The sequence below is a fragment of the Sphingomonas sp. PvP056 genome (assembly GCF_040549155.1).
Lineage (GTDB): Bacteria > Pseudomonadota > Alphaproteobacteria > Sphingomonadales > Sphingomonadaceae > Sphingomonas.
The window spans coordinates 457,739-511,053 of the sequence record NZ_JBEPST010000004.1 but is presented as its reverse complement, the minus strand read 5'-3'; the positions used below and the strand labels follow the sequence as shown (position 1 = coordinate 511,053).

The window sequence follows — 53,315 nt, the reverse complement described above, 5'->3', positions numbered from 1 at the left end:
AATGTCGAACGACGGCAGGATCGGCCGTTTCCGCGTCGAGGGAATGAGATCAGGCAACCGTTCGAGCCGCGCCTGCGCGATGTGCAGTCGTGTGATGTCGAGCCGGTTGTGCACCCACCGCAGCGGTGCCCAGTCGAGCTCGGCGCGGGGTGCTGCGAACACCAGCCCGCGCCGGTCACGAATGCGCACGTCGATCAGCCTGGCCTTGCCGTAGATCGACCCGTCGATCCGCCCGATCTGGTAGCGCAAGCCGTTCGCCGGGCGCAGCCCGGCGATCCGGTCGGTCAGGAAGCGGTGGCCGATCCCGGTATCGAGCAACGCCACCAGCGCGCCCGCGAGCAGGATCAGGCCGACGATCGCCCCCAGCAGCTTGCGTCCCCAGCGCCGCGGCGTCGGGGCGACGGCGGGGGTGTCGATCGTCTCGGGCGCTGCCGGATCGGTCAAAACGCCTGCCCCAGCGAGACATAGACCGCAACGCGCGGATCGCCCTTGACCGGGTTGACCGGCGTGCCGACGTCGATCCGGATCGGGCCGAAATTGGTGTAATAGCGCACGCCGATCCCGGCGCCGTAGCGCATCCCCGTAAAGCTTGGTAGCGCGCTGGTGTAGATGTTGCCGCCGTCGAAGAACGGCACCACACCGAAATTGCCGAACGCCTTCACCCGCGCCTCGATCGAGAATTCGGAGAGACTGCGCCCGCCAATCGGATCGTTATTGGGGTCGCGCGGGCCGATATCCTGATAGCCATAGCCGCGCACCGACGCCCCGCCGCCCGCATAGAAACGCCGCGACGGCGCGATCGCATCGCGCGGCGCGCCGACGATCGTCCCCAGCCGCACACGCCCGGCCAGCACGGTGCCCTTCGCGACGCTGCGATAGGTGCTCGCGTCGAGTTGGACGCGGGAATAGCCGAAGACGTTGCCCTGCAGTGACAGTTCGGGCGAGAAGCGCCCGCTCAGGCGGAAACCCCGCGACGGGTTCAACAGATCGTCCGACCCGTCGTAGCTGAGCGTCGAGGGCAACGCGCCGATGAAATAGGTCCGCCGCCGCGGCGCACCTGTGGTTACGATCACATCGCGCTCGTCCGATGCCAGCAGTTCCCCCCCGAGCGACCACGTCCATTTCTTCTGGAAGAAGATGTTGGTCTGCCGCTCGAGGCTTGCCGCCAGCCCGAACGTGCGCGCCTGATAGGCGTTACGCTTCAGGTTGGAGGCAGTGATCGACGCCGTCAGGATCCGGTCACGGCCCTTGAAGTTGTTGCGCCGGAAAATGACGCTCGCCAATTGCTCCTGCGTGCCGAGCACGCCGCGCAGCGTCAGCCCGCCCTCGGGCGGGAACAGGTTACGATGCGTCCAGCTGATTTCCGACCGCGCGCCCTCGCCAGTGCCATAGCCGATCTCCCCCGCGATCGTGTGCGGCGGCGCGCGTTCGACGCCGACCGCGATGTCGACCGTGCCGGGGGTCTGGCCCTCGACCGGCTCGACCTTGACCGTCGAGACGAGTGCGGTCTGGATCAACGCGCGTCGCAAATCCACCAGCGCGGACGCATCATACGGGTTACCGGGCGTGAAGCGCGCGATATCCTGCACGTGTTTCGCATCGAACACCTGCTCGCCGGACGTCATCACGACATGCCCGAACCGCCGCTCCGCCCCCGGCACGACCGCCACGTCGAGCGTCGCGGTGCGCGCCGCGCGGTCGACGACGATCGCGGGATCGCCGACCACCGCGAAGGGAAAGCCCTTGTCTGTGATCGTCGTGGCCAATGCGGTCTGTCCCGCAACGATCGTATCGGAATTGACCGGGTCGCCGGCACGCACGCCGAACGCATTGCGCAGCAACGCCTCCTTGTCGCCTGCACCTGCAACTCCTGACAGAGTCACTCCGCTGAACTTGTAGAGGACCCCCGGATCGGCATCGAGCACCACGAGCGGTCGAAGCGTATTGGGCTCGACCCGCGTCGCGACGCGCGCATCATAATAGCCGTCCGCCTTGAGCAGCGAGGTGAGTAACGTCGCATCTTCGCGAGCGCGGCGATCGAGTTGTGCGGCGTTGGCGGGCTGGCCGTCATTCGCCTTCAGCGTCGACAATTGATCGAACCGTTCGCGCAGCAGCGCGCTGGCAACGCTGTCGATCCCGTCGACACGGTAGCTGTAGCGGACCTCGCCGGTCACCGTGGCGGCGCTGGTCGCGGCGACGGGCTCAGTCGGGGCCTTCGACAGGTCGGGCCAGTCGACCCCCAGACCGGGAAGATCTGCCATCGGCGATTGCGGGTCGAGGCGTTGCGGCTCGGCGGGAATGGCGGGAATCGGTGGACCGGCGGACTCCTCGGCCGGACGCACTTGTGCAACCGCGCCCGGACACCCCACGACAAAGACCCCGACGGCGGCAAGCAACTGGCCCCGCCGCCCAACCGGAAACGACATGGTCGCCCTCCTAGCCCGCCAATCTGCGAAGCAACAGAGGATTGCTGTAGCGCTTTAGTGGACCGTGCCGATCGCGCGGTCGGACGAAAGCCAGCCAATCAACCGTTCGATCTGACGCCAGCGGCAAAAATGCAGGTAATTGCCAAGATCGCGGCTGCGGTCCGCACGTGCCGCCGCTTCGGATCGCGCATCGCTGCCGAACATGGTGATCAGGTCGCTCGCATCGGTCAATTCGGCGCGGTCGGCAAGGTATGGGAGATGCGGCATTCTGGCTCCAAAAGGTCCGGAGGCAACGCAAGATCCGCCCGGAACAGGGGGCGCCTACCAACTCTTGTCGGCCGCGTCACGCGTCCGCAACTCGGCATTTGCGCGTTTGTGTTCCGGGTGATCCACGCTTCCCGGATCGGGACGCTGGCGTCCGTGCACGCGACATGGCAGAGCGCCGATCATGCCCGTTCCCCAACCACCCCGCTCCCCGCTCGCCGGTGGTTTCCTGATCGCGCTGGGCGCCATGCTCGGCGCTGCGATCGGCCTGCTGACCGCGCTGGGGCCGACGCGGGGGTTCCTCGCGGGGTTGTCGGCGGGTGTCGCCATGTCGCTCGTGATCTGGCTGCTGGACCGCAAGCGCGACCGCTGAACCGCCAATCGCGCGTCATCGCAGCGCGCGTGACAGCCACACGACCCGCCCGATGATGTCGGCATGCGACGTCTGGATCACGGGATAGGCCGGATTGTCGCTGGCGATGACGATACCGTCGTCGCGCCGTGACACCCGCTTGACCAGCAGCACGCCCTCGTGCCGCAAGACGAAGATCGCGGGACGAGGCCCCATTTTCCGGTCGCGTTCGTCCACCACCAGCGTATCCCCGTCCGCGATCGTCGGCAGCATCGAATCACCGCGCGCGGTCAGCATGCTTGCGTCCTCCGATGCCAGCCGCAGATCGGCAAGCAGCCGCGGATCAAGCAGCATCGTGCGAGCGCCATCCCGCTCGTCGGACGGGTCGACCGACGCGCCGGCCCCTGCGGATGCCTCCACCGCCAGACGGCGGATCGCGGCCATCGACGGCTTCGGCGGGCCACCCAGTTCGCTCTGGTCGATACGGAAAAACGCCGCGAGCAACGTACGGTCACGTTCTGCGAGGATCCGCGGGGTCCCGCGTCGGACATATTGCTGAAGGTACGCTTCGTTCCGTCGCAGCATCCGCGACAGCGCGGCATAACCAACGCCGTGCTCGACAATCAGCGCCTCAAGGCGGGCACGAGGATCGGCTGCGACCATGGTCATGACGATACCATAGGAAAATTCCTAGACAAGTTGGAAATGGCGGAACACATCGTGAACATACAGCGACTCAACCGGGAAGGGCAAACATGTCGGTGCTGCACAAGATCGATCGTTATCTGCGTGAAACGGCCATGCCACGAACCAGGTTCGGGCGTCTGGCGGTGGGCGATCCGCGGCTGGTCGACGACCTGCGACGCGGGCGCGAGCCAGGCGAGCAGATGGTGCGCCGGATCGAAACCTTCCTTGCCCAACATGACGAGGCAGCGCGATGAGCCGGGGCCCGGATGCAGCGACATTGCTGCGGCGCGTGCTGGAACGCCATGCCGAGCGGTGCGGCCTTTCGCTGTCATGGCACGCGACCGAAAGCCGCCGCTGGGCGAGCGCGACATTCGTTGGCGCGTGTCACAGGATGGCGCTTGCGATTGAAGGTGCCGGAACCGACGCGTGGATCGCTGGGCTGGACGAAGTCGACTTGCCGCTACGCGGGCATCTGGTCGCGGACCTGATCGTCGCGACGACGGTGCGAACCGACATCGGCGCGGACGTCGGCATCGAGGTGCTGACCGTTGAAACCTAGCGCGAACGCTGTGCCAGCGCGCGCAGCGTCGCGAGCGTATCCTCGAATGCGCCCGCCGGTGGCCGGGCCAGCGGCGCCGTCGACATCGCACTTGCGGTCGCATCCTGCCCCGCCGCCCCAAGTTGCAAGACGCGCTCGAGCCGGTCGAGCAAGGCGTAGATGGTCTCTGCCGGGTCATCCTCGACCGAAGGGTTCGGGGCCGTGTGCGTGCGGTCTGATGCCGCATCGCGCTGCAACGCGTCCGTGTCATAGGCAGCCGCTGGTTCGTCCCGCTCGTCGGACAGCGCGCGCTTGCTAAGAAGCCTCGACAGGTCACGATCCCCTTCCGCCACCGCGGGTTGCATCGCCACGGCGGGGCGAGACGAAACGTCCGGAAACCCCGTGCCAAGATCGCGATGTGCACGCAGTGGAGCCCGGGGCGGCGCATCGGACTGTGGGTCCGCCCTGCGCAGCAGCGGCGCGTCATCCTCGTCTTGCCCGGACCGATGCAGAACGAAGCCCTCTCCTGCAATCGGGGCATCGGCCGGACCGAACAGCAGGCCCGAGGCCAACCACGCGATAAGGCCGAGCCCCCCGCCGCCGACCACCACGAGCAGCACCCGCGCAGTGAAGCCAAGCGAAGGCGCCGCCGCCGAAACGAGCGACGCGATTCCGCTGGCGATGAGGATCCGCTCTACCAACGCCGTAGGCACGATCGCAAAGGCAACCGCCGCGCAGGCACCGACGATCGCCCCGACGATCGGTGCGACCGGGATCACGCGTTCAGGGTTGGAGCGGATGGCCACGGCGCGGACGTTGCCATGCCATCGGTGTGAATCTGGTAAACACGCGCGCGGCGGGCACAAATGCAGGAACCTCGCGCCCGTCCCCGGCAGTTCGTTCGGACGGTATACGGGGGGCAAACGCGCGGTGCAGGGTCCGGTGGACCGGCTCGCCAAGCATAGGCGAGCCGGTCCGGGCACTCATGCCTCCTCGGTGTCCTCCTCGTCCGCTTCCTGATCATCCAGGTCTTCCTGCAGCGCCGCCAGGATCGCCTTGTTGAACGCCGGAATGTCATCGGGCTTGCGGCTGGTGATGAACGGCCCATCGCGGACGACTTCCTCGTCGACCACTTCGGCGCCGGCATTCGCCAGATCGACGCGCAGCGATGGCCAGCTCGTCATCCGGCGGCCATCGACCACATCGGCTTCGATCAGCAACCACGGTGCATGACAGATCGCCGCGATCAGCTTGCCATCGTCGGCGAACTCCTCGACGATCTCGACCGCGCGATCGTTCATCCGCAACTTGTCCGGATTGCCGACGCCGCCCGGCAGCAACAACGCGGTGAAGTCCTCGGTATCGATTTCGTCAAGCGTAGTGTCCGGGGTGATCGTGTCGCCCTTGTCGTCGAACACCATGCCCTGGATGGGATCGGTCTTGATCGACGCCAGCGTGACCTTGACGCCCGCATCGAGCAACGCCTTGCGCGGCTCGAACAGTTCGGCCTGTTCGAAACCGTCGGTCGCGATGATGAGCACGTGCGCTTGCGATAGCTCGGCCATGATAGTCTCCGGTACGTAAAAGATCGGGGGGTGGAGCCTTTAGGGGCTCGCGCTGCTCAACCCGTGAGGCGGGGCGGCTGTTCCGGAACGATGCGCCCAGCCGTGCATTCATCCCGGACAATGTCGCACCAGACTTCGGCCATCTCCTACCATGACGACAGCGACCCCGGCATCACGCGGCGCAAGATGCGACATGGCTGGGGCTATTATGACGCCGAGGGCGTGCGCATTACCGATCGCGCGGAAATCGAACGGCTGAACGCGATCGGCCTGCCGCCCGCTTATCGCGACGCGTGGTTCTGCCCCTCCCCCAACGGGCACATCCAGGCGGTCGGGTGGGACGAAAAGGGTCGCAAGCAATATCGCTATCATGTCGGTTTCCGCGAAACGCAGGAAGCCGCCAAGTACGAGCTTTGCGCACCGTTCGGTTACGCTTTGCCGAAGCTGCGGGCGCGGGTCGAGGCTGACCTGAAACGACGCGGGCGCGACAAGGACATGGCGGTGGCAGCGGTCGTGCGGCTACTCGATCTCGGCAAGGTCCGCATCGGCAACGAAGGCTATGTAAAGTCGAACAAGAGCTTTGGAGCGACAACGCTGCGCAAGCGCCATGCAGCACTGAAGGGGCAATCGCTCAAGCTTCAGTTCAAGGCCAAGTCGGGCAAGATGCGGATGCTGACGATCACCGACGGGTCGCTCAGCCGGTTCGTCAAGCGGTGCCAGGATCTTCCGGGTCAGCATCTGTTCCGCTGGGTCGACGCCGAGGGCTGCTGCCACCCGGTCAGTTCGTCCGACGTCAACGCCTACATTCGCGATGCGATGGGCAGCGATTTCACGGCGAAACATTTTCGCACATGGAGTGCGAGCGTCCTTGCGTTCGAAGCGTTGGCGCAGGCGAAACAGGACATCAGCCTGAAGACGATGCTCGAGCCGGTATGCGAGGCGCTTGGCAATACGCCCGCGATTGCGCGCAAATCGTACGTGCATCCTGCCGTTCTGGCGCTGGTTAAAGACGGCCAGAGCGCGTTTCGTGTCGGTTTGCGCCTGCCGCGGTCGACCCAATATCTCAGCCGCACCGAACGCGGCCTGATTGCATTTCTGGAGAACGGCGCGGTCACCGCCGAAGCCCACGTTCTCGTCGGAGCAGCCTGAAGGTAAATCCATGAGCAACAAGCAAGCGGCGATCCTGCCGCCGATCCGCGTGCGCGACGTCAACAGCCAGGTCCAGGGCCTCGTCAAGACGACGCTCGACTGGATCGGGGATTATTGGCTGCAACTGCTCGTCTCGTTCGCGGCCGGTGCCGCGATCGTGATCGCTCTCCACTTCGCGCGCCGGATGGGCCGACGCCTGTGCCAGCGCGAGGGGCAGTTGGGCGGCTGGGGCATCGTCATCGGCAAGGCAGTGACGCGGACCGGCAACCTCTTCATCCTGATTCTCGCCGCCAAACTGGTGATTGGGTTCGCCAACCCGCCCGCCGAGGTGACGCGCGTCGTGAACTTCCTGTTCACGATCTCGGCCGTGTTCCAGGCGGCGATCTGGGCACGCGAATTGATCCTCGGCGCGATCGAGCACCGTACTCACGGCGAACATTATACCGGCGAAGCGATCGGCAGCGCGATGGGGATCATCCGCTTGCTCGTCAGCTTTGCGGTGTTCGCGATCGCCCTGATCGTGGTGCTCGACAACCTCGGGGTGAACGTCACCGGGCTCGTCGCGGGTCTGGGCGTCAGCGGCATCGCGATCGGTCTCGCCGCGCAAGGCATTTTTGCCGATCTGTTCGCGGCGCTCGCGATCATCTTCGATCGCCCGTTCCGGCGCGGCGATGCGATCAGTTATGATTCGTCCGCAGGAACCGTCGAAGCGATCGGGCTCAAGTCGACGCGCATTCGCGGCGTCACGGGCGAGGAACGGGTCGTCGCGAACAAGCAATTGCTCGAGAAGGAAATCATCAACAACAGTTCGCGTGATTACCGTCGCGTAGTGTTCACGCTCGGGGTCGTCCAATGGACCCCGATCGATACGATGGAAGCTTTGCCATCGATGCTCAAGGACCTGATCGAAGCGAATGGAATGAAGTTCGTCCGCTGCGGCTTCACCGGCTTTGGTGCGAACAGTTACGACTTCGACGTCCAGTTCGACTCCCCGAGCGCGGCGTTCCAGGATTTCTACGACGCGCGGCACACGCTCGGTCTCGCCATCGTGCGACGGTTGAACGACGAAGGGATCGCGCTCGCCTATCCGACCCAGACCACTTTCCTCAATCCCCCTGCCGAACCCGACCCCCGCCCGGATGCCGTCGCACCCGCCGGTGACACAGCGCGGAACGCACGACCATCCGATCAACGCCAGGGAACGGGCGCAACACCAAACACTTCCGCCGTCGATGAGGATGGCACGGAGCGTTAACCATGCCAGTGCCGGCTCAGTGCCGACATCGGGGAAATGGTCAACAGGTCTACACCATTCGGATTAGATAGTACGTCGTTACTGCACCGCCGTCTGAAACGGACTCTTCGAGACTGGTGTTTAGACCGTTCTTGACCTATATTTTGCCTGTATACTTAGAGCGCTTGGGATCATCCCGGACCGATGTCTGGCGGGATTTTAGCACGACGCCAATGTATTAGGGGCGATGATATTGGCTTTGCAGTGGGTCCATGACGATCCGGACAACATCGAGGTGCGGCTCAATCAGGCCGCGCTCTCGTATCTCCGGAAAAGCTGGCCCAATCCGGTCAACCTGTCCCCGACGCAATTGGGCAACGAGTTTTCCCCCGAAAGCAGGGCGTTCGTCCGGATCGTCCAGGCGCTGATCGACGAGGGAATGTTGTCAGTCGAATTCTTCCTGATCGGGACCGGGGATGAGCCGACCGCACGCGATGCCATCCTGACACGCAAGGGGGTCACGGCGACCAACGATCTTTGACCGATCGCGTCAGACCAGGCGTTCGACGATCCCTGCCATCTTGCGGAGCGTCGTGAGATCCTCCTCGCAGACGGTGCGGGTCTGTTCGCTCAGGACCGCTAAGGTGCCGAACCGCATACCGAACGCGTCGCGGAGCGGCGTCGCGACGTAGAATGCGAAACCGTGCGCTTCCGCGAAGATAGGGTTGGCCAGTGCGGCCAGATCGGATGCCTCGATGCTTGCGGCAACGCCGCTGGCGGTATCGACTGCGGTGCCAACCTTGCGGGTCGTCCAGCCGTTCACGCCACCATCGACCACGATCAGCGCGACGGGGACCTGCAACGCGCGCATCGTCAAGTGCGCCAGATCGTCCAGTAGTGCCGCCGTCGACGCCCCCCGGTCGTCTGCGCGCATGTCGCGCACCACGTACATGTCACCCCTGTCGTCCGGCCGCTGTTTCATAGCTACTCGCATCTCGAATTGCCCCACCATGATCTGCAAACGTTTGTTGGAAGAATGTAGGAGGGGCTATGCAGCGATCCGTCACGGACGCCATCCGTCTAAAGAAGGGTTTCATTCCTATTGACTATTTTCTGTGACATTCCTTCGTCGAAATAGGGTCAGTTTTAGGTATTTCTTCACCACCCTACGTATTTTCCGAATCATCGCAATACGCGGTTTTCGAACATCGGGTCCGCGCCCTTTGGTCGACTCGCCGCTCGATTTCCGCCGATTAACGCTACGGCGTGCGTATCCTTCCGGTTGCGGGTTTCCACGATGCTTGCATGACGTGTCGGCTGGTGCCATCTCCCGCTCGATACCGCACCAAGGTGCCGCTTTCAGGGGAATGCCGTGACGACGATAACCATCCAGGAACTGGCGACCCGTATCGGCAGCGAACAGGTGTCCGACTGGGTCGAGGTGAGCCAGGAGATGATCGACAAGTTCGCCGACGCCACGGGCGACCATCAGTTCATCCACGTCAATCCGCAGATGGCGGCGATGACGCCGTTCGGCGGAACGATCGCGCATGGCTTCCTCACGCTGTCGCTGATGCCGCTGCTGTCCTCTAAGATCATCGACGCGGTGCAGATCGAGGGCGTCAAGATGGGGATCAATTACGGCGGCAACAAAGTCCGCTTCCTCCAGCCGGTCCGCTCCGGCAAGCGCGTGCGCGGGCGGTTCAAGCTGCTCGAGCTGATCGAGAAGCGCCCCGGACAGTGGCAGCAGACCAACGAATTCACGGTCGAGATCGAAGGCGAGCAAAAGCCCGCGATGATCGCGGAGTGGATGTCGCAGATCTTCGTTTGAATCTAGAAAGCCCCTCCCCCTCGGGGGAGGGGTTGGGGTGGGGCCGTGCCGCGAACAGACCGGCTGCCTCCAGCCCACGTCCCCACCCCCAACCCCTCCCCTGAAGGGGAGGGGCTTATCGAAGGAGAAGCCCGATGCGTTCAGCCGTCATCGTTTCCACCGCCCGCACCCCGATCGGCCGCGCCTATCGCGGCGCATTCAACAACACCCCTGCCCCAACCCTCGCCAGCCACGCGATCAAGGCCGCGGTCGAGCGCGCCGGGATCGACGGCGGGATGGTCGATGACGTCGTCTTCGGCTGCGCGCTTCAGCAGGGCCACCAGGCCGGCAACATCGCGCGGACGTCGTTGCTGCGCGCAGGCCTCCCCGTCACCGTGCCGGGCATGTCGGTCGACCGCCAGTGCGCGAGCGGCCTGATGGCGATCGCCACCGCCGCCAAGCAGATCATCACCGACAATATGGACGTCACCATCGGGGGCGGCGTGGAGAGCATCAGCCTCGTCCAGACCCCGCAGATGCGGCTCGCCCCCGACCCCGAGCTGATCGCGATGCACAAGGACGTGTACATGGCGATGCTCGGCACGGCGGAGGTCGTCGCCAAGCGCTACAACATCAGCCGCGAGGCTTGCGATGAGTATGCGCTCAAGTCGCAGCAGCGTACTGCCGCCGCGCAGGCTGCTGGTTATTACGATCAGGAGATCGTCCCCGTCACCGCGACGATGGCGGTGACGAACAAGGAAACTAAGGAAGTCACGCACAAGGAGGTCACGCTCTCCAAGGACGAAGGCAACCGCCCCGAGACGACGCTCGAAGGTCTTCAGTCGCTCCAGCCCGTCATGGGCCCGGGGATGAACGTGACCGCGGGCAACGCCAGCCAGCTGTCGGACGGCTCGTCCGCTTCGGTGCTGATGGAAGAGTCGCTCGCCTCGAAGCGCGGCCTCACCCCGCTTGGCCGTTATGTCGGCATGGCGGTGGCTGGCACCGAGCCCGACGAGATGGGCATCGGCCCGGTCTTCGCGATCCCCAAGCTGCTCGAGCGGTTCAACCTCAAGATGGACGACATTGGCCTGTGGGAGCTCAACGAGGCGTTCGCAGTGCAAGTGCTGTATTGCCGCGACAAGCTCGGCATTCCGGATGAGCTGCTCAACGTCTCGGGCGGCGCGATCTCGATCGGTCATCCGTACGGCATGACCGGCGCGCGTGCGACCGGCCATGCGCTGATCGAAGGCAAGCGCCGTGGCGCAAAGTACGTCGTCGTGACTATGTGCATCGGTGGCGGCCAGGGTGCCGCCGGTCTGTTCGAAGTCCTCTGAATCCACTGCCGCCGCGTCCATCCGATGGGCGCGGCGGACGGGTTGTTGTTTCGCTCGGCAACCAACTTCGCGGTTCGCGGTTCTCCCTTTACCAAATCAGGAGAACCCCAATGGCCGACACCCACGAAATCAAAGAGACGCTGTGGAAGAAGATGGCCGACAGCCCCTACCTCATGGTGGGCAAGACCGACGGAACGTCGCACAGCGAGCCACTGATGGCGCAGCTCGACAAGGATCTGGTCGACACTTTGTTCTTCTTCACCGGCAAGGACAATCGCCTCGCTGACGGCGGCAAGGTGATGGCGCAGTTCGTGTCCAAGGGGCATGACTATTTCGCCTGCATGGCGGGTACGATCCGTCAGGACAACGACAAGGCCATGATCGACAAGCTGTGGAGCAAGCAGGTCGAGGCCTGGTTCCCCGAAGGCAAGGAAGACCCCAATCTCGCGCTGCTGCGGATGGACATCGACAGCGCCGAATTGTGGGAAACCGACATTTCGCTGACCGGTCGCGTCAAGATGCTGTTCGGCGGCACGATCACCGCGGACGAGAGCAGCAGCCACGCCAAGGTCAGCACGACCGCCGCTTAACCGGTATTTTATTTGACCTCGTTGGATCCCGGCAGCAGACCGGGATCCAGCGAAAACCGATCTCGACGGGTGCACCATGCCTAATATTGCACTTCCCCGGCGAAGGCCGGGGCCCAGGCGAGGAAGTCTAGGTAGCGGAGATGAGCGCGTCGACTTCAAACGTTTCGCTACTGGGCCCCGGCCTTCGCCGGGGAAGGGAGAGAGGACCGACGCCGCTACCCCAGCATCATCTTCTCAAGCTTTGCGTGCACTGCCCAAAAGCGCAGGTCGGACTCGCACCGCGACGACCGTTGAAACACGTTCAAGGGCACGAACCGCGTAACGGTAGCGTGCCAAATCGCCTCAGCCGTGCGCCTTCATCCATTCCTCAACAACTGGCGCAACCTTGTTGCGCCACTTCGAGCCGTTGAAGATGCCGTAATGGCCCGCGCCCTCGGCCATGTAATAGCGCTTCTTCTCGTCCGGCAGATTGGTTGCAATGGTCAGTGCCGCCCGCGTCTGCCCAAGCCCCGAAATATCGTCCTTCTCGCCCTCGATCGCGAGGATCGCGATGTCGGTGATCCCGCCCGGATCAACCGGGCGACCGCGGTGGAGCATCGTGCCCTTGGGGAGCGAATGGTCCTGAAACACCACATCGATCGTCTGAAGGTAGAATTCCGCGGTCATGTCGCAGACCGAGCGATATTCCTCGTAGAAGCGCTTGGTCGCATCGGCTTCCAGATCCGCGCCCTCCACCAGATGTTTGAACATCTCGTAATGCGACATCATGTGGCTGCCGAGGTTCATCGACATGAAGCCGGCCAGTTGCAGGAACCCCGGATACACCTTGCGGCCCGCACCCGGATGCATCGCGGGAATCGTCGCAATGACGTTCTGGCTGAACCAGCTGTGCGGGCGTTCGGTGGCGAGCGTGTTGACCGACGTCGGCGCTTCGCGCGTGTCGACCGGTCCACCCATCATCGTCAGCGTCTTGGGACGGCACGGGTTCTTGTCCGCGCTCATCACGCAGGCTGCGGCGTAGCAGGGTACCGACGGTTGGCACACGGCGAGCATGTGCGCACCCGGCCCGATCGCCTCAAGAAACTCAATCAGATAATCGATGTAATCGTCCAGATCGAACTTGCCGTCGGACAGCGGCACCAGCTTCGCATCGCGCCAGTCGGTGATGTACACGTCCGCCACCGGGAGCATCCGCTCGACCGTGCCGCGCAGCAGCGTGGCGTAATGCCCCGACATCGGCGCGACGATCAACAGCTTCGGGCCTGTCTCGACGCCTTCACGGACGAACCGCTTGAGCTGGCCGAACGGCTTGCGCGCGATGATCTCTTCGCGGACTGCAACGGTCGCGCCGTCGATTTGCGTCGTATCGAGCCCGAACTCGGGCTTGCCACGCGGTGCGGCCGCGTGCGCGAACACCTCGAGCGCTGATCCCATCACCGCACCGCCGCCAAAATAGGCGAACGGGTTGGACGGGTTGCTCAGCCAGCCAGCACTGAAGTCGGCCATTGCGCTCGCCCCGGCGAGCATGGATTTCTGGATTTCATAGGCATTGTACAGCATGGGCGGCCTTCTAGCATACCGGGCTTACGATTCTATCATCATATGCGCCCGTCGCGCGGACGGACGCCTGGTGCATATGGCTTATACGCGCGACCACGGAATACGATGCGCGCCCGATTGAGGCGCCTGCCCGTCCCTGCTAGGCGTTCGGCATGGCAGACCCCGTCCAAGCCGCTACCCCGCCCAGCCTCACGGCAAGCGACACCAGCCCACCCAGCCGGCGGAAGCTCAGCAATCTGCTGATGATCTGGCACTATGGCTCGCGGTATCCGGCTCAGCTGTCGATCGCGCTGCTCGCGTTGCTGACGACGTCGGCGACCACGCTCTACATTCCGTGGACGTTCAAGTCGGTGATCGATCGCGGCTTCAGTGCCGGCGGCAGCGCAGAGCATATCGATCGCGTCTTCTACGGACTGTTCGGGCTCGTCGCCGTACTGGCGATCGCCACCGCGGTCCGTTTCTACTTCGTGTCGTGGCTGGGCGAGCGCACCGTCGCGGACATCCGCACAGCGGTGCAGGCGAACCTGCTGCGGCTAGCGCCGCGCTGGTTCGAGGAGAACCGCCCCTCCGAAGTCGCGTCGCGTCTGACCTCCGATACCGCCCAGATCGAGAATGCGGTCGGCACCACCGTTTCGGTCGCTTTGCGCAACGTCATCACCGGCATCGGCGGGATCATCTCGCTGTTCGCGCTGGCCCCCAAGCTCGCCGGGCTGCTGCTGCTCGGTATTCCGGTGATGGTGCTGCCGATCGTGTTGCTCGGGCGCCGCGTCCAGGCCTATTCTCGCTCCAGCCAGGATCGTATTGCCGATATCGGCGCGATGGCGGTTGAGACGTTCGGCGCGATGAAGATCGTCCAGGCGTTCGGCCAGGAACAGCGCGAGACCGAACGATTCGCCGGCGCGGTCGAGCGCAGCTTCGCCGCCGCCAAACGGCGGATCCGCATCCGCGCGATCATGACCGCGCTGGTGATCGGGCTGATCTTCGGCGCGGTGACGCTGCTGATGTGGACGACGCTTGCGGACGTCTCAGCCGGGCGGCTCACGGGTGGCGCGCTGACCGCCTTCATCTTCACGGCGGGGCTGGTGACGGGCGCGTTCGGCGCGCTGACCGAAGTCTATGGCGACCTGCTGCGCGCCTCGGGCGCCGCCGAGCGGCTTGCCGAGCTGCTCAACGAGGAACCCGAGATCGCAGCGCCGACGGCACCCGCGGTGCTGCAGATCCCGGCGCGCGGGACGCTGACGTTCGATCATGTCGAGTTCCGCTATCCCACCCGACAGGACGTCGCTGCGCTCCACGACTTCTCGCTCGATATCACGAGCGGCGAGACGGTCGCGATCGTCGGTCCGTCCGGGGCTGGCAAGACCACGCTGTTCCAGCTGATCCAGCGCTTCTACGATCCCGACGCGGGTGCGGTACGGATCGACGGTGTCGACCTGCGCGACGCCGACCCTGCCGAAGTCCGCGCGCGAATCGCGATGGTGCCGCAGGAAACCGTGATCTTCGGCGCGACCGCGCGCGACAATCTGCGCTACGGCCGCTGGAGCGCGCACGACGACGAACTGTGGGCCGCCGCCGAGGCCGCCAACGCCGCCGAATTCCTGCGCAAGCTCCCCGAAGGGCTGGACACCTTCCTCGGCGAGAGTGGCGCGCGCCTGTCCGGCGGGCAGCGCCAGCGCGTCGCGATCGCGCGTGCGTTGCTGCGCGATGCGCCGATCCTGCTGCTCGACGAGGCGACCAGCGCGCTCGATGCGGAGAGCGAACGGTTGGTGCAGGAAGCGCTCGAACGGCTGATGGATCACCGCACCACGCTCGTCATCGCGCACCGTCTCGCAACCGTGCGTGCGGCGAAGCGGATCATCGTGATGCGCGATGGGCAGATTGTCGAACAGGGGTCGCATGGCGCGCTCATCGGCCAGAACGGCCTTTACGCGCGGCTTGCCAGCTTGCAGTTTAACGAAGCGGCGTAAATCCTGCCCGTCGGGTTCCCGCGAAAGCAGGAACCCAGGGTCCAGCAGAACATCGGCAGACAGCACGCGCAACCCTGGACTCCTGCTTTCGCAGGAGAACGGAAGGCTTTTACCGCGCCTTACGCGCCGATCGCCCGCATTTGGTTCAGACGATGAACGCCCCGTCCACGACCACGCGCTCTGCGTTCCACTCGGGAACCGCCTCGGCGTTCATCGGGATCATGAAGCGCTTCTTGTCGGGGCGCTCGATCTCGAGCACGTCGCCCGCGCCGAAATCGTCGATCGCGACGACATGGCCGAGCGCCTCACCCTCCAGCGATACCGCCGGCAGGCCGAGCAGATCGGCATGATAATATTCGCCCTCTTCCAAAGGCGGGAGCGCCGAGCGCGGCACGGTCAGTTCGGTCCCGCGCATCGCCTCGGCGGCGTTGCGGTCGGTGACTTCGGCGATCCGTGCGATCGCGCCGTTGCTGCCGGGGCGCACCGACTTGAGGGTCAGCGCGCCGCCGTTGAACAGTTTGTACTGCCCAAGGTCTTCGGTGAAGACCTTGAGACGCACCTCCCCCGTGACCCCATGCGCGCCGATCACGACGGCAAGCGTAACGGGGGAGTCGGCCGACATCAGCCTTCGACCGGTGCCGAGGCGCTTTCGCCCTCGTTGGTCGCGTCTTCGGTTGCTTCGGCAGGCGCGGGTGCAGCCGCGGCCTCAGCGGCGGCTGCCGCTGCTGCTGCCTTTGCCTCTTCGGCGTCGGCGAGCTTCTTCTCACGCTCTTCCGCACGCTCGGTGGCCTTCTCGCCGGGCTTGCCCTTGTTCGGGTTGGTGCGCGCCGCACGCTCACGAATGCCGGCCACGTCGAGGAAACGTGCGACACGATCGGTCGGCTGCGCGCCGACGCTCAGCCAATGCTTCGCGCGGTCGGCGTCGAGCACGATGCGCTTTTCGTCGTCCTTGGCGAGGAGCGGGTTGTAGGTGCCGAGCTTCTCGATGAACTTGCCGTCGCGCGGGCTGCGCGCATCGGCGACAACGATGCGGTAATACGGACGCTTCTTGGAGCCGCCACGCGACAGACGAATGCTAATTGCCATAGTAAACTACTTCCTTCTTGGTCGTTCTTGGGTTTTGCCACCGGCTGGGTGCCGGATGGCGATCACTTCTTCTTGAGCAAATTCTCGAAGCCCGGGGGGAGCTTCGTCTGGCCGCCGCCGAGGCCGGGAAGACCCCCGCCACCGCCGCTGAACATCTTGGACGGATCGATCCCGCCGAGACCGCCGAGGCCACCGGCGCCGCCGTCACCGCCGCCGCCCATGCCGCCCATGCCACCGCCGCCACCACCAAACAGCTTGGCCATGCCTTTCAGCCCGCCCATCTTTTTGATCTTCTTCATGGCGTTGGCCATTTCCTGATGCATCTTCAGGAGCTTGTTGACCTCCTGCACGGTCGTGCCGGAGCCCTTGGCGACGCGGATCTTGCGCTTCGCATTGAGCAGTTCGGGCTTGCGGCGCTCCTTGGGCGTCATCGACGTGATCATCGCGTCGAAGCGGACGAGGATCTTCTCGTCCATCGCACCCGATGCCATCGCCTGCTTGGCCTTGGCCATGCCGGGGATCATCCCCGCGAGCGCCCCGAGGCCACCCATCCGGCGCATCTGCCCGAGCTGTGCGCGCAGATCATCGAGGTCGAACTCGCCCTTGGCGAGCTTGGCCGCCATCTTCTCGGCGTCCTCGACCTGGATCGCCTCGGCCGCGCGCTCGACGAGGCCGACGACGTCGCCCATGCCGAGGATCCGGCCAGCGACACGCTTGGGATCGAACGCTTCGAGCGCGTCGAGCTTCTCGCCCATGCCCGCGAACTTGATCGGCTTGCCGGTGACCGCGCGCATCGACAGCGCCGCACCACCGCGCGCATCGCCGTCCATCCGGGTCAGCACGACACCGGTCAGCGGCACCTGATCCGAGAAGTTCTGCGCGACGTTGACCGCATCCTGGCCGGTCAGCGAGTCGACGACGAGCAGGATCTCGGTCGGCTTGGTCACCTCGGCGACCGCGCGCATCTCGTCCATCAACGCCTGATCGACGTGGAGACGACCCGCGGTATCGAGCATCAGCACGTCGAAGCCCTGCAGCTTCGCCGCCTGCACCGCGCGCCGCGCGATATCGACCGGCTGCTGCCCCGCGACGATCGGCAGGGTCGAAACCTCCGCCTGCGTGCCGAGCACGGCAAGCTGCTCCTGCGCGTTCGGGCGGTTGACGTCCAAGGACGCCATCAGCACCTTCTTGCCCTGCCGCTTGGCAAGGCGCAGCGCGATCTTGGCGGTCGTCGTCGTCTTGCCCGACCCCTGCAGGCCGACCATCATGATGATCGCGGGCGGCGAGACGTCGAGTTCCAGATCGGACGCTTCCGCGCCCAGCATCTCGACCAGCGCGTCATTGACGATCTTGACGACCTGCTGCCCCGGCGTGACCGAGCGCAACACGTTTTGGCCGACCGCCTGCTCGGTCGCGCGATCGACGAAATCGCGCGCCACTGGCAAGGCGACATCGGCCTCGAGCAACGCGACTCGGACTTCGCGCATCGCCGCACGCACGTCGGCCTCGGTCAGCGCACCGCGCCCCCGCAACCGATCGAACACACCGCCAAGACGGTCGCTCAGGCTCTCGAACATCCGAAAAAACCCTTCCAAATCAACGCATCCGCCGCGTAACGCAAAGAGCGCCGGCGGACGAAACCTCGTCGGCCGGCGTAGTCCCGCAGGACAGCCTTCACGCTTCACGGTGGAGCGATCGGTTCGTCCTTTAACCCAAGGCGTTCGTCGCTGCAACTATCCCAGTTTAACGACCTGTACATGTATCGCGTGAGATGTGCGGATCACGGAAGGTTGATCCTAAATGATGAGACGCGACAGACGGTCCCGCAAGGAAGAAGCCGACGGCGTCCGGGCGTCGTTGGCGCCCGGATCGCTGAACGGCGCGATCACGATCGTGGCGATCCTGCTGTTCGTCGCGCTTGCCAGCGCGGCCATGTCCGATGCGGTCCAGCATTATTTCGGGAGCGGCGCGCATACCGACCAAGCGCTGGCGGTGGCACTGCTTCTCAACATCGCGTTGATTTTGGTCGGCTGGGGACACAACCGCCACCTGCTACGCGAGGTCGGGGTACGCACCGCCGCGGAGGAACGCGCGCACCAGCTTGCCGCAAAGGACCCGCTGACGGGATTCCTCAACCGCCGCAGCCTGGCCGAAGCGGGCGCGATGATGTTCACCAATGTCGCCGGACGCCCCAAGGCGATGGCGCTGTTGCTGCTCGACCTCGATCATTTCAAGATGGTCAACGACCTGCACGGTCATGCCACCGGCGATGCGCTGTTGAAGGAAGTCGCGCGCGAGATCGCGGAGGCGATGCCCCCCGCGGCGATTGCGGCTCGGCTCGGCGGGGATGAATTTGCCTGCGCTTTCCCATTCGACCGCACGCATCCCGCGCTGGTCGAGGGCGTGGCGGACACGATCGTGACGCGGCTGGCGCGTCCGTTCCATGCCGATGGCCTGCACCTCCACATCTCCGCCTCGGTCGGCATCGCCCGGTCGGACACCGGTTGCGCAGGCTTTGATGCGCTGATGCGTTCGGCCGATACCGCCATGTATGCCGCGAAGAATGCCGGGCGAAACCGCTTCGCCTGGTTCGATCAATCGATGGAACGCGACCTCAAGGCCCGAAACGCGCTCGAGACCGAGTTGCGCAACGCCATTCCCCGCGGCGAGATCGTCCCCTATTTCGAACAGCAGATCGACCTCATGACCGGGCGGATCACCGGGTTCGAGGTTCTGGCACGCTGGGAACACCCGGCTCGCGGCCTGATCGAACCTGCCGTCTTCATCCCAATCGCCGAACAGACCGGGCTGATCAGCGAATTGTCGCTGTCGCTGATGAACCAGGCGTTCCATGCCGCGCGCGACTGGGATGCGGGGCTGTCGCTTTCGGTCAATTTCTCGCCGCTCCAGTTCCGCGATGCATGGCTCGCGCAGAAGGTCATCAAGGTGCTGACCGAAACGCGCTTCCCCGCCAACCGGCTGGAAATCGAGATTACCGAGGCCGCGCTGCTCGACAATCTCGCGCTGACCCAGTCGATCGTCGGCAGCCTCAAGAACCAGGGTGTCCGGCTCTCGCTCGATGATTTCGGGACGGGCTTTTCGGCACTAGCACATCTGCGGGCGCTCGCGTTCGACCACCTCAAGATCGACCGCAGCCTGATCATGTCGATCGAAAGCAGCGCGGAGAGCACCGCGATCGTCACCGCGATCACGCGCCTTGGGGACAGCCTCAACCTTCCGATCACCGCCGAGGGAATCGAGGACGCACGGATCGAGGAACGCTTGCGCACGCTCGGCTGCGCGCGGGGGCAAGGCTATTTGTACGGCCAACCCACCAGCGTGGCGAACACCCGCCGCCTGCTCGCCGAACGCCGGCTGCTACAGACTCCTGCGGCGGGAATCGCTGCGGTGCCGGGCAAGGACCATCGCCGTATCGCGTGAGCGCACCAGCACGACGCATGGACTTCGCCCCCCACCGCCCCTAGATCGCCGCCATGCCCGAACCGCGGATCATCAGCCTCGGCTGCCGTCTCAACATCGCCGAAAGCGAAGCGATTCGTACGCTTGCGGGCGGTGCGGATACCGTGGTCGTGAACAGCTGCGCGGTGACCAATAGTGCGGTTGCCGAGACGCGCAAGGCGATCCGCCGCGCCCGCGCCGAACGCCCCGACGCGCAGATCGTCGTCACCGGGTGCGCCGCACAGATCGATCCGGCGAGCTTCGCTGCCATGCCGGAGGTCGACCGCGTGCTTGGCAATGTCGAGAAGCGGTCCGCCGCAGCGTGGGCATCCGAAGATGCGGTGGTGGTCGGCAATATACTTTCCGCGCGCGATACCGCACCGCAGCTGGCGGCAGTGTTCGCTAGCCACGCCCGTGCCTTCGTCGAGGTGCAGAACGGCTGCGACCATCGCTGCACCTTCTGTGTCATTCCGTACGGACGCGGCAACAGCCGGTCGGTCCCCGCGGGCGCGGTGATCGATCAGGTTGCGGCCTTGGTCGATGCGGGCCACCGGGAGGTCGTGCTGACCGGGGTCGACCTGACGAGCTACGGCCCCGACCTTCCCGGCGCGCCCAGCCTTGGGTTGCTGGTCGAACGCATCCTGCGGCATGTCCCTGCGCTGGAACGGCTGCGGCTGTCGTCGCTCGACGGGGTCGAGATCGACGACCGCCTGTTCGCCCTGCTGACGCAGGAAGCGCGGGTGATGCCGCATGTCCATCTCTCGCTTCAGGCGGGTAACGATATGATCCTCAAGCGGATGAAGCGCCGCCATGCGCGCGCCGACAGCGTTGCGCTGGTCGACCGGCTCAAGACCGCGCGGCCGGAGATCGCGATCGGCGCGGACCTGATCGCGGGCTTCCCGACCGAGGACGACGCGATGTTCGCGGACACACGCGCGCTGATCGACGATTGCGACATCGTCCACGCGCATATCTTCCCTTATTCCGAACGTGACGGCACGCCTGCCGCAAAGATGCCTGCGGTCCCGGTGCCCGAGCGGAAGCGTCGGGCTGCGTTGCTGCGGGACGCGGCGGCGGTGCGCAAGGCGGCGTGGCTGCGCGGGTTGATCGGGACCACGCAGGACGTGCTGGTCGAACGGCCGGGCGACCGCGGGCATATCGGCAGTTTTGCGGAGGCGCGGTTCGAGACGCTTGTCGTGGGGTCCGTAGAGCGCGTGCGGATTACAGCGAGCGACGGGAACATGCTCACCGCCACCGCGCTTCTCTCCCCTACCGCTTCCCCCCTTCTCGCTTCTTACCTTCTGGCTTCTCCCCTTCTCGCTTCCCCGGCGAAGGCCGGGGCCCAGTCGCGAGACGCTGGTAACGAAGCGCCGTCCTCACCAACCTCTGACATCGCTCCTGGGCCCCGGCCTTCGCCGGGGAAGCAAAACCAGCAGGCACAGCAGCAAGCATTTTTACAAGAGACCCCCGCATGACCCCAAGCTGGCACGACAAACTCCTCGGCGGGTTCAAGCGCACATCCGACCGGTTGATCGGCAATCTCGCCGGGCTCGGCACCGGGCCGCTCGACACCAAGACGCTCGACGAGATCGAGGAAGCGCTGATCGCGTCCGATCTCGGCCCCGAGACCGCCGCGCGAATCCGCCGCCGCCTGTCGACCGGCGTGTTCGAGCGCGACATGGAGGAGCTCGGCATCCGGCTCGTCGTCGCCGAGGAAATCGAGAAGTCGCTCGACACCGTCGCGGTCCCGCTCGAAATCACCGGCTTCCCGCGCCCGCACGTCATCCTCGTGATCGGCGTCAACGGCTCGGGCAAGACGACCACGATCGCCAAGCTCGCGCATTTGCTCAAGGAACAGGATTACGGCGTGATGCTCGCGGCGGGCGACACGTTCCGCGCCGCCGCCATCGGGCAGCTTGCAACCTGGGCGGAACGCGCGGGCGTCCCGCTCATCTCGGGCAAGGAAGGCGGCGACGCAGCCGGGATCGTCTACGAAGCGGTCAAGCAGGCGACCGCAACCGGCATCGACGTGCTGATCGTCGACACCGCGGGGCGTCTCCAGAACAAGCGCGAACTGATGGACGAACTGTCCAAGATCCGCCGCGTGCTGGGTCGCCTCAACGTCGAGTCGCCGCATGACGTGTTACTCGTGCTCGATGCGACCACCGGGCAGAACGCGCTCAACCAGATCGAAGTGTTCAAAGAGTCCGCTGGTGTTACCGGCCTCGTCATGACCAAGCTCGACGGCACCGCGCGCGGCGGCGTGCTCGTCGCGGCGGCGGAGAAATACGGCCTGCCGATCCATGCGATCGGGATCGGCGAAGGCATGGGCGATCTGCGCCCGTTCGACTCGAACGAGGTTGCGCGGATCATCGCGGGCGTGGAAGGGGTCCGCAAATGACCACCTCCCCGTCTCCTTCGTCCAAACCCCCGCTCAGTTCGGGCCAGCGCCTTGCGGTCGACATCGGCCCGATCGCGATTTTCTTCCTTGTCAATTTCCTCACCCCCGGGCTCGACACGGTAAAGCTGCTCGCCGGCACTGGCGCGTTCATGCTCGCGAGCGTTGCGGCGATGGTCTATTCGCTGATCAAGTCGGGACGCATCTCGCCGATGTTGTGGATGACGGGCACGCTTGTGCTCGTGTTCGGCGGGCTGACGCTGTATTTCCACAGCAAGGAATTCATCCAGATCAAGCCGACCGTCATCTACGCGATGCTGTCGGCGATCCTGGTGTTCGGGCTGGTGACGGGACGGCCGCTGTTGAGCCTGTTCCTCGATTCGGCCTATCCGGGACTGAACGAAACCGGATGGCGCAAGCTGACGATCAACTGGGCAGTGTTCTTCGCGTGCCTCGCGGTGCTCAATGAAGTGGTGCGGCACGAATTCAGTTATAGCTTCTGGCTCGGGTTCAAGCTGTGGGGGGTGATTCCCCTGACGCTTATCTTCGCCTTTGCGAACGTACCGATGCTGATGAAGCACGGCTTCCAGATGGGGGAAGAGCCGCCGGTCCCGCCGGTCGAGTGATTCGGGGGCCTGTTTCTTCTGCCGTCGCTTCCCCGGCGAAGGCCGGGGCCCAGTAGCGAAGGGCGAGGCAACCGGGCGCAAGCGCCAGCAAACTCCTGTCTCGCTGCTGGGCCCCGGCCTTCGCCGGGGAAGGAAATAATAATCTAAGAAGAAATCGCGGGGGAGAGCAAACTCTGCTCGATCCCCCGGCAATCGTGTCGCCGTTGCCGGTCTTTCCGGCGGCGTCCCTCGTCCTGCGTTTCTGTTTTATGTCCGGCGCTACGACAGCACGCACACCATAACAGGCGTTCCGACAAAAAAAAGGCCGGTCTTTCGACCGGCCGTGAAAGTTTTAGGAGAGGATGCCTGAAAGGCACACTCTTTGTGCAGTGCAGCACGGCTTTGAGCAACTGCAAAAATACGCTTTCACGATTGCACTGCGCGCAACTGCACGAGAATCACGTCAGGCGGTTGCGCCATCGAAGCGCTTGCCGGCCTCGTCCCAGTTCACGACATCCCACCAGGACTTCAGATAGCCCGGACGGTCGTTCATGTACGTCAGGTAATAAGCGTGCTCCCACACGTCGTTACCGAGGATCGGGGTGCCCTTGTCCTTGGCATCGTCCATCAGCGGGTTGTCCTGGTTGGGCGTCGAGACGACCTTGAGCGCGCCGCTTGAATCCTTGATCACCCACGCCCAACCCGAACCGAACTGGCCCGCACCCTTGGTGTTGAAATCTTCCTTGAGCTTGTCGAGGCCGCCATAGGTCTCGATCGCTTCGGCGAGTGCGCCCGACGGCTTGGTCGTGCCGGCCGGTGCCATGATCTTCCAAAAGAAGTCGTGGTTCCAGAAACCGCCGCCATTGTTGCGAACGAGCGGCGGAAGCGTCGAGATCATCCCGAGGATATCCTCGATCGACTTGCCCTCGAGCTTGGGGTCGGCAGCGACGCCTTCGTTGAGCTTGTTGGTGTAGGCGGCGTGATGCTTGTCGTGGTGGAACGTCATCGTCTCCTTCGAGATCGTCGGCTCCAGCGCGTCATAGGCATAAGGCAGCGGGGGAAGTTCGAAAGCCAAGGCTCGTCTCCTTTGATAATGACGGGGTCGCTCACCCAAACGTCGCTTGGGCGAAATGGGTCCGGCGCGCTCGTTACGCAACCGATTCGGAAGAAGCGCCTGAAATCAGGCCGTGACGCTTCAACGCGTGGCGCAACTGATCGTAGCTCAGCCCCAGCGCCTCGGCGGTCGCGCGCTGGTTGAAGCGGTTGTCCGCCAGCGCGGTCTGCAGCATTTCGCATTCGAACCGCGCGAGCCGCGCCTTGTAATCCATCGGCTGAACCGGGTCTGCGCAAGGCGGTGGCGGGGCGTCGACGTGTTCCGGCGCCGCGGCGGGCGGTGCGACCGACGGGGTGGATGCCAGCGACGTGGCGGGGCGATGCGGCGACTGGAACGGATCGAACACGATCGTGTCGATCGGCGTATCGTCATCCCAGCGGTACACTGCGCGTTCGACGACGTTGCGCAGTTCACGAACATTGCCCGGCCAGTCATAGCCCTTCAACTGCGTTTCGGCCGCTAGCGTGAACCCCGGCCAGCCGTCACGGTTGAGCTCCGCCGCCATCCGCCGTCCGAAATGCTCGGCGAGCACCATCACGTCATCGACCCGCGCGCGCAGCGGCGGCAACGTCACCACCTCGAAGCTCAACCGGTCGAGCAGATCCGCGCGAAACTGATGCCGTGCGACCTTGTCGGGCAGATGCTCGTTGGTCGCCGCGACGATCCGCACGTCGACTCGCATCGGGCGCGACGACCCTATCCGCGTGACCTCACCATATTCGACCGCGCGCAGCAGCCGATCCTGCGCCGCCATCGACAGCGTGCCGAGCTCGTCGAGGAACAGCGTGCCGCGGTGCGCTTCCTCGAACCGCCCTGCCCGCGCCTTGGTCGCGCCAGTGAACGCGCCCGATTCATGCCCGAACAATTCGGCTTCGATCAGGGTCTCGGGCAAGGCCGCGCAATTCATGATGACGAGCGGCTGATCCCACCGCGGCGACAGGCGGTGGAGGCGTTCGGCGACCAGTTCCTTGCCCGTCCCGCGCTCGCCGATCACGAGCACCGGACGGTCGAGCGCCGCCGCGCGACTAGCGAGTTCGAGCGCATCGAGGAACGCCCCTGACTGCCCGATGACCTGCGTGGTGCGCTCCATTGCCAAGGCTTGGCGTAAAGTCCCAAGCCTTGGCAAGGGCCATTCCGTTCACCTTCTGGCAAGGTACGGATTTCCGGCGTTTTTCGATTTGGCACGGTCCCTGCAATGCTTCTGGCATCGCCCCACGGGGCACCGGATACGAACAGGGAGACCCACAATGGACAGCCAGTACAAGAACCGCACCTCGCTTCCCCAACTGCTCGTCGCGCTCGTCGCCACCGTCCTCGTCGGATCGGTCGCACTGGCCGGCACGGTCGGACCCGCGATGGCGACCTCTTCTACGGTAACGGCCCCGTATCAGGCCTGACGCCGCCATTCCCGAAATTTCCCAAGGAGTATCATAATGGGCATCTTCAGCCGCACCCGAGACATCATCGCCGCAAACTTCACCGACTTGCTCGACAAGGCCGAAGACCCCTCGAAGATGATCCGCATGATCATCCTCGAGATGGAGGAAACGCTGGTTGAGGTCCGCGCCTCCGCCGCCCGCACGATCGCGGACCAGAAGGAAATGCGCCGCCACATCAGCAAACTCGGCGCGTTGCAGGAAAGCTGGACCGAGAAGGCCGAGCTGGCGCTGTCGAAAGGCCGCGAGGATCTCGCCAAGGCAGCCCTCGTCGAGAAGCAGAAGGCCGCCGACATGGCAGCGCAGCTCGACGGCGAGATCGCAGTGCTCGATGAATCGCTCCACGGATCGGAGGAAGACATCGCCAAGCTGACCGGCAAGCTCCGCGAAGCCCGCACGCGCCAAAACTCGATCGCAACCCGCTTCGAGACTGCCCAGAACCGCTTCAAGCTGCGCGAGATGTACAACGGCCCACGGATGCAGGATGCGTTCAGCCGGTTCGAGATCATGGAGCGCCGCGTCGATATGGCCGAGGGCCGCGCCGACGTCGCCGGAATGGGCGCACCGCCCAAGACGCTCGAAGAAGAAATCGCCGAGCTCAAGTCGAGCGAGAAGGTTGAGGCCGAACTCGCCGCGATGAAGGCCCGCGTTAGCAAGGACGTCTGAGATGGAAGACATCCTCGTTCCGATCTTCGTCTGCGGCACGCTCTTCGTCGGCATGCCCTGGGTCATCCTCCACTATGTCACCAAGTGGAAGCAGGCGCCGAAGATCACCAACGAAGACGAGAAGCTGCTCGACGAGCTCTACTCGCTCGCCCGCCGATTGGAAGACCGGCTGGGCACGGTGGAGCGGATCATCGCCGCCGATCACCCCGAATGGCGCATCAGCATGCCGCTCGCCGAGCCGACCGCCCAATCGTTTCCAACCCCGTCTTATGACCCCACCCGGAGGAACTGAAATGTCCGCCAGCCGCACCAAATTTTACCTCGACAAGCAGAACGCCAAATGGATGGGCGTCTGCTCGGGGATCGCCGAATACACCGGCATCGACGTGACCCTCGTCCGGGTCGGGGTAGCGCTGCTGACCCTCGCGACCAGCGGATGGATCTTCATCGCTTATGTCGTGATGGGATGGGTCGCCGAGAAGAAGCCGAGTGGCCTGTACGACAGCGCCGACGACGCACGCTTCTGGCAGGGCGTCCGGTCCAACCCGACCCGCTCGACCGCCGAAGTCCGCAGCAAGTTCCGCGACATCGACCGCCGGCTCGCCGACATCGAAGTCATGTACACCAGCCGCAACAGCCGCCTCGCCGACGAGATCGACAGCCTGCGCTGAGCGCGGCGGGGGCCAGTTTCTAGCTTTAATCAGGGGAGAATACCGATGTCTTGGGGTGGTCCAGGCTTCATCGTTGCCATCATCGCCATGTCGACCTTGGGATGGGTGTTCACCACCTGGATCCGCGCCCGGCACGGCTATCCCATCGAGAACGAATGGAGCGGCGTCGCCAGCCGCACCGATCCCGACGCAGACCGCAAGCTCGCGCTGCTGATCGGGGAAAACGAAAAGCTCCACGGCAAGATCAGCCGCCTCGAGGAGCGCCTCGCGGTCCTCGAACGGATCGCGACCGACCCCGCCGAACGCACCGCGCGCGACATCGACGCGCTGCGCTAACCCAGGAAAGGATCTGAGCATGGCATTCGATAGCGTCTTCCTCATCCCGATCCTTGCGATCAGCGTTGGTCTGGTCGCAGTCACCGGCGGGGTCATCGTCCGCCCCTGGCTTGCCTTCAAGGAACGCCAACTTGCGAGCGAAGCCACGATGGTCGCCGAAAAGGCCGCGCAATATGCGGCCCAGACCGAGCACCTCGAACAGCGCGTCCGAGTATTGGAGCGCATCCTCACAGATCGCGGCGTCGATCTCTCCGACGAAATCGAACAATTGCGCGACACTCCGCTTAACTAACCCCCTACCCTTTCTTCCCCGAGGACATAATGATCATCTTTTTTGGAATACTCGCCGTCGTGACGGCGGGATGTTGCTGGGCGACCGAAAGCATCGACCGCCCCCGCCGCCGCGCAGTCCGCGCGGCACGCCAGGCCACCCAGGGCTGACCAGCCCGAAAACCTAAAGGGAGAATGTCATGAACGGTGGAGAAATGATGGTCGTCCTGATCGTGCTGGTCGCGGTCGTCGGCGGGATCATCAAGGCACGCTACAAGGCGGCCGGCCGGATCGAACTACAGCCGCAGCAGGACAGCGCCGACGCCCAGCGCCAGCGCGACGAGATCCGCGCGCTCAAGGAGCGGATCGCCGTCCTCGAACGGCTCGCAACCGAAAACAACGACAGCGGCGCCCGCCTCGATCGCGAGATCGAGAAGCTGCGCGACCGTCCATGACCACCTTGGCAGGAGCAGGGATCATGACCGACCCCAATTTCTACATGACGATCGCGGTCGCCGGGCTGGCCGGCCTCGCGATGCTGACCTTCGCCACGCTCACCGGCTGGCGCGGCTGGCTGTCCTACAAGCTGGAACAGCTGCATGCCGTCGGCGATGCCAATGCCGGCCCCGCGCTTCCCAACGCCAGCGCGCGGATCGAGATTGCGGACCTCAAGGAACGCATCCGCAAGTTGGAAGCCATCGCCGCGGGCGTGGATCTGTAAAGCCGCACCGCGTTTCGCTACCCCGTTACGCTTAAGCGCGACGGGGTAGCCTGTATCCCTGGCACAAGGGTCCACCAGAATCCGGGCCAACAACATCCGTTCGGGCCGAGCAAAGTCGAAGCCCCCCTACCGCCGCCCGACAATCTCCAAAGTCCGGGCATCGCGCTCGCCACCAAACCAGCGGTCCAGCGCCTCCCCGACCACCGCAGGCGCCCCCGCCGCCTCGAACAGCGTCAGCGATGACCGCAGCTTGATCGCATCAATCCCGCCAAAAACGCCGTGCGCGGTTCCGCCCGACAATGCCTGCAACACCTCGACGGCGGACAGATAGCGCGGCCCCAACACCCCGTCAGCGAGATAGGCGCGCGCCTCGTCCAGCGAGGCAATCGCGAAATGGCGTGCGGTCGGGCTGTTGCCGAGCCCCGCAATCTGCGGAAAGATGAACCACATCCAGTGGGTGCGCTTCGCGCCGGCTCGAATCTCGGCCAGCACGGTGTCGAACACCCCCGCCTGCGCCGTGGTGAACCGCTCCAGATCATATCCCGTCATCATCGCGTCCTTGCCGTTCGCGTATCAACGCGAGCGCATGGCGAAGGGTTCGTCAGTCCCCGTCGCCATCCCCGTCGCCTGCCCGCGCCGCGCGCCAGCGCTTGAGCGCCGCGGCATAGGCCGTGTCCGCACTGTCGACCGCTTCTTGCAACTTGGTGCGCTCCGCCGCCTGGACCCGCTCCAGATCACGACGCCGCCGGTCCAGCGCGGCCTGTTCGCGGGCGAGCGTCCGTGTATCGTCATCATGCAGACGGCCCGCTGCCTCCAGTTCCGCCTCGGCGGCTTCGAGCGTGTCTGGCGATGGTCGCGGCGGTGGTGGCTTGGGCCTGACTTTCGGTTTGGCAGGCGTTTTGGCCTTGGCCTTTGCGGAGGTGGAACGCTGGGGCTCATCCTCGTCGCCACTTGCGGCGCGATCGGGCCGTTCCACGGTGGGCAACGCCGCGATCTGCTCCGCGGTCGTCCCGCGCGATCGCTTGATGACCTTCCCCGGCGTGGCAAGCGGTTCCTCCGTCAACGCCGGATCGGTGACGATCTCCGCGATCCCGCGCGCGAACAGGTCATGCGTACTACCCCACGCTTCAAGCGCAGCCTTCTTGGTAGGGGCCGCGACATAGGCGTCGTGAAACCCGATCGGGGTGCGAAAGACTTTCAGCGCGCGTGGCATATTGGGAGGCTAGCGATCCCGGGCACGAGCGACAATGCGCTCGGCCGGGCGCTCAGCCAGAAAGGTGGTGCGGGCGGTCGGAATCGAACCGACACTCCTTGCGGAACCGGATTTTGAGTCCGGCGCGTCTACCAGTTCCACCACGCCCGCACGCAAGCTCCGCTAGCGCAAGCTTGGCGGCGCTGCAACACCCTGATGCAGCGAGACGACAGCTTCGTTCAATTCACCGCCCCCCGCCTGCGATAGCTGAGCGCCTCCGCCACGTGCAGTCGCGCAACCCCGTCCACCCCCGCGAGGTCCGCGATCGTCCGCGCCGTCCTGAGCACGCGCGTATAGCCCCGTGCCGACAACCGCATCGCCTCCGACGCCTGTGCGAGCAACGCCCGCCCCGCCGTATCCGGCGTCGCGACGCGGTCAAGCAGGGCACCGTCCGCCTCGGCGTTGGTGCGCACGCCCTCTTCGGCATAACGCTCGCGCTGGATCGTTCGCGCCGCGGCCACGCGCGCGGCGACCTCGACGGACCCTTCTGCGGGCGGCGGCAGAACAAGGTCCGCGGCGCTCACCGCCTGCACCTCGACATGCAGATCGATCCGGTCGAGCAGCGGACCCGACACCTTCGCCTGATAATCCACCGCACACCGCGGTGCGCGCGAGCAGGCGCGCGTGACATCGCCCAAATGCCCGCACCGACACGGGTTCATCGCCGCGATCAACTGCACCCGCGCCGGAAACGTAATGTGCGCATTTGCCCGCGCGACACTGACCGTTCCCGTCTCAAGCGGCTGGCGCAGCGAATCGAGGACTGCACGCTGAAACTCGGGCAATTCATCGAGGAACAGCACGCCGAGATGCGCGAGGCTCACCTCCCCCGGCTTTACCTTCAGCCCGCCCCCGACCAGCGCCGCCATCGACGCCGAATGATGCGGCGCACGGAATGGCCGCGCGCGCGTCAGCCGTCCGCCGGTCAGCGTCCCCGCCACGCTCGCGACCATCGACACTTCGAGCGCTTCAGCGGCATCGAGTGGCGGGAGGATGCCCGGCAGACAGGACGCCATCAGCGACTTGCCCGACCCCGGCGGCCCGACCATGATGAGGTTGTGCCCGCCCGCTGCCGCAATCTCCAGCGCGCGCTTGGCGGTTTCCTGCCCCTTTACCTGTGCAAGATCGGGTCCGCGCGCGACTGGCTCGGTCTCGCCCGGACGTGGGGCTGCTAGCAGGCCGTGGCCCTTGAAGTGATTAATCAAGGACAAGATGTCGGGTGCCGCCAGCACCCCCTGCCCCGCCCACGCCGCTTCCGCGCCCTGCGCGATCGGGCAGATCAGCCCCTTGCCCAGTTCGGACGCATGCAGCGCCGCGAGCAACACACCCGGCGACGGCGCGATCCGCGCGTCGAGCCCGAGTTCACCCACCACGACATAGTCGCCAAGATCCTCTGCATCGACGATCCCCATCGCCGCCAGCAACGCAAGTGCGATCGGCAGATCGAAATGCGAGCCTTCCTTGGGGAGATCGGCGGGGGACAGATTGACGACGATCCGCTTGGGCGGCAGCGCCAGCCCCATCGACGCGATCGCCCCGCGCACTCGCTCGCGGCTTTCGCCGACCGCCTTGTCACCGAGGCCAACCAGATTGAACGCAGGCAACCCCGGGATGAGCTGCACCTGCACCTCAACGGCACGCGCCTCCAGCCCCAGATATGCCACCGTGGACACGCTCGCTACCATCGCTTCCCCCCCGGGCCTGCGACGGGCTTACCCCAGCCACCCGCGAAGTCCACCACCTTGCCAAGTGCCGCGCGCTTCCCACATGCTGTATCCATGCGACCCTCCCGCCATCCAGCGCTTCGGCTGACCCTGTTCGCGCTCGGCGTGATCGTGGTGATCGTGTCGCCGATCATCGGTGCGATTCCCGGACCCGGCGGAATCTTCGTGTTCGCTGCGGGGCTTGCGCTGATGTTGCAAAACTCCCTGTGGGCGAGGAAGCGGTTCGCGCAGGCCAAGCGGCGCTGGCCGCGGTTCGGTCATTACGCCGACATGGGGCTCAGGCGACGCAGTGCCGCACGCCGCCGAGCGCGTGCCCGCGCAATTGATGAGGCGCGCAATTGACTAGGCCGCCCTTTTTGCATAGGGGAACCGCTTACGAGGCCGTCCGCGTGGCGGCCCTTTTCTGTTTGCAGTCCTAGGGAATGAACGATGAAGCGGACCTTTCAGCCGAGCAATCTGGTGCGTGCACGCCGCCACGGGTTCCGCTCGCGCATGGCGACCCCGGGTGGCCGCAACGTGATTCGCGCCCGCCGCAACCGCGGCCGCAAGAAGCTGTCGGCGTAAACCGGGATTCACGCGGCGCGACCATCGAGACGATGGCGCGCCGCGCCGATTTCCTCGCCGCAAATGCGGGGAAACGGGCGCCGATGCCGGGATTCGTCCTGTTGATGCGACGGCGCGACGATGGCTCCCCGGCGATGCGCGTGGGGTTTACCGTCACCAAGAAAGTCGGCAACTCCGTCATCCGCAACCGGCTCAAGCGCCGGCTGCGTGCCTTGGCGCGCGATCTGCTACCGGAGGCCGGCGTGCCCGGTGCCGATCACGTACTGATCGGGCGAAGTGGCGGAATCGAGCGTGATTACGCGGCGATGCGCAACGAACTGACCAAAGCTCTGGCGAAGGTGGTACGGTGAGCGTGCCCCGTTCCAACGGCGCACGGTGATGTGCGAACGGCGCCCCACCCTTCTTGCCCGCGCGCTGATTCTGATCGCGCGCGGCTGGCAGGTCGGCCCGTCTGCGGTGCTGCCGCCAAGCTGCCGCTACCAGCCAAGCTGTTCCAGCTATGCAATTACCGCCGTTCGCCGCTATGGCGCTGTGAAGGGCGGATGGTTGGCCGCGAAACGAATCGCGCGCTGTCATCCCTGGGGCGGGTACGGACCCGACCCGGTCCCATGATCGCCGAAACCCTGATCGACGAACGGATACGACTCGCGTGAAGCACGACAGCAAGAATTTCATCCTCTTCGCGCTCTTTGCCGCGATCATCCTGCTCGGCAGCAACTTCATCACCCAGAAGTTCTTCCCTGCGGCGAACCCGCCGGCGACCAAGGTCGTCAAGGGCAAGTCGAAGGCGCTCGAGACCTCGACCGGCCCCGCCGCCGAGGGCGCGATGGCGGTCCGCGACCGTGTCGCAGTGCTGCGCGAAAGTGCCGGCCAGCGCGTCCGGATCGAGACCCCCAAGCTGAACGGGTCGATCAACCTCAAGGGCGCGTACGTCGATGATCTGACGCTGTCGCAATATAAGGAAACAGTCGCCAAGGGCTCGCCCCCGATCCGGCTGTTCTCGCCGCGCGGGACCAAGGACGCCTATTACGCCGGCTTCGGCTGGTCGGGTGACGGCGTGACCGTCCCCAATGGCGACACCGTCTACACCGCCTCGTCCAACGTGCTGCGCCCCGGCCAGCCGGTCACGCTGTCCTACGCGAACCCGCAGGGCCAGCGGTTCGCGCTGATCATCGCGATCGATGACAAGTACATGTTCACCGTCCGTCAGGTCGCAGCCAACGGTGGCCCGACCCCGATCGCGCTGCGTGCCTATTCGATCATCTCGCGCACCGGCGTCGGCACCGAGGCCGACACCTGGACCAACCACGTCGGCCCGATCGGCGTGTTCGACAAGGGCGCGACCTACGACATCACCTATGACAATCTGAAGGGCAAGGACGCCTCGTTCTTCGGCAAGATCTGGGGCAGCGGCGCCAAGCCCGGCGAAAACATGTTCGACGGCAATGGCGGCTGGGTCGGCTTCGGCGACAAATACTGGCTCGCCGCGGTTATCCCCGACGCCAACAGCCCGGTCCATGCGGGCTTCACCGCCGCCAAGGGCGATACCTTCCAGGGCGGCTTCACGCTTGCCCCGCGCGTCGTCGCACCGGGCAAGGCGCTGGTCACCACCGCCAAGCTGTTCGCTGGCGCCAAGGAAACCAACACGCTTGACCGCTATGAGGACCGCCTCGGCGTCCGTCATTTCGGCAAGGCGATCGACTGGGGCTGGTTCGAAGTCGTCGAGAAGCCGATCTTCAAATATCTCGACTGGTTGTTCCGCATGATCGGCAACTTCGGTGTCGCGATCATCCTGCTCACCGTCACGATCCGCACGCTGATCTTCCCGATCGCGCAGCGCCAGTTCGCGTCGATGGCTGCGATGAAGGCGATCCAGCCGAAGGTGAAGCTGCTTCAGGAAAAGTATAAGGACGACAAGCCGCGCCAGCAGCAGGAAATGATGGCGCTGTACAAGACGGAGAAGGTCAATCCGCTGGCGGGCTGTGTCCCCACGCTGATCCAGATCCCGATCATGTACTCGCTGTACAAGGTGCTGCTGCTCACGATCGAAATGCGGCACCAGCCGTTCGTCGGGTGGATCCACGATCTGTCCGCGCCGGATCCAGCGACGATCCTCAACCTGTTCGGCTATCTGCCGTATCATCTGCCCGCGTTCCTCGCGATCGGGATCGTGCCCGTACTGCTCGGCGTGTCGATGTACTTCCAGTTCAAGCTCAACCCCGCGCCGATGGACGATGCCCAGAAGCAAGTGTTTGCGCTGATGCCGTGGGTACTGATGTTTGTGATGGCACCGTTCGCGGTCGGCCTTCAGGTCTACTGGATCACGTCGAACCTGTGGACCGTCGCGCAACAGCGGATGCTGTATGCGCGCCATCCCGGGATGCGCGAGCCTGCGCCTGCCGCCGCCAAAACCACCAAGGTTGCCAAGACATGAGTTTCGAGCCCGAAGCGATCGAGGCGGCGCGCAAGATTTTCGCGGGGCCGGTGGCCTTCCTGAAGTCTGCGCCCGCGCTCGAGTTCCTGCCTAATGCGGACGTGCCTGAAGTCGCGTTCGCGGGCCGCTCGAACGTCGGCAAGTCGTCTTTGCTCAACGCGCTGACGCATCGCAACTCCTTGGCCCGAACCTCGAACACGCCTGGGCGGACGCAGGAACTGAACTTCTTCGACGTCGGCACGCCGCTGACGTTCCGGCTCGTCGACATGCCCGGCTATGGTTTTGCGAAGGCGCCCAAGGACATGGTCCGCAAGTGGCGCTTCCTGGTGAACGATTTCCTGCGTGGGCGCGATGTGTTGAAGCGCGCGCTGGTGCTGATCGATTCGCGTCATGGCATCAAGGACGTCGACCGCGAGATCCTCGAGATGCTCGACAAGGCGGCGGTCAGCTACCGCATGGTGCTGACCAAGGCGGACAAGATCAAGGCGAGCGACCTCGCCGAAGTGACCGAGGCGACTGCGGTGGAAGCACGCAAGCGGCCCGCCGCGCATCCGGACATTCTGGTGACGTCCAGCGATACCGGCATGGGGATTCCCGAACTGCGCGCTGCGGTGATCGAAGCGATCAGCTGAGGGCTGACAGCCTTTCTGGCACCGCTTCCCTCTTCGTCCTCCCTTCTCTTTCTACCGCTTCCCCGGCGAAGGCCGGGGCTCAGTAGCGGGCGTTGCGTTGGAGAGTCTGCGCGCAGTAACGCCGACCTTCACCATTGGGCCCCGGCCTTCGCCGGGGAAGCGGCAAAGTGCAGGAAGCGTGTTTCCTCCCACATTAGACGTCCCCCGCATCCTGCCCTATACAGGGCAAATGACCTGCAAGACGCCCAAGCCGCTCCGCCCCCTCCTGCTGGCGACCGCGTGCATCGCGAGCATCACCAGCGGGTCAAGTGCAGCGCTTGCCCAAAACCTCGCCCCGGCACCATCGACGCAGACCACGCCTGCGTCCCCGCCAACCGACACGATCCGTCTCAGCGACGCCGAGCGCGACGCGATCCTCAACAGCAATACCGTGGAAAGCGCCGCCATCGCACGCGGTGAACGAAGCGAGTCCAACAAACCGGGTCTCGGCATTCACGGCGAAGTCGGCGCAGCGATCGGAACGAACGGGTTTCGCAGCGCCTACGGCGTCGCTGCGATCCCGCTCGGCGACAATGCCGGAGCGGTCGTTTCCTTCGAGAGCACGCAATATGGCGGATACCGCCGCGGTCGTTGAGCAGCGGAGTCCCATCGGCTGCAGTGGTGAGGATGGTCGCCGCCATCACCGTCGGCGACCATCCCCTCCGGACGTTATCCTTGCTCAGGCGCGCGCAAGGCGACCCCGAACCACGGTTGCGCGACGCCGCAGACCCGCGCCGATCCCTGCGAAGCCCGCAAGCATCATGCCCCAGGTCGCCGGCTCGGGAACCGCGGCGATCGGCTGGAAATTCGCGCGCTGCGCGACCGATCCGTCCTGCGTGGTGAACGTGCCGCCAAGATTGTAATTGGTCGCGTTGGTCCGGAAAATGTAGGTTGCGCTGGTCTGGCCAGCGGCTTCCAGACCGTTGTCGCCGAAATCGGCACGGACGACCGACCCGCTACCGTTGCGCGACGTTGTCGTCGTCGACCCAGGCGGCCCCTGGAGATTGGGGTTGTTCGCCGCGGTAAAGATCCCGGCGCCATCGAAATTGGTGGCGTCGACCAGTGCATCGACGGTGAAGCCCAGGAAACCGCCACTGGTCAGGTTGAACACCTCGTCGCCCGGCAGGATCGAACTGATCGCGACCTGATAATAGAAATCGAGCGTACCCAAGGTGTTCTGATACACCGCGCTGCGCAGCAAACCGGTATAGGTGGTCGCGCCGAGCGTCCCTGTTTCGAGGGCGGCCAATTGCGTCCCCCGCGTCGCCGCATCGAAGGCGGAGAAGGCGACGCCGCTTTGACCCGGCAGCAGAGTCGTAGCGCTGGCAGGCGCGGCAGCAACAAGCCCGACGGCCGATGCCAGTGCGAATAGTCCGATACGGTCCATGACTAACCCTTTGTACTTATGAAACTAGACGAGCAGAACTTGCTCGCCACCAAAGGTCGCCGGATGCGTTTGGCGGACTAGGAACGGGATGCCAGGCTATAAATATGCGCTGCTCGCCGGGAGAATGCCGGGCTTTTCTGCGCGGAAACGAAACGCTACAAAACGACCTAAATATTGCCTAAAATTTGCAGGAACTTAGCAGACGAGATTGCCCCAAAAACGCCAGCCATCCTTGACCCATACATACAAAAGACGAGGTCTCGGCGGCACCAACCTCGCGCTTCTTAGCCTGGTGCATTGACGAGCCGGAACAGGTCGGGCGCCCATCTCAACCGTGGTGGTACGTCGCCGCATATTCGACGGGGAAGTTCACCGACCGCGCGATGAAACAATGCGCGTGGATTCGCGCGTGGATCGCATCCGCCGCCGCAACATCGCTCCCGTCGGCGAGCGTGATACGCGGGCGCAGCACCGCCTTGACGAACCGACCGGTCCCGTCTGGCGCGCTTTCCGCCATGCCGAGCGGATCGTCGGCATAATCGGTCACCATGATCCCCGCGGCGCTCGCCAGATGAAGGTACCAGAGCATGTGGCACGCAGCGAGGCTTGCGAGCAGCAAGTCCTCGGGGTTGGGCAGCGTCGGATCGCCGCCGAGCCGCGGATCGTTCGAACAGTGTACCGCGACACCGCCGGGGGTCGCCATGTCCCACGTCCGGTCGTAGCCGCGATAGCTCTGCGTCCCGGCGCCACGATTGCCGGTCCACGCAATTCGCGCGGTGAAATCGTGGCCTGCCATGTTACCCCTCGACGATGTGCGGCACGAAACGCGCGGTGTTGCCGGTGATCGGGCCGTCCTCGCGGATCCCCATGCCGGCGGGTGCGCCGTCGACCATCCACGCACCGATCACCGGGCGCTGCGTGCCGCTGCCGGGCAGGTCGTACAACGCCTGATAGACGAACCCTTCCGCGCCATAATCGCCTGCGCTCTCGGCAAGCGTCGCGCCGCCCTGCACCAGCGTCACGTTGGCCCCCTCACGCGCCAGCAGCGGCTTGCGGACATGATCCCCCGCAAGCGGCGTCCGCCGCGCCTCGAGCAGGTTGGGGTGCCCCGGGAACAGCTCCCACAACACCGCGAGGATCGCCTTGTTGCTCCATAGCATCTTCCAGATCGGCTCGATCCACAGCGTCGTGCCGAGGCTTTCGACGAGATCCTTGCCCGACGGTTCGTTGACCAGCCATTCCCACGGATAGAGGTGGAAGACCGCGTCGATCGCGGCATTGTCGAGATCGACGAATCGCCGCCCCGCGCTGTCCCACCCGAGGTCCTTCATCTCGATCAGCCGCGTATCGATCCCGGCGGTCCGGGCGGTGTCGGCGAGATAGGCGGTGGTGACGCTATCCTCCCCCGCCGCGTCCGCAACATGCGCGAGGTACAGCGCGCTGCTCCCGGGCGGGGGTGCGATGTCGCGCCATTTGGCGATCAGCGCGTCGTGAATGCCGTTATACTGGTCGGCTTGCGGATAGACGGCTTCCTTCCAGTCCCACTGGATCACCGCCGCCTCGACCAGTGAGGTCGGCGTATCGCAGTTGAACTCGAACAGCTTGGGCGGGCCCTTCCCGTCATAACCGAGATCGAAGCGCCCGAAATTGAGCGCAGGCGGCTCCGCCTCCCACGAATCATGGATCGCATTGTGGCAGAAGTCCGGAATACCGAAGTCACCGAGCAGTTCGCGGTCGAGCACATGCTGCCCGGCGGCCACGAACATCTCGTACAATTCGTCGCTGGCGCTCTTGATCGTCGCGATCTGGGCGGGCGTGAAGCTATAGCAGGCGCTCTCGTCCCAATAGGCCTTGCCGTCTGCGGTGTGCCAGACAAGCCCAAGTTCCTCGACGCGGGCCTGCCAGTCGGTGCGCGGAACGGTATCGATCCGGCGCATCAGGCGCCGATCCCGCCGCTGCGCCCACGCGCACTCGCGCCGAAGCCGCCACGCGTGACAGTTGCGGCGGACGCCCGCGAATAATTCACGCCCGCGCGCGGCGACATAAAGCCGCCCGTCACTCTTTGCCCCATCCCGGGCACGACGCTGCCGCGCGACAGATAATACCAGGTCGCCGCCCCCAGCAGCGCACCGTTCATGCCGCTTCCGCCATGGCCGCGCGCGCAATTGGCGTCTGCGACTCGTGCGCCCTTGTCGTCGCGGCACACCGCCACGTCGGATTTGGCGACATCGGTCGACGGACCACAAGCACTCGCAAGCAACGCGGTCGCGACCGCACTGGTGATCGGCAGATATTTGGGATCGAAAGTACGTCTGGACATGCTCAACCTCTCGCGATTGACCGCATCATAAGCTGCATGTCGCGCTGCGGACAGCAAAACCGGGCGTGGCCAGGCGGAGCAATCATTCGAGACATCATCGAACACTTTTTCGAGCCGCAGCCGATGACGGTCGGTACGATGGGGCATTACGTTCCTACGGGTGATGGCTGGCTTTGGGCTCCACCAGCGCGAGGAATGGCTTCGCCAGTCCGTGATAAAGCCGCTCCCGACACACCAACGTGCTCGCGGCATCCGCGATCAGCGCGGTCGCAAACAGCGGCAGGATCATCCCGCGCGCCGCGGTCGCTTCCATCACGATGATCACTGCGGTCAGCGGTGCGCGCACCACGCCGACGAAATACGCGATCATCCCGAGCAACACGACCGCGCTCGCCGGTTGGCTGCTGAACACCCCCGTCAGCAGGTTCCCCAGGCCAGCTCCGACCGCCAGCGACGGCGCGAAGATCCCGCCCGGCGCGCCGCTCAGCGTCGTCGCGAGCGCCGCCAGAAACTTGGCGGGGCCGAACCATTGCGACTGCCCGCTCCCCTCGACCAGCGCACGCGTTGCGCCGTACCCTGTCCCCCAGGTGCCGCCGCCCGTCGCGATGCCGAGCATCGCAACAACCAGCCCACACCCCAGCGCGAGCAGCAACGGGCGCGACCGTGCCACCGCGACCGGCCGCCACTGCGTACCCGCGAAGCCGAGCACTAGCCGCGCGAACAGCCCGCCCGCCGCGCCACCGATCACGCCTGCCACGGGCGCCAGCGTCAACACTGCACTCACCCCAAGCGTAGACCGCATCGCGCCGAAATAGACATAGTCGCCGGCGATCCCGAGGCTGGTCAGCCCCGCAATCATCACCGCCCCCATCACCAGCACCGCGACGCGCTGCTCATATGCGGCGGCAAGTTCCTCGATCGCGAACGCCACCCCCGCTAGCGGCGTGTTGAACGCGGCCGCGACGCCCGCCGCGCCCCCCGCGATCAGTACGCCCGCGGTGATCGGCACGCGCAGATAGTGGTGGACCTTGACCATGATCGCCGCACTGACCTGGACCGTCGGTCCCTCGCGACCGACAGACGCGCCACCAAGCAGCATCACCACGGTCAGTAGCAGCTTGACCGCCGCAGTTGGCAGCGACACCAGCGCGGCGGCGGCCTGCGACTGCGGTGCGCGACTGGCGGCGATCACTTGCGGAATGCCCGACCCGCGCGCAAACGGCGCGATCCGGCGCGTCAGCCACACGACCGACACGAACACCGCGGGCGTCAGTAGCAGCGGCGCATAAGGCCACTGCCCGACGAACCGCGCAAATTCCGCCTGCGCTTGATCGCTGATCCCGGCAAACGCCAGCGCGGCCAGCCCGAGCAACACCGCCCCCACCCCGGTTGCCAGCCGCCGTCGCAGCCGCCCGAGATGTTCCCCCGCTTGTCGAGAGCCGCGCCGCCTCCACACGATTGAAGCCAGACGGATCAGATGCGGGGCGTTCCGGTTCATCCGCTTGCTCATGCGACAGGAATCTTTGCGATGCCACCTCGGATCGGCGTTGTTGCGTCGGGTCCGGCACATGCCTAGGCTGGCTGCATGAAACTGATTATCGGCAACAAGGCATATTCCTCCTGGTCCATGCGCGGCTGGCTCGCGTGTAAGCAATCGGGCCTGCTGTTCGAGGAAGCGGTCGTTCCGCTCTATGATGCCGAATGGGACAAGCGCCGCGAAGGCGACGAGTTCGCGCCCTCCTCCGGCAAGGTACCGATCCTATGGGACGGCGAGGCGGTGGTGTGGGACAGCCTCGCCATCGTGGAATATCTAGCAGAGAAGACCAGCCGCGACCTGTTCTGGCCAGCAGACGACGCCGCCCGCGCAATGGCGCGCTCGATGGCAGCAGAGATGCACTCGAGCTTCACCGCGTTCCGCCGCAAGCACAGCATGAACGTCCGCCAGATCTTCCCGCCGCACAAACCGGACCCCGACGTGCTCGTCGACCTGCAGCGGATCATGGAGCTATGGGCGCAGGCACGCGCACGCTTCGGCGGCAACGGGGATTTCCTGTTCGGCGCGTTCGGCGCGGCGGACATCATGTACGCGCCCGTTGTCACGCGGATCGTCACCTACAGCCTGCCAATCGCGCGCTTTGCAAACGCCTATATGGACGCGGTGCTGCACCATCCCTTCGTCCAGGACTGGATCGCGCAGGCGCAGGAAGAGGAATGGGTGATCGAACAGTTCGAACAGCCCGCAACGACCGCGTAGGACCGAAAGGGCGACCTTCCCCGCACTGCCCTTCCGTTCGGGCTGAGCGCAGTCGAAACCTGTGGCGCACCACCGCTACGGGCAAATCCCTTACGGCAACCGTTGCGTCAGATACGGCGTGCCGTCCTTGTGCGTGTAGCCGTCCGGCGTGAAACGCATGTCGATGTCGGCATATTCCCCGCCGAGCCGTCTTGGCCCCGCGCCGATCGCGACGAACACGCATGTCTGTTCGGTCCGGTTCTGGAGATGGTGGGCGTCGCGCACCCCTACGGCGAAGGTCGCGACATCGCCTGCCTGGAGGACCGTTTCTCCGGCGTCCTCGACCAGAACCGCTTCGCCTGTGAGCATGATGATGAGCTCGTCCTCATCCGCATGCCAATGCCGCTGCGACGACCATGCCCCCGGCAACAGTGTGACGTGGCTGGCACCGACATGCGTCAATCCCGCCACCGGCGCAAGGCGGCGGTACATGCGACCGGCGACCGGAGCATCGAACGGCGGCGGATAGCCGGTCGCGTTGGTTTGCGGAATTTGCGTTAGATCGATCTTCGGCATGGCGTTCCCCCCCGGAAGATCGTCATCGTGCCGCAGGCACCCGCTCCCCACAAGGCGAAGGCCGCCAGCCCTGGTGGACCGACGGCCTCCCATCGCAACAGCCGGTACTGATCAGGCGTAAACGACCCGCGGTGCCGCAGTCCGGCGCAAGCGCAAGCCGAGCCCGATCATGCCGAACCCTGCAAGCATCATCACCCAGGTGGTGGGCTCCGGAACCGCGCTCTCGACGGCGGTGAACGAGAACTGGCCCGCATAGTCGCGCCCGTCCCCGCCCGGTCGCGCGATGGTGCCGCTGACGTTGTCGGCGCGCGAACGATCCCACGAAAAGCCCGTGAAGCTGTAGGTCGTGGTGCCCACGGTCGCGGACGTCGCGTCGAGCACGTCGTCGAACAGCACGTTGTAGATCCCGGAGATCTGCGCGCCATCGGCGAAGGTAAGCGTCATCTTGTAAGCGGGGTCCGATGCGCCCTTGATGCCCATCGGCCAGCCGTCACCGTTGATGCTGAAGCTGTTGAGTCCCGCTTCGGTCGGGTCGTTGAGCGCCTGCCCCTCCGGGTTCATCACATTGCCGATCGGCTGCTGGACGAACACGGTATTCGAACGGGTCGCGCTGGTCGTGTTCCAGATGGTGGCACCGTTCGATCCGGTCACGGCTGCACTGATGAGGTTGGCGGCGGCATTCGCGCCGGTCGAGAAGAACACGAGGGCAGTTGCAACAGCGGTGAACAGGATGGTCTTATTCATTAACTTGATCCTCGGTGCGCAATGCTTGTCTTGCCGTCGACTTCGCAAGCCGCGTGCCAATTCGCCTTTTCCGCGATCCTTTATCGTTAATGCTTAGGCCTATTGTAAACGGGGACGACGGTCTGCCCGGAAAGCTTGCGGATGCGCCGACGGACGGGATTGAAAGCGATCGCCGCTTAGGCAATGTCCGGCGGATGGATCACACCCCCTGCTCACCGAATGTCGTCAGCCTCGCAACCGCGCTGCTCGCCTGTCCCAGCGTCACGCCCGCGCGGGGGCCGGTGTTCGACGTGCTTTCCGATGCGCTGATCGCGCTGGGCTTCTCGGTCGACCGGTTCGTGACCGGCGACGCACCCGATGGCCCGGTCGAGAATCTCCTCGCCACACGCGCGGGGCATGGTCGCCATCTCGCCTTTGCCGGGCATCTCGACGTCGTCCCGCCGGGTGACGGCTGGACGAACGACGCCTTCGCCCCGACCGAACGTGGCGGCCTGCTCTACGGTCGCGGCGCGGTCGACATGAAGGGCGCCATCGCGGCGTTCGTCGCCGCCATCCCGGAAGCACCCGGTGCGCCGCTCAGCCTGATCATCACCGGGGACGAGGAAGGCCCTGCGACCTACGGCACCCGCGCACTAATCGATCGCATGCGCGCGCATGATGTCGCACCCGACTTCTGCCTGGTGGGGGAACCGACCTCCGCGCATCGGCTCGGCGACACGATCAAGATCGGGCGGCGCGGATCGGTCAACCTGTGGATCGCAGTTGCCGGCCTGCAGGGACACGTAGCCTATCCGCACCTTGCCGACAATCCGATCCCCCGCCTCGTCGCGATCCTGGCGGAGATCGACGCGATCGTGCTCGACGAGGGCAATCGCTGGTTCCAGGCGTCCAATATCGAGATCACCGACATCACTGTCGGCAACCCCGCGACCAACGTCATTCCTGCACGTGCAGAGGCACGGATCAGCATCCGCTTCAACGACGAGCACACCGGTGCCGGTCTTGTCGAACGGATCGAGGCCGTGGTCGCGCGGCACGACCCGAACGCGACCGTGATCGCACGGATTTCGGGCGAGGCGTTCCTGACAGAACCCGGGCCGCTATCAGCACTGGTCGCAGCGGCGATCGAGCGGCAAACCGGAATCATTCCGGAGCTGTCCACTACCGGCGGCACCTCCGACGCGCGGTTCCTGTCCGCCGTCTGCCCAACGGTGGAGTTCGGGCTGCTCAACGCGACGATGCACAAGCTCGACGAAGCGGTGGTAATCGACGACCTAATCGCACTGACGGCGATCTACGCGGACATCATGGAAAGCGTAGCCACTTGAGCGCTTCCCCGGCGCAGGCCGGGGCCCAGTAGCGAGCCGGACGGTGTCGGTCGCCGCGCGCGATGACAGCCATCATTTCTACTGGGCCCCGGCCTTCGCCGGGGAGGCGGCAGGGAACTGAAGGAACCGACGCAGCTGCCAGCACCCTTCAGCCCCTCCCTTCACAGCGCGTCGAAGTCGATCGGTGCGAACCGGTCGATCGCCGCATCTGCTGCAGGCATCGGATATTTGAGTCCGGTCGCGCAATTGAACAGCACCACTTGCTCGTCCTCATCCACTTCCCCAGTGCGCAGCGCCTCGCGATACGCCGCCAGCGTCGCGCCGCCCTCGGGACACAGTAGCAACCCGTCCTTCTTGGCGCAGTCATCGACCGCCTTCAGGATTGCGGGATCGCCGACGCCGAGCGCCTTGCCGCCGCTTTCACGCACCGCACGCAGGATCAAGAAGTCCCCGACGGCCTTGGGCACCCGGATCCCGGCCGCGACGGTCGCCGCATCTTCCCAGCGCTCGGCATGTTCCTCGCCCGCTTCGAACGCACGCACGATCGGCGCGCAGCCGCTCGCCTGGACGGCATACATGCGTGGGCGCTCGGACCCGATCCAGCCGAGCTGCTCGAGCTCGTCGAACGCCTTCCACATCCCGATCAGCCCGGTGCCCCCGCCGGTCGGATAGAAGATCGCATCGGGCAGCTTCCATCCGAATTGCGCGGCGAGTTCGAGCCCCATCGTCTTCTTGCCTTCGATCCGATACGGCTCCTTGAGCGTCGAAAAATCGAACCACCGCCCTTCGGCCGCGCCCTTGCCGACGATCGCGCCGCAATCGTCGATCAGCCCGTTGACGCGGTAGACCCGTGCCCCCTGCAGCGCGATCTCGCGCACGTTGATCTCTGGCGTATCCTCGGGACAGAACACGATCGTCTCGATTCCACAGCGTGTGGCATAGGCCGCCAGCGCCGCACCGGCATTGCCGTTGGTCGGCATCGCGATACGCGTGACGCCCAGTTCCTTCGCCATCGCGACCGCCATCACGAGTCCGCGCGCCTTGAAAGACCCGGTGGGCAAGCGTCCCTCGTCCTTGACCAGAACGTTGGGACTGCCCGCGCTTTTCGGGATGGCGAGCAACGGGGTCTCGATCTCTCCCAGACTGACGATGTTTTCGGTCCGACGTACCGGCAACAGTTCGCGCCACCGCCATAGGTCCGTGGGGCGTGCGGCAACCTCGTCCCGAGTCAGCGCAGATTTCAGCGCAGCCAGATCGTAACGTACGAGCAACGGCCGTCCCGCCCTCGACAAGCCGTGCAGTACATCGGCCTCATAGCTCTCCCCGGTAATAGAACATTGCAGATTTGTTACATACGTTTTACGGTCAGTGGTGGTGTTGGTCATAAAGTTTTCACCATTATTTTCTTGCGTTGGCATAAACGCCCTGTCACGTATTTGGCCACAGCGTTTCAAGGCGTGTTTAACGGGCGGGTATGATCGGTACCTCCGGCGCGCAGGCGGCGAATGGCGCCTGAGCCGTTCGATACCGCGTTCTGATCGATCTGCCCACGGATGCGTCACTCGTAAGCGGCGGAGTTGAAACTACTTCCTCGACGGGAATTGCCTGCATGTCGACCCTACCAGCAATGCAGACCGGTGGTTACGCTGATCCCGATGTGAGCCCGATCATGTATATCACCGTGTCGGGTGATATCCTGGGCACGTTCCGGCAATGGGCCGAAGGGCGGCGCGACACGTCGCAAACCGCGGTGACTTACTCCGCGCAATTCTTCGACCTGGTACGCAAGCGCGCCCGCCCCGGCGTCGTGCTCGGGAACGCTACGGAGCCGCGCGAGGAGAAGGTGCGCGACATGACGATCGCGGTTGGTCCTGTTCATGAGGGCGGATCTGGCGTGATGTACCATGCGCAGATGGTCACCCGGTCGCTGGTCAATTGCTGGCAAATCCTGCGCCGCGCGCCAACCGACGTGATCGTCATGGACGGTGCTGGCTATTGGTTCCCCCTCGCGCTCGTCGCTACGCGCAATCGCCGGATCTACCTTTCGATCCACACCGTCCTGTGGTCGGGCACGCCTAGCCGGATGCGGCGATGGGCACTGGCGGCGGAAGCATGGTTCATCCGTCGGCATTGCGCCGGAGTGCTTGCGGTGTCTGATACGATCGCAGACCAGGTATCGACGCTCTGCGGCGCGGACCTTCCGCCCATCCGTGTCTTCAGCCCGACCTATATCGGTGACGATTTCGCCAAGGTCGAACCGGCTTCGTTCGACGCCGATGTGTTCGAGATCCTGTTTGCCGGGCGAGTCGAGGAAGGCAAAGGCGTTTTCGACCTGATCGATATCGGCAAGTCGCTCCGTCAACGCGGCGGACGCCCGTTCCGCATCACGGTCTGCGGCACGGGTACCGATTTGGACGCGCTTCAGGCGCGTATCGATGCGGAAGACCTCGGGTCACTCATCCGCTGCTTAGGGCATTGCCAACGCGAGGACATGATCCGGCAAATGTCGGACGCATCCTGTGTCGTAGTGCCCACGCGATCGAGTTTCGTGGAAGGCTTCAACAAGGTCGTCGTTGAAGCTGTCCTCGCCGGCCGGCCGGTCGTCACGTCCAGGGTTTGCCCGGCATTGCTGCAGGTCAAGGCTGCCGCGGTCGAGGTCGAGCCCGACGTCGCGCTGCACTATGCCGACGCGCTCGAACGCCTGATGCTGGACCGCGGGTTGTTCGAGCAGAAGGTCGCGGCGACGTCGACGTTGAAGCAGAAGTTTCTGGACGCCGACCAAGGTTGGCTCGCGAGCGCGAACGCCATCGTCGCGTAAAGGAAGTCCGCCGCTGTTTCCGATGCGCGCATCATCCGTCCGACGATCGCCCGGGTTCCCAAGAACCACAGGCGATCGAACCGCCGTTCGCGTCACTGCGCTTTGGCGACCCCGACCAACGCCGGACGCAACAGCCGATCCTTGATCATGTAGCCCGACTGCATTTCCTGCACGACCGTGCCGGCCGGTTCGTCGCTCGGAAGTTCGAACATCGCCTGGTGGAAATTCGGGTCGAGCTTCTCCCCGATCGTCGTCATCTTCTTGATGCCGTGGCGCTGGAACACAGCTTCGAGTTCGCGCCCGGTCGCGTCGAGACCGGCGACGAGACCCTTCATCTTCTCGTCCTCACGCAACTCTGCGGGAATCGCGTCGAGACCGCGCGCAAGATTGTCGGCAACCGACAGCAGATCGCGCGCAAACGCCGTCGAAGCATAGGCGCGTGCGTCGGCGGTTTCCTTCTCCGCGCGGCGGCGAATGTTCTGCGCCTCGGCGTGCGCATACAAAACCGCCTGCTTCGACTCAGCGAGTTCTGCCTCGAGCTTCTCGAGACGTGCGTCGGCGGCATCATGCTCGGCGACTTCGGGCGCGGCTGCGGCGGTTTCCTCGCGCAGATCAGAGGCCTGGTTGGTGTCGTTATCGCTCATGTCGTCCAAAAATCCCGTGTTCAACCCATCAAGCGCGCGAGTGTCGCGGCGGTATAATCCACCATGGGCACGACGCGCGCATAGTTCAACCGCGTCGGGCCAATCACGCCGACGACTCCGACCACGCGACCGTCCAATCCGCGGAACGGTTTGGCGATCACCGACGACCCCGTCAGCGCGAACAATTTGGTCTCGGCACCGATGAAGATACGCGTCGCATCCCCCGCGGCGGCATTGTCGAGCAACCGGGCAATATCCTGTTTCCCCTCGAGATCGTCGAGCAGGTCGCGCACCCGTTCCAGGTCGGCCGCAGCGGCATCGTCGATCAGCCGCGCCTGACCGCGCACGATCAGCACCGGACGCCGATCGCCATCCTCGCTCCAGACCGCGAGCCCGCGCTCGATCAGCGCCCGCGCGGCACCGTCGAGTTCGGCACGCTCGTCCATCATCTCGGTCTCGATCCGCGCGCGCGCCTCGGCGATCGTCAGGCCGCCGAGCATTGCGCTCATGTAATTGCCCGCCTCGACCAGCGCGGACACCGGGAGGCCTGGCGGCAACGCGATCACGCGATTCTCGACCGATCCATCCGCACCGACCAGCACCGCCAGCGCGCGTTCGGCGGACAAGGGCACGAAGCTCATTTGCCGCAGCACCAACTCGCGCTTGGCGACCATCACCATCCCCGCGCATGCCGACAGCCCCGACAGCGCCGCCGTCGTCGCGGCGATCGCTTCCTCGACCGGCCCGGCATGCGTCAGCCGCGCCGCGATCGCGGCCTGTTCCTCGGCAGAGGGTTCGAGCGCCTGCATCATCCCGTCGACGAACAAGCGCAGCCCGGTTTCGGTCGGCATCCGCCCCGCGCTGGTATGCGGTGCCGCGAGCAGCCCGAGTTCCTCGAGATCCTGCATCACGTTGCGGATCGATGCGGGCGACAGGTTGAGCCCCGACAGATGCGCGATCGCGCGCGACCCGATCGGCGCGCCGGTGTCGAGATAGCTCTCCACTACCACCCGGAAGATGTCCCGCGCACGGTCGTTGAGTTCGGTGATCGGGGCTGCGTTCATCCAACGTATATGGCCCCGCTTGTCGCTGCGCTCAACCGGCGTGCCGCGCGCCCGGAGTGTCGCACCTGATCGAAGTTATCCTCTTTTGGCAGGAACCGTCCCGCCCCCCCAGCGCGTTAACGACATCACAACTCAGGAGGGCCCGATGCCAGACGTCAACACCGACGATGCCCCGCTATCTGCATCCAAACACACCTCTGCCGCCGTAGAAGCGATGACCGACTCGCTGCTCGAAAAGCGCGGCGACGCGATTGTCGGCCGTGCGGTCACGATCAACCGGCCGCGCGCCGAACTCTTCGCCTATTTTCGCGACTTCACCAATCTTCCGACCTTCATGGACAATGTCGAGCGGATCGACGTCCTCGACGCCAAGCGGTCGCACTGGGTCGTGAAAGCGCCCGGCGGCAAGACGGTCGAGTGGGACTCGGTCGTCACCGACGAAGTCGTCGGTGAGTTTATCGCTTGGGCGTCCGAACCCGGTGCCGACATCGACAATAGCGGCCGCGTCGACTTCCGTGATGCCGGTGCGCGCGGCACCGTCGTGACTGCGACATTGCTCTACGATCCGCCCGCAGGCGTTGTCGGCAAGCTGATCGCCAAGCTGTTCCAGCGCGAACCTGCGATCCAGGCGCGTCGTGATCTGCGCCGCTTCAAGCAATTGATGGAAACCGGCGAAGTCGCCACCGCCGCGCAGACGCGCAAGCAATATGAAGAGGAGAAGGCCTGATGCGCGCGCTGACTTGGCACGGCCGTCACGACGTCCGCGTCGACACCGTCGACGATCCCGAAATCATCAACCCGCGCGACGCGATCATCAAGATCACCGCGACCGCGATCTGCGGCTCGGACTTGCATCTGTACGACGGCTATATCCCGACGATGCAGTCGGGGGACATCCTCGGCCATGAATTCATGGGCGAAGTGGTCGAGATCGGCCCCAAATCGACGCTCAAGAAAGGCCAGAAGGTCGTCGTCCCGTTCACGATCGCGTGCGGCAGCTGCTACCACTGTGGCAAGCATCAATATTCGGCCTGCGACAATGGCCTCCCGGCGGACAATCAAGACATTGCGCAGACGCTGTATGGCCAGCCGATGTCCGGGCTGTTCGGCTACAGCCACATGACCGGCGGCTATGCCGGCGGCCAGGCGGAATATGTCCGTGTGCCGTTCAGCGACGTCGGCCCGATCGTCATCCCCGAGGGGATCGACGACGAGAAGGTGTTGTTCCTGTCCGACGTGCTGCCGACCGGCTGGATGGCGGCGGAGAATGCCGACATCGAACCCGGCGATACCGTCGCGGTCTGGGGTTGCGGCCCGGTCGGGTTGTTCGCGGTGCAATCGGCGTTCCTGATGGGGGCCGAGCGCGTGATCGCGATCGATCATTTCCCGCGTCGCCTCGAACTCGCGAAGAAGTTCGGCGCCGAGACGATCAACTTCGAGGATTCGGCAGTCTATGACGCGTTGATGGAGATGACCGGCGGGATCGGTCCCGATGCCGTTATCGACAGCGTCGGATTGGAAGCACATGGCTTCTTCGTCGACAACGTGATCGACCAGATCAAGAAGTCGACCTTCCTCGGCACCGATCGCACCCATGCGATCCGTCAAGCGATCTACGCCTGCCGCAAGGGCGGGCGCGTCTCGATGCCTGCGGTGTACGGCGGTTTCGTCGACAAATTCCCGCTCGGCGCGTTCATGGAAAAGGGCCTGACGCTCAAGACCGGACAGACGCACGTCCAGCATTACCTGCCCGGACTGCTCGCGGCGATCCTCGAGGAGAAGATCGACACGACCTTCCTCATCTCGCACCGGCTTTCGCTGGAAGAGGCGCCACAGGGTTACAAGATGTTCCACGACAACCAGAATGAGGTGACCAAGGTCGTCCTCAAGCCCGGCCTCGCGCCCACGCTCTGACCCGCATTCCAGGAGACTTTATCATGGCCAACAAACTCGCAGTCGTCACCGGCGCATCGACCGGGATCGGGTTCGAACTCGCGACGCTTGCTGCTAAGCAGGGGTACGATCTGATCGTCGTCGCCAACGAGGCGCTGATCGACTCAGCCGCTGCAGACTTCAAGCAGTTCGGCACCGACGTCCAGTCGGTCAACGCCGACCTGTCCTCGATCGAGGGCGTCGACCAGTTGCTCGACGCGACGAATGGACGCCAGATCGACTTGCTGTTCGCCAATGCCGGGATTGGTACGGGCGGGGCATTCCTCAACCAGGACGTCGCCAAATGGCGCCGATCGGTCGATACCAACATCACCGGCACGATCTATCTGATCCAGCGTGTCCTAAAGGACATGGTCGCGCGCGATGACGGCAAGATCCTCGTGACCGGGTCGATCGCCGGTTACATCCCCGGTGCGTTCAACGCCGTGTACAATGGCACCAAGGCGTTCGTGGACAATTTCACCGAAGCTTTGCGCAATGAGATCAAGGACTCGAAGGGTGTCACGGTGACGACGCTGATGCCCGGCCCGGTCGAGACCGAATTCTTCGATCGCGCGGGCATGAACGACACCAGCGTCGGGCAGGACGACCACAAGAGCGATCCGGTCGACGTCGCCAAGGACGGTTGGGACGCATTGTTCGCGGGCAAGGGGAGCATCGTCTCTGGGCTCAAGAACAAGCTTCAGGTCGCGGCTACGGGCGTAGTGCCGCCGTCGATCCTGGCCGATCAGCATCGCAAGATGGCCGAGCCCGGCAGCGGGGAAAAGTAAGCGCGTTGGTGGCGCCTCCGGCGGTAAGCGCCGGGGGTTAGCTGCTAACCAAGCGCTTCCGACCCCTTCTTACGCTTCCCCGGCGAAGGCCGGGGCCCAGTAGCGGGAAGCGTAATGGCGGACGGTGCGCCCGACACCCTCCACCTTGCTACTGGGCCTCGGCCTTCGCCAGGAAAGCGCCTATAGGGGGATGCCGTCCAGCTCAGTCTTCCTCGTCCCCACCTTCCCCACGCTCGATCGTCCACACCTGTTCCCCGGTAACCGTATCCGGCACCGCCACCCCCGCCGCCGTCCGCGTAGGCCGATAGCGCAGCTTCTCGATAATCAACGCACAGGTCGCCGCATCCAGCCGCCGGTTGCCGCTCGACCGCGTGATCCGGCAGGCGGTCACCCGCCCCTTTACGCCCACGTCGAACGCCATCTCGACCGTGCCGGAGACATGCGCCTCGTAAAGGTCCCGCGGCAGATCGCGATAGCGCAGCTCGCCGCGGATCAGTTCTAGCGGGATCTCCCCGCCCCCGCCGCCATCGCCATCGCCGCCGCGACCGCTGCCACGCCCGTTACCCTCCCCGCCGCTCCCGGTTCCCGGCCCGACCACTGGTGCCGCCCCGGCGCGCGGATCGATCCCCGGCCCCGCAACCGGTGCCACCACGACCGGCGGCGGCTGTGGCAGGCGGATCACCGGCGGCGGCGCGACGACTTCGGTTGGCTTGGCGGTCAGGTTCGGCGGCGCAGCTTCGGCCTCCTTGCGCTTCTCCGCCTTGCGCGGCGCAGGCACGACGTCCTTCTTCGGCGGCGGCGGTGCGGGCGGCAGCACGGAAAAGGCTTTCATTTCCTCGACCACGCGCGTTCGAAAATCGACCGACAGCCCCGTCACCAGCCCGTATCCGATCGCTGCTACCAGCAACGCGGCACCGCCCGCCCCCTTGATCCGGTCGCAAGTCGAGGAAGATTGGTACATCGTCATCAGGGGGTTAGGCTCCGGGGTCGCGGCCCTTGCAGATAGGGGTGACACCATCCCAACGCACGGGTAGGTCGTCGCGACCAATCTCAGGAGATTCCCGATGCGCCCAAGCGGCCGTACCCCCGACCAGATGCGCGCGATTACGATCGAGCCGCGTTTTACCCGTCATGCCGAGGGATCGGTGCTGATCGGTTTCGGTGACACCAAGGTGCTCGTCACTGCCTCGATCGAGGAGAAAGTCCCGCCGTTCCTGCGCGGTAAGGGCGAGGGCTGGGTCACCGCCGAATATGGCATGCTCCCGCGCGCGACCCACACTCGTGGCAATCGCGAGGCCGCCAAGGGCAAGCAGTCGGGCCGAACACAGGAGATTCAGCGCCTGATTGGACGCAGTTTGCGTGCGGTTACAGACCTGAAACTGCTCGGCGAGCGCCAGATTGTGCTCGATTGTGACGTGATTCAAGCAGATGGCGGCACGCGTACTGCGGCAATTTCGGGTGCATGGGTCGCCTTGCGGCTCGCGATCGACGGGCTGATGGCGAGCGGCAAGCTCACCGCCGACCCGCTGACGCAGAAGGTCGCGGCGGTCAGCTGCGGCATCTACAAGGGCACGCCGGTTCTCGACCTCGATTACGACGAGGATTCGAAGGCCGACGCGGACGCCAACTTCGTGCTGCTCGAAACCGGCAACATCGCCGAAGTCCAGGCGACCGCCGAAGGCGCGACCTATGACGAAGAGGCTTTGCTCCGCCTGCTCCGCCTCGCGCGCATGGGGTGCACCGACATCTTCGCCGCACAGGCGCGCGCGGTGGCGAAGTGACCCCCGGCGCGTCGGACGGCGTACCGCCCCAGGCGATCCGCAAGCTCAGCCCGGGCAAGCTCGTCATCGCCAGCCATAACGCGGGCAAGGTCCGCGAGATCGGCGCGCTGCTCGCCGAATATGGGATCGAAGCGGTCTCCGCGGCCGACCTCGACCTGCCCGAACCAGAGGAAACCGGCACGACCTTCGTCGCCAACGCCGAGCTGAAGGCGTTGCAGGCGGCGGACCTGTCGGGCCTGCCCGCGCTCGCCGATGACAGCGGCCTGTGTGTCGATGCGCTGGGGGGCGATCCCGGCGTCTACACCGCCAATTGGGCAGAGACGCCCAACGGCCGCGACTGGACGCTCGCGATGACCAAGGTCGAGCAGGCGCTCGCGGAGAAAGGGCCGGACGCCAGCCGTGACGCGCACTTCGTCAGCGTGCTGGCGCTCGCCTGGCCCGACGGTCACGTCCAATGGTTCGAAGGGCGTGCCGACGGAACGCTGACCTGGCCACCGCGCGGCACCGTCGGGTTCGGCTATGATCCGGTGTTCGTGCCGCTCGACAACACCCAGACCTATGCCGAGATGGACCCAAGCGAGAAGCACGCGATCAGCCACCGCGCCAAGGCGTTCGCGCAGATGATCGCCGCCGTTCTCTGATCCGCGATCGATCGATCGCACGACAAAAGCCGGCGGTCGCAAGACCGCCGGCTTTTTGCTGGATAGACCCGAAGGCTCAGGCGAAGCTGAGTTTGGTCGACCGCTTGCGATAGCGCAGCGCAGCGCCCATCGCGCCGAACCCGGCGAGCATCATTGCCCAGGTGCCCGGCTCC

At 65.0% G+C, this 53,315-nt stretch carries 65 protein-coding genes and 1 tRNA gene (2 of these 66 running past the window's edge); 37 read left to right on the top strand and 29 right to left on the bottom strand.

The window, feature by feature from the left end; translation table 11 throughout:
• The 3 genes in view from ABIC17_RS13015 to ABIC17_RS13005 are tightly spaced (at most 54 nt apart) and all read right to left on the bottom strand, a layout consistent with a single transcriptional unit that may run on beyond the window.
• Positions 1-444, bottom strand: the start of a protein-coding gene (locus ABIC17_RS13015) for a translocation/assembly module TamB domain-containing protein (protein WP_354282308.1). 3,729 nt of this gene lie to the left of the window's left edge; 444 of the gene's 4,173 nt are visible here — the first part of the coding sequence; it begins with the start codon at positions 442-444; the stop codon falls past the left edge of the window.
• Positions 441-2,426, bottom strand: coding sequence for an autotransporter assembly complex protein TamA (locus ABIC17_RS13010; protein WP_354282307.1), 1,986 nt, complete (start codon positions 2,424-2,426; stop codon positions 441-443). The genes ABIC17_RS13015 and ABIC17_RS13010 overlap by 4 nt, the downstream gene beginning before the upstream one ends.
• Before the next feature lie 54 nt (positions 2,427-2,480).
• Positions 2,481-2,693: a hypothetical protein gene (locus ABIC17_RS13005; protein ID WP_354282306.1), complete on the bottom strand. Its 213-nt coding sequence runs from the start codon at positions 2,691-2,693 to the stop codon at positions 2,481-2,483.
• Positions 2,694-2,874: 181 nt separating this feature from the next.
• On the opposite strand from ABIC17_RS13005, the gene ABIC17_RS13000 reads away from it, so the two are divergent.
• Positions 2,875-3,063 carry a hypothetical protein gene (locus tag ABIC17_RS13000; protein WP_354282304.1) on the top strand — a complete coding sequence of 63 codons (189 nt, stop codon included), beginning with the start codon at positions 2,875-2,877 and terminating at the stop codon, positions 3,061-3,063.
• Between the two features lie 15 nt (positions 3,064-3,078).
• Here the strand turns inward: ABIC17_RS13000 and ABIC17_RS12995 are convergent, their stop codons facing one another.
• The gene (locus tag ABIC17_RS12995) at positions 3,079-3,711 is read right to left on the bottom strand and encodes a S24 family peptidase (RefSeq protein ID WP_354282302.1); all 633 of its coding nucleotides are present in this window, start codon (positions 3,709-3,711) and stop codon (positions 3,079-3,081) included.
• Between the two features lie 86 nt (positions 3,712-3,797).
• Between ABIC17_RS12995 and ABIC17_RS12990 the strand changes: the two genes are divergently transcribed.
• Both ABIC17_RS12990 and ABIC17_RS12985 read left to right on the top strand, forming a co-directional pair.
• The gene (locus ABIC17_RS12990) at positions 3,798-3,983 is read left to right on the top strand and encodes a hypothetical protein (protein WP_354282300.1); all 186 of its coding nucleotides are present in this window, start codon (positions 3,798-3,800) and stop codon (positions 3,981-3,983) included.
• Entirely contained in the window at positions 3,980-4,288 is a 309-nt protein-coding gene (locus tag ABIC17_RS12985; protein WP_354282298.1) for a hypothetical protein, read from the top strand. The genes ABIC17_RS12990 and ABIC17_RS12985 overlap by 4 nt, the downstream gene beginning before the upstream one ends.
• Here ABIC17_RS12985 and ABIC17_RS12980 read toward each other — a convergent pair.
• Positions 4,285-5,073: a hypothetical protein gene (locus tag ABIC17_RS12980; protein ID WP_354282296.1), complete on the bottom strand. Its 789-nt coding sequence runs from the start codon at positions 5,071-5,073 to the stop codon at positions 4,285-4,287. The two genes, ABIC17_RS12985 and ABIC17_RS12980, sit on opposite strands and share 4 nt — an antisense overlap.
• A 177-nt stretch (positions 5,074-5,250) precedes the next feature.
• On the bottom strand, positions 5,251-5,832 hold the full coding sequence (locus ABIC17_RS12975; RefSeq protein WP_354282294.1) for a type 1 glutamine amidotransferase domain-containing protein: 582 nt from the start codon (positions 5,830-5,832) through the stop codon (positions 5,251-5,253).
• A 120-nt stretch (positions 5,833-5,952) separates the two neighbouring features.
• On the opposite strand from ABIC17_RS12975, the gene ABIC17_RS12970 reads away from it, so the two are divergent.
• From ABIC17_RS12970 to ABIC17_RS12960, 3 genes are all read left to right on the top strand, one after another.
• Complete coding sequence (locus tag ABIC17_RS12970) at positions 5,953-6,981, top strand: DNA topoisomerase IB (protein ID WP_354282292.1); 1,029 nt, start codon at positions 5,953-5,955, stop codon at positions 6,979-6,981.
• Positions 6,982-6,991: 10 nt separating this feature from the next.
• Complete coding sequence (locus tag ABIC17_RS12965; protein WP_354282290.1) at positions 6,992-8,236, top strand: mechanosensitive ion channel family protein; 1,245 nt, start codon at positions 6,992-6,994, stop codon at positions 8,234-8,236.
• A 226-nt stretch (positions 8,237-8,462) separates the two neighbouring features.
• Complete coding sequence (locus ABIC17_RS12960) at positions 8,463-8,756, top strand: hypothetical protein (RefSeq protein ID WP_354282288.1); 294 nt, start codon at positions 8,463-8,465, stop codon at positions 8,754-8,756.
• 9 nt (positions 8,757-8,765) lie between these two features.
• Here ABIC17_RS12960 and ABIC17_RS12955 read toward each other — a convergent pair whose 3' ends face one another.
• The gene (locus ABIC17_RS12955) at positions 8,766-9,197 is read right to left on the bottom strand and encodes a diguanylate cyclase (protein ID WP_354282286.1); all 432 of its coding nucleotides are present in this window, start codon (positions 9,195-9,197) and stop codon (positions 8,766-8,768) included.
• A gap of 390 nt (positions 9,198-9,587) precedes the next feature.
• Here ABIC17_RS12955 and ABIC17_RS12950 point away from each other — a divergent pair, with 390 nt between their 5' ends.
• The 3 genes from ABIC17_RS12950 (at position 9,588) to ABIC17_RS12940 (ending at position 11,949) form a co-directional block, all read left to right on the top strand.
• Complete coding sequence (locus ABIC17_RS12950; RefSeq protein ID WP_354282284.1) at positions 9,588-10,046, top strand: MaoC family dehydratase; 459 nt, start codon at positions 9,588-9,590, stop codon at positions 10,044-10,046.
• Between the two features lie 134 nt (positions 10,047-10,180).
• The gene (locus tag ABIC17_RS12945; RefSeq protein WP_354282282.1) at positions 10,181-11,359 is read left to right on the top strand and encodes an acetyl-CoA C-acyltransferase; all 1,179 of its coding nucleotides are present in this window, start codon (positions 10,181-10,183) and stop codon (positions 11,357-11,359) included.
• Positions 11,360-11,469: 110 nt separating this feature from the next.
• Entirely contained in the window at positions 11,470-11,949 is a 480-nt protein-coding gene (locus tag ABIC17_RS12940; protein ID WP_354282280.1) for a pyridoxamine 5'-phosphate oxidase family protein, read from the top strand.
• 342 nt (positions 11,950-12,291) lie between these two features.
• Here ABIC17_RS12940 and ABIC17_RS12935 read toward each other — a convergent pair whose 3' ends face one another.
• Entirely contained in the window at positions 12,292-13,509 is a 1,218-nt protein-coding gene (locus tag ABIC17_RS12935; RefSeq protein ID WP_354282279.1) for a polyhydroxyalkanoate depolymerase, read from the bottom strand.
• 152 nt (positions 13,510-13,661) lie between these two features.
• Here ABIC17_RS12935 and ABIC17_RS12930 point away from each other — a divergent pair, with 152 nt between their 5' ends.
• On the top strand, positions 13,662-15,476 hold the full coding sequence (locus ABIC17_RS12930) for an ABC transporter transmembrane domain-containing protein (RefSeq protein ID WP_502958460.1): 1,815 nt from the start codon (positions 13,662-13,664) through the stop codon (positions 15,474-15,476).
• Positions 15,477-15,621: 145 nt separating this feature from the next.
• Here the strand turns inward: ABIC17_RS12930 and rimM are convergent, their stop codons facing one another.
• From rimM to ffh, 3 genes are all read right to left on the bottom strand, one after another.
• Positions 15,622-16,098 carry a ribosome maturation factor RimM gene (rimM, locus tag ABIC17_RS12925; RefSeq protein ID WP_277970306.1) on the bottom strand — a complete coding sequence of 159 codons (477 nt, stop codon included), beginning with the start codon at positions 16,096-16,098 and terminating at the stop codon, positions 15,622-15,624.
• Positions 16,098-16,562, bottom strand: coding sequence for a 30S ribosomal protein S16 (gene rpsP, locus ABIC17_RS12920; RefSeq protein ID WP_354282276.1), 465 nt, complete (start codon positions 16,560-16,562; stop codon positions 16,098-16,100). The genes rimM and rpsP overlap by 1 nt, the downstream gene beginning before the upstream one ends.
• A gap of 62 nt (positions 16,563-16,624) precedes the next feature.
• Positions 16,625-18,139, bottom strand: a complete 1,515-nt coding sequence (ffh, locus tag ABIC17_RS12915) for a signal recognition particle protein (RefSeq protein WP_354282274.1) — start codon at positions 18,137-18,139, stop codon at positions 16,625-16,627.
• Between the two features lie 223 nt (positions 18,140-18,362).
• Here ffh and ABIC17_RS12910 point away from each other — a divergent pair, with 223 nt between their 5' ends.
• The 4 genes from ABIC17_RS12910 to ABIC17_RS12895 are packed head-to-tail and all read left to right on the top strand — an operon-like array spanning position 18,363 to position 23,045.
• The gene (locus tag ABIC17_RS12910) at positions 18,363-20,003 is read left to right on the top strand and encodes a putative bifunctional diguanylate cyclase/phosphodiesterase (RefSeq protein WP_354282272.1); all 1,641 of its coding nucleotides are present in this window, start codon (positions 18,363-18,365) and stop codon (positions 20,001-20,003) included.
• Between the two features lie 53 nt (positions 20,004-20,056).
• Entirely contained in the window at positions 20,057-21,496 is a 1,440-nt protein-coding gene (gene mtaB, locus ABIC17_RS12905) for a tRNA (N(6)-L-threonylcarbamoyladenosine(37)-C(2))-methylthiotransferase MtaB (protein WP_354282270.1), read from the top strand.
• Positions 21,493-22,422 carry a signal recognition particle-docking protein FtsY gene (gene ftsY / locus ABIC17_RS12900; protein WP_354282268.1) on the top strand — a complete coding sequence of 310 codons (930 nt, stop codon included), beginning with the start codon at positions 21,493-21,495 and terminating at the stop codon, positions 22,420-22,422. Before mtaB ends, ftsY begins: the two co-directional genes overlap by 4 nt.
• Positions 22,419-23,045 (top strand): inner membrane-spanning protein YciB, encoded by a 627-nt coding sequence (locus tag ABIC17_RS12895; protein ID WP_354282266.1) that lies wholly within the window; start codon positions 22,419-22,421, stop codon positions 23,043-23,045. The genes ftsY and ABIC17_RS12895 overlap by 4 nt, the downstream gene beginning before the upstream one ends.
• Before the next feature lie 442 nt (positions 23,046-23,487).
• Here ABIC17_RS12895 and ABIC17_RS12890 read toward each other — a convergent pair whose 3' ends face one another.
• Together ABIC17_RS12890 and pspF are read right to left on the bottom strand one after the other, a co-directional pair.
• On the bottom strand, positions 23,488-24,099 hold the full coding sequence (locus tag ABIC17_RS12890; protein WP_354282264.1) for a superoxide dismutase: 612 nt from the start codon (positions 24,097-24,099) through the stop codon (positions 23,488-23,490).
• Between the two features lie 73 nt (positions 24,100-24,172).
• Complete coding sequence (gene pspF / locus ABIC17_RS12885; protein WP_354282262.1) at positions 24,173-25,228, bottom strand: phage shock protein operon transcriptional activator; 1,056 nt, start codon at positions 25,226-25,228, stop codon at positions 24,173-24,175.
• A 157-nt stretch (positions 25,229-25,385) separates the two neighbouring features.
• Here pspF and ABIC17_RS12880 point away from each other — a divergent pair, with 157 nt between their 5' ends.
• The 8 genes from ABIC17_RS12880 (at position 25,386) to ABIC17_RS12845 (ending at position 28,238) form a co-directional block, all read left to right on the top strand.
• On the top strand, positions 25,386-25,535 hold the full coding sequence (locus ABIC17_RS12880; RefSeq protein ID WP_354282260.1) for a hypothetical protein: 150 nt from the start codon (positions 25,386-25,388) through the stop codon (positions 25,533-25,535).
• A gap of 36 nt (positions 25,536-25,571) precedes the next feature.
• Entirely contained in the window at positions 25,572-26,240 is a 669-nt protein-coding gene (pspA, locus tag ABIC17_RS12875; protein ID WP_354282258.1) for a phage shock protein PspA, read from the top strand.
• A gap of 1 nt (position 26,241) precedes the next feature.
• Complete coding sequence (pspB, locus tag ABIC17_RS12870) at positions 26,242-26,532, top strand: envelope stress response membrane protein PspB (RefSeq protein WP_354282256.1); 291 nt, start codon at positions 26,242-26,244, stop codon at positions 26,530-26,532.
• Position 26,533: 1 nt separating this feature from the next.
• A complete protein-coding gene (gene pspC, locus ABIC17_RS12865) occupies positions 26,534-26,911 on the top strand; it encodes an envelope stress response membrane protein PspC (protein WP_354282254.1) in 378 nt (125 codons plus the stop codon).
• Between the two features lie 45 nt (positions 26,912-26,956).
• Positions 26,957-27,247, top strand: coding sequence for a hypothetical protein (locus ABIC17_RS12860; RefSeq protein WP_354282252.1), 291 nt, complete (start codon positions 26,957-26,959; stop codon positions 27,245-27,247).
• Between the two features lie 19 nt (positions 27,248-27,266).
• Positions 27,267-27,539, top strand: coding sequence for a hypothetical protein (locus tag ABIC17_RS12855; protein WP_354282250.1), 273 nt, complete (start codon positions 27,267-27,269; stop codon positions 27,537-27,539).
• A 193-nt stretch (positions 27,540-27,732) separates the two neighbouring features.
• A complete protein-coding gene (locus ABIC17_RS12850; RefSeq protein WP_492726100.1) occupies positions 27,733-27,972 on the top strand; it encodes a hypothetical protein in 240 nt (79 codons plus the stop codon).
• A gap of 23 nt (positions 27,973-27,995) precedes the next feature.
• The gene (locus ABIC17_RS12845) at positions 27,996-28,238 is read left to right on the top strand and encodes a hypothetical protein (RefSeq protein WP_354282246.1); all 243 of its coding nucleotides are present in this window, start codon (positions 27,996-27,998) and stop codon (positions 28,236-28,238) included.
• Positions 28,239-28,364: 126 nt separating this feature from the next.
• On the opposite strand, the gene ABIC17_RS12840 is transcribed toward ABIC17_RS12845, so the two are convergent.
• The 4 genes from ABIC17_RS12840 to ABIC17_RS12825 form a co-directional block, all read right to left on the bottom strand.
• Positions 28,365-28,790, bottom strand: coding sequence for a DUF1810 domain-containing protein (locus tag ABIC17_RS12840; protein ID WP_502958459.1), 426 nt, complete (start codon positions 28,788-28,790; stop codon positions 28,365-28,367).
• Between the two features lie 49 nt (positions 28,791-28,839).
• Entirely contained in the window at positions 28,840-29,451 is a 612-nt protein-coding gene (locus ABIC17_RS12835; protein WP_354282244.1) for a hypothetical protein, read from the bottom strand.
• A gap of 65 nt (positions 29,452-29,516) precedes the next feature.
• Positions 29,517-29,601, bottom strand: a tRNA-Leu gene (locus ABIC17_RS12830).
• Positions 29,602-29,669: 68 nt separating this feature from the next.
• Positions 29,670-31,175 (bottom strand): YifB family Mg chelatase-like AAA ATPase, encoded by a 1,506-nt coding sequence (locus ABIC17_RS12825; RefSeq protein WP_354282242.1) that lies wholly within the window; start codon positions 31,173-31,175, stop codon positions 29,670-29,672.
• A gap of 93 nt (positions 31,176-31,268) precedes the next feature.
• Between ABIC17_RS12825 and ABIC17_RS12820 the strand changes: the two genes are divergently transcribed.
• The 7 genes from ABIC17_RS12820 to ABIC17_RS12790 all read left to right on the top strand — a co-directional run bounded on the left by ABIC17_RS12820 (position 31,269) and on the right by ABIC17_RS12790 (position 35,478).
• On the top strand, positions 31,269-31,556 hold the full coding sequence (locus ABIC17_RS12820) for a hypothetical protein (protein WP_354282240.1): 288 nt from the start codon (positions 31,269-31,271) through the stop codon (positions 31,554-31,556).
• A gap of 87 nt (positions 31,557-31,643) precedes the next feature.
• The gene (rpmH, locus tag ABIC17_RS12815) at positions 31,644-31,778 is read left to right on the top strand and encodes a 50S ribosomal protein L34 (protein WP_010162954.1); all 135 of its coding nucleotides are present in this window, start codon (positions 31,644-31,646) and stop codon (positions 31,776-31,778) included.
• 32 nt (positions 31,779-31,810) lie between these two features.
• Complete coding sequence (gene rnpA / locus ABIC17_RS12810) at positions 31,811-32,128, top strand: ribonuclease P protein component (protein WP_354282238.1); 318 nt, start codon at positions 31,811-31,813, stop codon at positions 32,126-32,128.
• Between the two features lie 28 nt (positions 32,129-32,156).
• Positions 32,157-32,390, top strand: coding sequence for a membrane protein insertion efficiency factor YidD (yidD, locus tag ABIC17_RS12805; RefSeq protein WP_354282236.1), 234 nt, complete (start codon positions 32,157-32,159; stop codon positions 32,388-32,390).
• A 37-nt stretch (positions 32,391-32,427) separates the two neighbouring features.
• Positions 32,428-34,212: a membrane protein insertase YidC gene (yidC, locus tag ABIC17_RS12800; RefSeq protein WP_354282234.1), complete on the top strand. Its 1,785-nt coding sequence runs from the start codon at positions 32,428-32,430 to the stop codon at positions 34,210-34,212.
• A complete protein-coding gene (gene yihA / locus ABIC17_RS12795) occupies positions 34,209-34,844 on the top strand; it encodes a ribosome biogenesis GTP-binding protein YihA/YsxC (protein WP_354282232.1) in 636 nt (211 codons plus the stop codon). Before yidC ends, yihA begins: the two co-directional genes overlap by 4 nt.
• 229 nt (positions 34,845-35,073) lie before the next feature.
• Complete coding sequence (locus ABIC17_RS12790; RefSeq protein ID WP_354282230.1) at positions 35,074-35,478, top strand: hypothetical protein; 405 nt, start codon at positions 35,074-35,076, stop codon at positions 35,476-35,478.
• A gap of 84 nt (positions 35,479-35,562) precedes the next feature.
• Here the strand turns inward: ABIC17_RS12790 and ABIC17_RS12785 are convergent, their stop codons facing one another.
• From ABIC17_RS12785 to ABIC17_RS12765, 5 genes are all read right to left on the bottom strand, one after another.
• On the bottom strand, positions 35,563-36,270 hold the full coding sequence (locus tag ABIC17_RS12785) for a PEPxxWA-CTERM sorting domain-containing protein (RefSeq protein WP_354282229.1): 708 nt from the start codon (positions 36,268-36,270) through the stop codon (positions 35,563-35,565).
• Positions 36,271-36,598: 328 nt separating this feature from the next.
• Positions 36,599-37,066 (bottom strand): OsmC family protein, encoded by a 468-nt coding sequence (locus ABIC17_RS12780; RefSeq protein ID WP_354282227.1) that lies wholly within the window; start codon positions 37,064-37,066, stop codon positions 36,599-36,601.
• Position 37,067: 1 nt separating this feature from the next.
• Positions 37,068-38,207, bottom strand: a complete 1,140-nt coding sequence (locus ABIC17_RS12775) for a glutathionylspermidine synthase family protein (protein WP_354282225.1) — start codon at positions 38,205-38,207, stop codon at positions 37,068-37,070.
• Positions 38,207-38,590 (bottom strand): hypothetical protein, encoded by a 384-nt coding sequence (locus tag ABIC17_RS12770; RefSeq protein WP_354282223.1) that lies wholly within the window; start codon positions 38,588-38,590, stop codon positions 38,207-38,209. Before ABIC17_RS12770 ends, ABIC17_RS12775 begins: the two co-directional genes overlap by 1 nt.
• Before the next feature lie 154 nt (positions 38,591-38,744).
• A complete protein-coding gene (locus tag ABIC17_RS12765; RefSeq protein ID WP_354282221.1) occupies positions 38,745-40,100 on the bottom strand; it encodes a chloride channel protein in 1,356 nt (451 codons plus the stop codon).
• A gap of 75 nt (positions 40,101-40,175) precedes the next feature.
• Between ABIC17_RS12765 and ABIC17_RS12760 the strand changes: the two genes are divergently transcribed.
• The gene (locus ABIC17_RS12760; RefSeq protein WP_354282219.1) at positions 40,176-40,844 is read left to right on the top strand and encodes a glutathione S-transferase family protein; all 669 of its coding nucleotides are present in this window, start codon (positions 40,176-40,178) and stop codon (positions 40,842-40,844) included.
• Between the two features lie 90 nt (positions 40,845-40,934).
• Here the strand turns inward: ABIC17_RS12760 and ABIC17_RS12755 are convergent, their stop codons facing one another.
• Both ABIC17_RS12755 and ABIC17_RS12750 read right to left on the bottom strand, forming a co-directional pair.
• The gene (locus ABIC17_RS12755; protein WP_354282217.1) at positions 40,935-41,399 is read right to left on the bottom strand and encodes a cupin domain-containing protein; all 465 of its coding nucleotides are present in this window, start codon (positions 41,397-41,399) and stop codon (positions 40,935-40,937) included.
• A 111-nt stretch (positions 41,400-41,510) separates the two neighbouring features.
• Entirely contained in the window at positions 41,511-42,143 is a 633-nt protein-coding gene (locus ABIC17_RS12750; protein ID WP_354282215.1) for a PEPxxWA-CTERM sorting domain-containing protein, read from the bottom strand.
• A gap of 194 nt (positions 42,144-42,337) precedes the next feature.
• Here ABIC17_RS12750 and dapE point away from each other — a divergent pair, with 194 nt between their 5' ends.
• Positions 42,338-43,471 carry a succinyl-diaminopimelate desuccinylase gene (gene dapE, locus ABIC17_RS12745; RefSeq protein ID WP_354282213.1) on the top strand — a complete coding sequence of 378 codons (1,134 nt, stop codon included), beginning with the start codon at positions 42,338-42,340 and terminating at the stop codon, positions 43,469-43,471.
• Positions 43,472-43,632: 161 nt separating this feature from the next.
• On the opposite strand, the gene ABIC17_RS12740 is transcribed toward dapE, so the two are convergent.
• A complete protein-coding gene (locus ABIC17_RS12740; RefSeq protein ID WP_354282211.1) occupies positions 43,633-44,856 on the bottom strand; it encodes a threonine synthase in 1,224 nt (407 codons plus the stop codon).
• 224 nt (positions 44,857-45,080) lie between these two features.
• Between ABIC17_RS12740 and ABIC17_RS12735 the strand changes: the two genes are divergently transcribed.
• Entirely contained in the window at positions 45,081-46,289 is a 1,209-nt protein-coding gene (locus ABIC17_RS12735) for a glycosyltransferase family 4 protein (protein WP_354282209.1), read from the top strand.
• 92 nt (positions 46,290-46,381) lie between these two features.
• On the opposite strand, the gene grpE is transcribed toward ABIC17_RS12735, so the two are convergent.
• Together grpE and hrcA are read right to left on the bottom strand one after the other, a co-directional pair.
• Positions 46,382-46,933 (bottom strand): nucleotide exchange factor GrpE, encoded by a 552-nt coding sequence (gene grpE / locus ABIC17_RS12730; RefSeq protein WP_354282207.1) that lies wholly within the window; start codon positions 46,931-46,933, stop codon positions 46,382-46,384.
• A 20-nt stretch (positions 46,934-46,953) separates the two neighbouring features.
• The gene (hrcA, locus tag ABIC17_RS12725) at positions 46,954-47,997 is read right to left on the bottom strand and encodes a heat-inducible transcriptional repressor HrcA (protein ID WP_354282205.1); all 1,044 of its coding nucleotides are present in this window, start codon (positions 47,995-47,997) and stop codon (positions 46,954-46,956) included.
• Positions 47,998-48,142: 145 nt separating this feature from the next.
• Between hrcA and ABIC17_RS12720 the strand changes: the two genes are divergently transcribed.
• The 3 genes from ABIC17_RS12720 to ABIC17_RS12710 are packed head-to-tail and all read left to right on the top strand — an operon-like array spanning position 48,143 to position 50,720.
• Positions 48,143-48,724, top strand: coding sequence for an SRPBCC family protein (locus ABIC17_RS12720; RefSeq protein ID WP_354282203.1), 582 nt, complete (start codon positions 48,143-48,145; stop codon positions 48,722-48,724).
• Positions 48,724-49,911: a zinc-dependent alcohol dehydrogenase gene (locus tag ABIC17_RS12715; protein WP_354282201.1), complete on the top strand. Its 1,188-nt coding sequence runs from the start codon at positions 48,724-48,726 to the stop codon at positions 49,909-49,911. Before ABIC17_RS12720 ends, ABIC17_RS12715 begins: the two co-directional genes overlap by 1 nt.
• 23 nt (positions 49,912-49,934) lie before the next feature.
• Complete coding sequence (locus ABIC17_RS12710) at positions 49,935-50,720, top strand: SDR family NAD(P)-dependent oxidoreductase (RefSeq protein ID WP_354282199.1); 786 nt, start codon at positions 49,935-49,937, stop codon at positions 50,718-50,720.
• Positions 50,721-50,922: 202 nt separating this feature from the next.
• Here ABIC17_RS12710 and ABIC17_RS12705 read toward each other — a convergent pair whose 3' ends face one another.
• Positions 50,923-51,687: an energy transducer TonB gene (locus ABIC17_RS12705; protein ID WP_354282197.1), complete on the bottom strand. Its 765-nt coding sequence runs from the start codon at positions 51,685-51,687 to the stop codon at positions 50,923-50,925.
• Positions 51,688-51,784: 97 nt separating this feature from the next.
• Here ABIC17_RS12705 and rph point away from each other — a divergent pair, with 97 nt between their 5' ends.
• Complete coding sequence (gene rph / locus ABIC17_RS12700; RefSeq protein WP_354282195.1) at positions 51,785-52,501, top strand: ribonuclease PH; 717 nt, start codon at positions 51,785-51,787, stop codon at positions 52,499-52,501.
• Entirely contained in the window at positions 52,498-53,142 is a 645-nt protein-coding gene (gene rdgB, locus ABIC17_RS12695) for an RdgB/HAM1 family non-canonical purine NTP pyrophosphatase (protein WP_354282345.1), read from the top strand. The genes rph and rdgB overlap by 4 nt, the downstream gene beginning before the upstream one ends.
• 76 nt (positions 53,143-53,218) lie before the next feature.
• Here the strand turns inward: rdgB and ABIC17_RS12690 are convergent, their stop codons facing one another.
• Positions 53,219-53,315: the end of a PEPxxWA-CTERM sorting domain-containing protein gene (locus tag ABIC17_RS12690; protein WP_354282193.1), read on the bottom strand. Its footprint extends 515 nt past the window's final position; 97 of the gene's 612 nt are visible here — the last part of the coding sequence; the start codon falls outside the window, past its right edge; it ends in the stop codon at positions 53,219-53,221.

Bases quoted from the DNA above. Each gene is read 5' to 3' on its own strand.
- ABIC17_RS13010 (WP_354282307.1), bottom strand. From the start codon at position 2,426: ATGTCGTTTCCGGTTGGGCGGCGGGGCCAGTTGCTTGCCGCCGTCGGG.
- ABIC17_RS13005 (WP_354282306.1), bottom strand. From the start codon at position 2,693: ATGCCGCATCTCCCATACCTTGCCGACCGCGCCGAATTGACCGATGCG.
- ABIC17_RS13000 (WP_354282304.1), top strand. From the start codon at position 2,875: ATGCCCGTTCCCCAACCACCCCGCTCCCCGCTCGCCGGTGGTTTCCTG.
- ABIC17_RS12995 (WP_354282302.1), bottom strand. From the start codon at position 3,711: ATGACCATGGTCGCAGCCGATCCTCGTGCCCGCCTTGAGGCGCTGATT.
- ABIC17_RS12990 (WP_354282300.1), top strand. From the start codon at position 3,798: ATGTCGGTGCTGCACAAGATCGATCGTTATCTGCGTGAAACGGCCATG.
- ABIC17_RS12985 (WP_354282298.1), top strand. From the start codon at position 3,980: ATGAGCCGGGGCCCGGATGCAGCGACATTGCTGCGGCGCGTGCTGGAA.
- ABIC17_RS12975 (WP_354282294.1), bottom strand. From the start codon at position 5,832: ATGGCCGAGCTATCGCAAGCGCACGTGCTCATCATCGCGACCGACGGT.
- ABIC17_RS12970 (WP_354282292.1), top strand. From the start codon at position 5,953: ATGTCGCACCAGACTTCGGCCATCTCCTACCATGACGACAGCGACCCC.
- ABIC17_RS12965 (WP_354282290.1), top strand. From the start codon at position 6,992: ATGAGCAACAAGCAAGCGGCGATCCTGCCGCCGATCCGCGTGCGCGAC.
- ABIC17_RS12960 (WP_354282288.1), top strand. From the start codon at position 8,463: ATGATATTGGCTTTGCAGTGGGTCCATGACGATCCGGACAACATCGAG.
- ABIC17_RS12955 (WP_354282286.1), bottom strand. From the start codon at position 9,197: ATGAAACAGCGGCCGGACGACAGGGGTGACATGTACGTGGTGCGCGAC.
- ABIC17_RS12945 (WP_354282282.1), top strand. From the start codon at position 10,181: ATGCGTTCAGCCGTCATCGTTTCCACCGCCCGCACCCCGATCGGCCGC.
- ABIC17_RS12940 (WP_354282280.1), top strand. From the start codon at position 11,470: ATGGCCGACACCCACGAAATCAAAGAGACGCTGTGGAAGAAGATGGCC.
- ABIC17_RS12935 (WP_354282279.1), bottom strand. From the start codon at position 13,509: ATGCTGTACAATGCCTATGAAATCCAGAAATCCATGCTCGCCGGGGCG.
- ABIC17_RS12930 (WP_502958460.1), top strand. From the start codon at position 13,662: ATGGCAGACCCCGTCCAAGCCGCTACCCCGCCCAGCCTCACGGCAAGC.
- rimM (WP_277970306.1), bottom strand. From the start codon at position 16,098: ATGTCGGCCGACTCCCCCGTTACGCTTGCCGTCGTGATCGGCGCGCAT.
- rpsP (WP_354282276.1), bottom strand. From the start codon at position 16,562: ATGGCAATTAGCATTCGTCTGTCGCGTGGCGGCTCCAAGAAGCGTCCG.
- ffh (WP_354282274.1), bottom strand. From the start codon at position 18,139: ATGTTCGAGAGCCTGAGCGACCGTCTTGGCGGTGTGTTCGATCGGTTG.
- ABIC17_RS12910 (WP_354282272.1), top strand. From the start codon at position 18,363: ATGATGAGACGCGACAGACGGTCCCGCAAGGAAGAAGCCGACGGCGTC.
- mtaB (WP_354282270.1), top strand. From the start codon at position 20,057: ATGCCCGAACCGCGGATCATCAGCCTCGGCTGCCGTCTCAACATCGCC.
- ftsY (WP_354282268.1), top strand. From the start codon at position 21,493: ATGACCCCAAGCTGGCACGACAAACTCCTCGGCGGGTTCAAGCGCACA.
- ABIC17_RS12895 (WP_354282266.1), top strand. From the start codon at position 22,419: ATGACCACCTCCCCGTCTCCTTCGTCCAAACCCCCGCTCAGTTCGGGC.
- pspF (WP_354282262.1), bottom strand. From the start codon at position 25,228: ATGGAGCGCACCACGCAGGTCATCGGGCAGTCAGGGGCGTTCCTCGAT.
- ABIC17_RS12880 (WP_354282260.1), top strand. From the start codon at position 25,386: ATGGACAGCCAGTACAAGAACCGCACCTCGCTTCCCCAACTGCTCGTC.
- pspA (WP_354282258.1), top strand. From the start codon at position 25,572: ATGGGCATCTTCAGCCGCACCCGAGACATCATCGCCGCAAACTTCACC.
- pspB (WP_354282256.1), top strand. From the start codon at position 26,242: ATGGAAGACATCCTCGTTCCGATCTTCGTCTGCGGCACGCTCTTCGTC.
- pspC (WP_354282254.1), top strand. From the start codon at position 26,534: ATGTCCGCCAGCCGCACCAAATTTTACCTCGACAAGCAGAACGCCAAA.
- ABIC17_RS12860 (WP_354282252.1), top strand. From the start codon at position 26,957: ATGTCTTGGGGTGGTCCAGGCTTCATCGTTGCCATCATCGCCATGTCG.
- ABIC17_RS12855 (WP_354282250.1), top strand. From the start codon at position 27,267: ATGGCATTCGATAGCGTCTTCCTCATCCCGATCCTTGCGATCAGCGTT.
- ABIC17_RS12850 (WP_492726100.1), top strand. From the start codon at position 27,733: ATGATGGTCGTCCTGATCGTGCTGGTCGCGGTCGTCGGCGGGATCATC.
- ABIC17_RS12845 (WP_354282246.1), top strand. From the start codon at position 27,996: ATGACCGACCCCAATTTCTACATGACGATCGCGGTCGCCGGGCTGGCC.
- ABIC17_RS12840 (WP_502958459.1), bottom strand. From the start codon at position 28,790: ATGATGACGGGATATGATCTGGAGCGGTTCACCACGGCGCAGGCGGGG.
- ABIC17_RS12835 (WP_354282244.1), bottom strand. From the start codon at position 29,451: ATGCCACGCGCGCTGAAAGTCTTTCGCACCCCGATCGGGTTTCACGAC.
- ABIC17_RS12825 (WP_354282242.1), bottom strand. From the start codon at position 31,175: ATGGTAGCGAGCGTGTCCACGGTGGCATATCTGGGGCTGGAGGCGCGT.
- ABIC17_RS12820 (WP_354282240.1), top strand. From the start codon at position 31,269: ATGCGACCCTCCCGCCATCCAGCGCTTCGGCTGACCCTGTTCGCGCTC.
- rpmH (WP_010162954.1), top strand. From the start codon at position 31,644: ATGAAGCGGACCTTTCAGCCGAGCAATCTGGTGCGTGCACGCCGCCAC.
- rnpA (WP_354282238.1), top strand. From the start codon at position 31,811: ATGGCGCGCCGCGCCGATTTCCTCGCCGCAAATGCGGGGAAACGGGCG.
- yidD (WP_354282236.1), top strand. From the start codon at position 32,157: ATGTGCGAACGGCGCCCCACCCTTCTTGCCCGCGCGCTGATTCTGATC.
- yihA (WP_354282232.1), top strand. From the start codon at position 34,209: ATGAGTTTCGAGCCCGAAGCGATCGAGGCGGCGCGCAAGATTTTCGCG.
- ABIC17_RS12790 (WP_354282230.1), top strand. From the start codon at position 35,074: ATGACCTGCAAGACGCCCAAGCCGCTCCGCCCCCTCCTGCTGGCGACC.
- ABIC17_RS12785 (WP_354282229.1), bottom strand. From the start codon at position 36,270: ATGGACCGTATCGGACTATTCGCACTGGCATCGGCCGTCGGGCTTGTT.
- ABIC17_RS12780 (WP_354282227.1), bottom strand. From the start codon at position 37,066: ATGGCAGGCCACGATTTCACCGCGCGAATTGCGTGGACCGGCAATCGT.
- ABIC17_RS12775 (WP_354282225.1), bottom strand. From the start codon at position 38,207: ATGCGCCGGATCGATACCGTTCCGCGCACCGACTGGCAGGCCCGCGTC.
- ABIC17_RS12770 (WP_354282223.1), bottom strand. From the start codon at position 38,590: ATGTCCAGACGTACTTTCGATCCCAAATATCTGCCGATCACCAGTGCG.
- ABIC17_RS12765 (WP_354282221.1), bottom strand. From the start codon at position 40,100: ATGAGCAAGCGGATGAACCGGAACGCCCCGCATCTGATCCGTCTGGCT.
- ABIC17_RS12760 (WP_354282219.1), top strand. From the start codon at position 40,176: ATGAAACTGATTATCGGCAACAAGGCATATTCCTCCTGGTCCATGCGC.
- ABIC17_RS12755 (WP_354282217.1), bottom strand. From the start codon at position 41,399: ATGCCGAAGATCGATCTAACGCAAATTCCGCAAACCAACGCGACCGGC.
- ABIC17_RS12750 (WP_354282215.1), bottom strand. From the start codon at position 42,143: ATGAATAAGACCATCCTGTTCACCGCTGTTGCAACTGCCCTCGTGTTC.
- dapE (WP_354282213.1), top strand. From the start codon at position 42,338: ATGGATCACACCCCCTGCTCACCGAATGTCGTCAGCCTCGCAACCGCG.
- ABIC17_RS12740 (WP_354282211.1), bottom strand. From the start codon at position 44,856: ATGACCAACACCACCACTGACCGTAAAACGTATGTAACAAATCTGCAA.
- ABIC17_RS12735 (WP_354282209.1), top strand. From the start codon at position 45,081: ATGTCGACCCTACCAGCAATGCAGACCGGTGGTTACGCTGATCCCGAT.
- grpE (WP_354282207.1), bottom strand. From the start codon at position 46,933: ATGAGCGATAACGACACCAACCAGGCCTCTGATCTGCGCGAGGAAACC.
- hrcA (WP_354282205.1), bottom strand. From the start codon at position 47,997: ATGAACGCAGCCCCGATCACCGAACTCAACGACCGTGCGCGGGACATC.
- ABIC17_RS12720 (WP_354282203.1), top strand. From the start codon at position 48,143: ATGCCAGACGTCAACACCGACGATGCCCCGCTATCTGCATCCAAACAC.
- ABIC17_RS12715 (WP_354282201.1), top strand. From the start codon at position 48,724: ATGCGCGCGCTGACTTGGCACGGCCGTCACGACGTCCGCGTCGACACC.
- ABIC17_RS12710 (WP_354282199.1), top strand. From the start codon at position 49,935: ATGGCCAACAAACTCGCAGTCGTCACCGGCGCATCGACCGGGATCGGG.
- ABIC17_RS12705 (WP_354282197.1), bottom strand. From the start codon at position 51,687: ATGACGATGTACCAATCTTCCTCGACTTGCGACCGGATCAAGGGGGCG.
- rph (WP_354282195.1), top strand. From the start codon at position 51,785: ATGCGCCCAAGCGGCCGTACCCCCGACCAGATGCGCGCGATTACGATC.